Source organism: Blastococcus sp. SYSU DS0533, from assembly GCF_054050775.1.
Map to the genome: position 1 here is coordinate 57,672 of NZ_JBJGZZ010000007.1, position 55,144 is coordinate 112,815.

At 75.0% G+C, this 55,144-nt stretch carries 55 protein-coding genes and 1 pseudogene (2 of these 56 only partly in view); 25 read left to right on the forward strand and 31 right to left on the reverse strand.

Annotated features, from left to right (window positions below):
* Window positions 1–338 carry the 3' portion of an SMP-30/gluconolactonase/LRE family protein gene (locus ACI79W_RS10740; protein ID WP_456562070.1) on the forward strand. It extends 616 nt beyond the left edge of the window, so 338 of the gene's 954 nt are visible here — the last part of the coding sequence; the start codon falls outside the window, past its left edge; the stop codon is at window positions 336–338.
* A gap of 57 nt (window positions 339–395) precedes the next feature.
* Here the strand turns inward: ACI79W_RS10740 and ACI79W_RS10745 are convergent, their stop codons facing one another.
* From ACI79W_RS10745 to ACI79W_RS10755, 3 genes are all read right to left on the reverse strand, one after another.
* The gene (locus tag ACI79W_RS10745) at window positions 396–698 is read right to left on the reverse strand and encodes a hypothetical protein (RefSeq protein ID WP_456562071.1); all 303 of its coding nucleotides are present in this window, start codon (window positions 696–698) and stop codon (window positions 396–398) included.
* Between the two features lie 74 nt (window positions 699–772).
* The gene (locus ACI79W_RS10750) at window positions 773–3,016 is read right to left on the reverse strand and encodes a SpoIIE family protein phosphatase (RefSeq protein ID WP_456562072.1); all 2,244 of its coding nucleotides are present in this window, start codon (window positions 3,014–3,016) and stop codon (window positions 773–775) included.
* A gap of 19 nt (window positions 3,017–3,035) precedes the next feature.
* Complete coding sequence (locus tag ACI79W_RS10755; protein WP_456562073.1) at window positions 3,036–3,836, reverse strand: alpha/beta fold hydrolase; 801 nt, start codon at window positions 3,834–3,836, stop codon at window positions 3,036–3,038.
* 254 nt (window positions 3,837–4,090) lie between these two features.
* On the opposite strand from ACI79W_RS10755, the gene ACI79W_RS10760 reads away from it, so the two are divergent.
* A complete protein-coding gene (locus ACI79W_RS10760) occupies window positions 4,091–4,846 on the forward strand; it encodes a hemerythrin domain-containing protein (protein ID WP_456562074.1) in 756 nt (251 codons plus the stop codon).
* Window positions 4,847–5,090: 244 nt separating this feature from the next.
* Here ACI79W_RS10760 and ACI79W_RS10765 read toward each other — a convergent pair whose 3' ends face one another.
* On the reverse strand, window positions 5,091–5,762 hold the full coding sequence (locus tag ACI79W_RS10765) for an NUDIX domain-containing protein (protein WP_456562075.1): 672 nt from the start codon (window positions 5,760–5,762) through the stop codon (window positions 5,091–5,093).
* Between the two features lie 125 nt (window positions 5,763–5,887).
* On the opposite strand from ACI79W_RS10765, the gene ACI79W_RS10770 reads away from it, so the two are divergent.
* Window positions 5,888–8,209: a HelD family protein gene (locus ACI79W_RS10770; RefSeq protein WP_456562076.1), complete on the forward strand. Its 2,322-nt coding sequence runs from the start codon at window positions 5,888–5,890 to the stop codon at window positions 8,207–8,209.
* Window positions 8,210–8,366: 157 nt separating this feature from the next.
* Here the strand turns inward: ACI79W_RS10770 and ACI79W_RS10775 are convergent, their stop codons facing one another.
* The 3 genes from ACI79W_RS10775 to ACI79W_RS10785 form a co-directional block, all read right to left on the reverse strand.
* Window positions 8,367–9,596 carry a cytochrome P450 gene (locus ACI79W_RS10775; RefSeq protein WP_456562077.1) on the reverse strand — a complete coding sequence of 410 codons (1,230 nt, stop codon included), beginning with the start codon at window positions 9,594–9,596 and terminating at the stop codon, window positions 8,367–8,369.
* Window positions 9,597–9,637: 41 nt separating this feature from the next.
* On the reverse strand, window positions 9,638–11,260 hold the full coding sequence (locus tag ACI79W_RS10780) for an SIR2 family protein (protein ID WP_456562078.1): 1,623 nt from the start codon (window positions 11,258–11,260) through the stop codon (window positions 9,638–9,640).
* A gap of 122 nt (window positions 11,261–11,382) precedes the next feature.
* On the reverse strand, window positions 11,383–12,042 hold the full coding sequence (locus ACI79W_RS10785) for a hypothetical protein (RefSeq protein WP_456562079.1): 660 nt from the start codon (window positions 12,040–12,042) through the stop codon (window positions 11,383–11,385).
* A gap of 115 nt (window positions 12,043–12,157) precedes the next feature.
* On the opposite strand from ACI79W_RS10785, the gene ACI79W_RS10790 reads away from it, so the two are divergent.
* Window positions 12,158–12,997 (forward strand): DUF1206 domain-containing protein, encoded by an 840-nt coding sequence (locus tag ACI79W_RS10790; RefSeq protein ID WP_456562080.1) that lies wholly within the window; start codon window positions 12,158–12,160, stop codon window positions 12,995–12,997.
* Window positions 12,994–13,872: a DUF1206 domain-containing protein gene (locus tag ACI79W_RS10795; protein ID WP_456562081.1), complete on the forward strand. Its 879-nt coding sequence runs from the start codon at window positions 12,994–12,996 to the stop codon at window positions 13,870–13,872. Before ACI79W_RS10790 ends, ACI79W_RS10795 begins: the two co-directional genes overlap by 4 nt.
* Here the strand turns inward: ACI79W_RS10795 and fabG are convergent.
* From fabG to ACI79W_RS10810, 3 genes are all read right to left on the reverse strand, one after another.
* Window positions 13,869–14,639, reverse strand: coding sequence for a 3-oxoacyl-ACP reductase FabG (gene fabG / locus ACI79W_RS10800; protein ID WP_456562082.1), 771 nt, complete (start codon window positions 14,637–14,639; stop codon window positions 13,869–13,871). The two genes, ACI79W_RS10795 and fabG, sit on opposite strands and share 4 nt — an antisense overlap.
* A gap of 48 nt (window positions 14,640–14,687) precedes the next feature.
* Window positions 14,688–15,899, reverse strand: coding sequence for an acetyl-CoA C-acetyltransferase (locus ACI79W_RS10805; RefSeq protein WP_456562083.1), 1,212 nt, complete (start codon window positions 15,897–15,899; stop codon window positions 14,688–14,690).
* 121 nt (window positions 15,900–16,020) lie between these two features.
* On the reverse strand, window positions 16,021–16,425 hold the full coding sequence (locus tag ACI79W_RS10810; RefSeq protein ID WP_456562084.1) for an STAS domain-containing protein: 405 nt from the start codon (window positions 16,423–16,425) through the stop codon (window positions 16,021–16,023).
* Window positions 16,426–16,642: 217 nt separating this feature from the next.
* Here ACI79W_RS10810 and ACI79W_RS10815 point away from each other — a divergent pair, with 217 nt between their 5' ends.
* The 5 genes from ACI79W_RS10815 (at window position 16,643) to ACI79W_RS10835 (ending at window position 21,346) form a co-directional block, all read left to right on the forward strand.
* Window positions 16,643–16,966: a hypothetical protein gene (locus ACI79W_RS10815; RefSeq protein ID WP_456562085.1), complete on the forward strand. Its 324-nt coding sequence runs from the start codon at window positions 16,643–16,645 to the stop codon at window positions 16,964–16,966.
* Window positions 16,967–17,174: 208 nt separating this feature from the next.
* Window positions 17,175–17,546 carry a hypothetical protein gene (locus ACI79W_RS10820; RefSeq protein ID WP_456562086.1) on the forward strand — a complete coding sequence of 124 codons (372 nt, stop codon included), beginning with the start codon at window positions 17,175–17,177 and terminating at the stop codon, window positions 17,544–17,546.
* Between the two features lie 136 nt (window positions 17,547–17,682).
* Complete coding sequence (locus ACI79W_RS10825; RefSeq protein ID WP_456562087.1) at window positions 17,683–18,111, forward strand: ATP-binding protein; 429 nt, start codon at window positions 17,683–17,685, stop codon at window positions 18,109–18,111.
* Window positions 18,112–18,176: 65 nt separating this feature from the next.
* On the forward strand, window positions 18,177–19,730 hold the full coding sequence (locus ACI79W_RS10830) for an aldehyde dehydrogenase family protein (RefSeq protein WP_456562088.1): 1,554 nt from the start codon (window positions 18,177–18,179) through the stop codon (window positions 19,728–19,730).
* Window positions 19,730–21,346: a GMC family oxidoreductase gene (locus ACI79W_RS10835; RefSeq protein ID WP_456562089.1), complete on the forward strand. Its 1,617-nt coding sequence runs from the start codon at window positions 19,730–19,732 to the stop codon at window positions 21,344–21,346. Before ACI79W_RS10830 ends, ACI79W_RS10835 begins: the two co-directional genes overlap by 1 nt.
* 98 nt (window positions 21,347–21,444) lie before the next feature.
* Here ACI79W_RS10835 and ACI79W_RS10840 read toward each other — a convergent pair whose 3' ends face one another.
* Window positions 21,445–22,758: an MFS transporter gene (locus ACI79W_RS10840; protein WP_456562090.1), complete on the reverse strand. Its 1,314-nt coding sequence runs from the start codon at window positions 22,756–22,758 to the stop codon at window positions 21,445–21,447.
* Between the two features lie 434 nt (window positions 22,759–23,192).
* Between ACI79W_RS10840 and ACI79W_RS10845 the strand changes: the two genes are divergently transcribed.
* A complete protein-coding gene (locus ACI79W_RS10845; RefSeq protein WP_456562091.1) occupies window positions 23,193–24,782 on the forward strand; it encodes a DEAD/DEAH box helicase in 1,590 nt (529 codons plus the stop codon).
* A 196-nt stretch (window positions 24,783–24,978) separates the two neighbouring features.
* Here ACI79W_RS10845 and ACI79W_RS10850 read toward each other — a convergent pair whose 3' ends face one another.
* The 6 genes from ACI79W_RS10850 to ACI79W_RS10875 form a co-directional block, all read right to left on the reverse strand.
* Window positions 24,979–25,986, reverse strand: a complete 1,008-nt coding sequence (locus ACI79W_RS10850) for a sugar phosphate isomerase/epimerase family protein (RefSeq protein WP_456562092.1) — start codon at window positions 25,984–25,986, stop codon at window positions 24,979–24,981.
* Window positions 25,986–27,161 carry a Gfo/Idh/MocA family protein gene (locus ACI79W_RS10855; protein WP_456562093.1) on the reverse strand — a complete coding sequence of 392 codons (1,176 nt, stop codon included), beginning with the start codon at window positions 27,159–27,161 and terminating at the stop codon, window positions 25,986–25,988. Before ACI79W_RS10855 ends, ACI79W_RS10850 begins: the two co-directional genes overlap by 1 nt.
* A 67-nt stretch (window positions 27,162–27,228) precedes the next feature.
* The gene (locus ACI79W_RS10860) at window positions 27,229–28,251 is read right to left on the reverse strand and encodes a substrate-binding domain-containing protein (protein WP_456562094.1); all 1,023 of its coding nucleotides are present in this window, start codon (window positions 28,249–28,251) and stop codon (window positions 27,229–27,231) included.
* Window positions 28,252–28,345: 94 nt separating this feature from the next.
* On the reverse strand, window positions 28,346–29,545 hold the full coding sequence (locus tag ACI79W_RS10865) for an ABC transporter permease (protein ID WP_456562095.1): 1,200 nt from the start codon (window positions 29,543–29,545) through the stop codon (window positions 28,346–28,348).
* Window positions 29,542–31,140, reverse strand: coding sequence for a sugar ABC transporter ATP-binding protein (locus tag ACI79W_RS10870; RefSeq protein ID WP_456562096.1), 1,599 nt, complete (start codon window positions 31,138–31,140; stop codon window positions 29,542–29,544). The genes ACI79W_RS10865 and ACI79W_RS10870 overlap by 4 nt, the downstream gene beginning before the upstream one ends.
* Window positions 31,141–31,375: 235 nt before the next feature.
* The gene (locus tag ACI79W_RS10875; RefSeq protein ID WP_456562097.1) at window positions 31,376–32,539 is read right to left on the reverse strand and encodes an ROK family protein; all 1,164 of its coding nucleotides are present in this window, start codon (window positions 32,537–32,539) and stop codon (window positions 31,376–31,378) included.
* Window positions 32,540–32,686: 147 nt separating this feature from the next.
* On the opposite strand from ACI79W_RS10875, the gene ACI79W_RS10880 reads away from it, so the two are divergent.
* Entirely contained in the window at window positions 32,687–33,190 is a 504-nt protein-coding gene (locus tag ACI79W_RS10880; RefSeq protein WP_456562098.1) for a hypothetical protein, read from the forward strand.
* Window positions 33,191–33,217: 27 nt separating this feature from the next.
* On the opposite strand, the gene ACI79W_RS10885 is transcribed toward ACI79W_RS10880, so the two are convergent.
* Window positions 33,218–33,748: a helix-turn-helix domain-containing protein gene (locus ACI79W_RS10885; RefSeq protein WP_456562099.1), complete on the reverse strand. Its 531-nt coding sequence runs from the start codon at window positions 33,746–33,748 to the stop codon at window positions 33,218–33,220.
* Between the two features lie 54 nt (window positions 33,749–33,802).
* Between ACI79W_RS10885 and ACI79W_RS10890 the strand changes: the two genes are divergently transcribed.
* From ACI79W_RS10890 to ACI79W_RS10905, 4 genes are all read left to right on the forward strand, one after another.
* Window positions 33,803–34,150 carry a hypothetical protein gene (locus tag ACI79W_RS10890; protein ID WP_456562100.1) on the forward strand — a complete coding sequence of 116 codons (348 nt, stop codon included), beginning with the start codon at window positions 33,803–33,805 and terminating at the stop codon, window positions 34,148–34,150.
* A 1-nt stretch (window position 34,151) separates the two neighbouring features.
* Window positions 34,152–35,087 carry an alpha/beta hydrolase family protein gene (locus ACI79W_RS10895; protein ID WP_456562101.1) on the forward strand — a complete coding sequence of 312 codons (936 nt, stop codon included), beginning with the start codon at window positions 34,152–34,154 and terminating at the stop codon, window positions 35,085–35,087.
* Window positions 35,088–35,183: 96 nt separating this feature from the next.
* Window positions 35,184–35,672: a cupredoxin domain-containing protein gene (locus ACI79W_RS10900; protein WP_456562102.1), complete on the forward strand. Its 489-nt coding sequence runs from the start codon at window positions 35,184–35,186 to the stop codon at window positions 35,670–35,672.
* Window positions 35,672–36,085, forward strand: coding sequence for a hypothetical protein (locus tag ACI79W_RS10905; RefSeq protein WP_456562103.1), 414 nt, complete (start codon window positions 35,672–35,674; stop codon window positions 36,083–36,085). The genes ACI79W_RS10900 and ACI79W_RS10905 overlap by 1 nt, the downstream gene beginning before the upstream one ends.
* 48 nt (window positions 36,086–36,133) lie before the next feature.
* Here ACI79W_RS10905 and xylA read toward each other — a convergent pair whose 3' ends face one another.
* The 3 genes from xylA to ACI79W_RS10920 are packed head-to-tail and all read right to left on the reverse strand — an operon-like array spanning window position 36,134 to window position 38,759.
* On the reverse strand, window positions 36,134–37,294 hold the full coding sequence (gene xylA / locus ACI79W_RS10910) for a xylose isomerase (protein WP_456562104.1): 1,161 nt from the start codon (window positions 37,292–37,294) through the stop codon (window positions 36,134–36,136).
* Entirely contained in the window at window positions 37,291–37,479 is a 189-nt protein-coding gene (locus ACI79W_RS10915; RefSeq protein WP_456562105.1) for a hypothetical protein, read from the reverse strand. Before ACI79W_RS10915 ends, xylA begins: the two co-directional genes overlap by 4 nt.
* Window positions 37,476–38,759: an ROK family transcriptional regulator gene (locus tag ACI79W_RS10920; RefSeq protein WP_456562106.1), complete on the reverse strand. Its 1,284-nt coding sequence runs from the start codon at window positions 38,757–38,759 to the stop codon at window positions 37,476–37,478. Before ACI79W_RS10920 ends, ACI79W_RS10915 begins: the two co-directional genes overlap by 4 nt.
* A 213-nt stretch (window positions 38,760–38,972) precedes the next feature.
* Here ACI79W_RS10920 and ACI79W_RS10925 point away from each other — a divergent pair, with 213 nt between their 5' ends.
* A complete protein-coding gene (locus ACI79W_RS10925; RefSeq protein ID WP_456562107.1) occupies window positions 38,973–40,391 on the forward strand; it encodes a xylulokinase in 1,419 nt (472 codons plus the stop codon).
* A gap of 151 nt (window positions 40,392–40,542) precedes the next feature.
* Here ACI79W_RS10925 and ACI79W_RS10930 read toward each other — a convergent pair whose 3' ends face one another.
* On the reverse strand, window positions 40,543–41,268 hold the full coding sequence (locus ACI79W_RS10930; RefSeq protein ID WP_456562108.1) for an alpha/beta fold hydrolase: 726 nt from the start codon (window positions 41,266–41,268) through the stop codon (window positions 40,543–40,545).
* 27 nt (window positions 41,269–41,295) lie between these two features.
* Between ACI79W_RS10930 and ACI79W_RS10935 the strand changes: the two genes are divergently transcribed.
* Both ACI79W_RS10935 and ACI79W_RS10940 read left to right on the forward strand, forming a co-directional pair.
* On the forward strand, window positions 41,296–42,723 hold the full coding sequence (locus tag ACI79W_RS10935; protein ID WP_456562109.1) for an NAD(P)/FAD-dependent oxidoreductase: 1,428 nt from the start codon (window positions 41,296–41,298) through the stop codon (window positions 42,721–42,723).
* A 70-nt stretch (window positions 42,724–42,793) separates the two neighbouring features.
* Window positions 42,794–44,113, forward strand: coding sequence for a DUF2254 domain-containing protein (locus tag ACI79W_RS10940; protein ID WP_456562110.1), 1,320 nt, complete (start codon window positions 42,794–42,796; stop codon window positions 44,111–44,113).
* A gap of 10 nt (window positions 44,114–44,123) precedes the next feature.
* Here ACI79W_RS10940 and ACI79W_RS10945 read toward each other — a convergent pair whose 3' ends face one another.
* The 3 genes from ACI79W_RS10945 to ACI79W_RS10955 are packed head-to-tail and all read right to left on the reverse strand — an operon-like array spanning window position 44,124 to window position 47,228.
* Window positions 44,124–44,801: an alpha/beta hydrolase gene (locus tag ACI79W_RS10945; protein WP_456562111.1), complete on the reverse strand. Its 678-nt coding sequence runs from the start codon at window positions 44,799–44,801 to the stop codon at window positions 44,124–44,126.
* Window positions 44,798–46,108, reverse strand: a complete 1,311-nt coding sequence (locus ACI79W_RS10950) for an erythromycin esterase family protein (RefSeq protein WP_456562112.1) — start codon at window positions 46,106–46,108, stop codon at window positions 44,798–44,800. Before ACI79W_RS10950 ends, ACI79W_RS10945 begins: the two co-directional genes overlap by 4 nt.
* On the reverse strand, window positions 46,101–47,228 hold the full coding sequence (locus tag ACI79W_RS10955; RefSeq protein WP_456562113.1) for a carboxylate-amine ligase: 1,128 nt from the start codon (window positions 47,226–47,228) through the stop codon (window positions 46,101–46,103). Before ACI79W_RS10955 ends, ACI79W_RS10950 begins: the two co-directional genes overlap by 8 nt.
* Window positions 47,229–47,416: 188 nt before the next feature.
* Here ACI79W_RS10955 and ACI79W_RS10960 point away from each other — a divergent pair, with 188 nt between their 5' ends.
* Window positions 47,417–48,343 carry a GGDEF domain-containing protein gene (locus ACI79W_RS10960; protein ID WP_456562114.1) on the forward strand — a complete coding sequence of 309 codons (927 nt, stop codon included), beginning with the start codon at window positions 47,417–47,419 and terminating at the stop codon, window positions 48,341–48,343.
* A gap of 12 nt (window positions 48,344–48,355) precedes the next feature.
* Here ACI79W_RS10960 and ACI79W_RS10965 read toward each other — a convergent pair whose 3' ends face one another.
* Entirely contained in the window at window positions 48,356–49,162 is an 807-nt protein-coding gene (locus tag ACI79W_RS10965) for an SDR family oxidoreductase (protein ID WP_456562115.1), read from the reverse strand.
* A gap of 75 nt (window positions 49,163–49,237) precedes the next feature.
* On the opposite strand from ACI79W_RS10965, the gene ACI79W_RS10970 reads away from it, so the two are divergent.
* Entirely contained in the window at window positions 49,238–49,873 is a 636-nt protein-coding gene (locus ACI79W_RS10970) for a CAP domain-containing protein (RefSeq protein WP_456562116.1), read from the forward strand.
* 95 nt (window positions 49,874–49,968) lie between these two features.
* On the opposite strand, the pseudogene ACI79W_RS10975 reads toward ACI79W_RS10970, so the two are convergent.
* Window positions 49,969–50,340 (reverse strand): annotated as a pseudogene (locus ACI79W_RS10975) (hypothetical protein); the annotation flags it as partial.
* A gap of 51 nt (window positions 50,341–50,391) precedes the next feature.
* On the opposite strand from ACI79W_RS10975, the gene ACI79W_RS10980 reads away from it, so the two are divergent.
* A complete protein-coding gene (locus ACI79W_RS10980; protein ID WP_456562117.1) occupies window positions 50,392–50,910 on the forward strand; it encodes a DinB family protein in 519 nt (172 codons plus the stop codon).
* Window positions 50,911–50,926: 16 nt separating this feature from the next.
* Here the strand turns inward: ACI79W_RS10980 and ACI79W_RS10985 are convergent, their stop codons facing one another.
* Complete coding sequence (locus tag ACI79W_RS10985; protein WP_456562118.1) at window positions 50,927–51,877, reverse strand: hypothetical protein; 951 nt, start codon at window positions 51,875–51,877, stop codon at window positions 50,927–50,929.
* Window positions 51,878–52,000: 123 nt separating this feature from the next.
* Entirely contained in the window at window positions 52,001–52,471 is a 471-nt protein-coding gene (locus ACI79W_RS10990) for an ArsI/CadI family heavy metal resistance metalloenzyme (protein ID WP_456562119.1), read from the reverse strand.
* A 129-nt stretch (window positions 52,472–52,600) separates the two neighbouring features.
* Here ACI79W_RS10990 and ACI79W_RS10995 point away from each other — a divergent pair, with 129 nt between their 5' ends.
* From ACI79W_RS10995 to ACI79W_RS11005, 3 genes are read left to right on the forward strand one after another with little or no spacing between them, the layout of a single operon-like run.
* Window positions 52,601–52,939: a metalloregulator ArsR/SmtB family transcription factor gene (locus ACI79W_RS10995; protein WP_456562120.1), complete on the forward strand. Its 339-nt coding sequence runs from the start codon at window positions 52,601–52,603 to the stop codon at window positions 52,937–52,939.
* Complete coding sequence (gene arsB, locus ACI79W_RS11000) at window positions 52,936–54,063, forward strand: ACR3 family arsenite efflux transporter (protein ID WP_456562121.1); 1,128 nt, start codon at window positions 52,936–52,938, stop codon at window positions 54,061–54,063. The genes ACI79W_RS10995 and arsB overlap by 4 nt, the downstream gene beginning before the upstream one ends.
* Window positions 54,060–54,467, forward strand: a complete 408-nt coding sequence (locus ACI79W_RS11005; protein ID WP_456562122.1) for an arsenate reductase ArsC — start codon at window positions 54,060–54,062, stop codon at window positions 54,465–54,467. Before arsB ends, ACI79W_RS11005 begins: the two co-directional genes overlap by 4 nt.
* On the opposite strand, the gene ACI79W_RS11010 is transcribed toward ACI79W_RS11005, so the two are convergent.
* Together ACI79W_RS11010 and ACI79W_RS11015 are read right to left on the reverse strand one after the other, a co-directional pair.
* Window positions 54,451–55,002: a DUF4334 domain-containing protein gene (locus ACI79W_RS11010; RefSeq protein ID WP_456562123.1), complete on the reverse strand. Its 552-nt coding sequence runs from the start codon at window positions 55,000–55,002 to the stop codon at window positions 54,451–54,453. The two genes, ACI79W_RS11005 and ACI79W_RS11010, sit on opposite strands and share 17 nt — an antisense overlap.
* Window positions 54,999–55,144, reverse strand: partial view of a DUF4177 domain-containing protein gene (locus tag ACI79W_RS11015; protein WP_456562186.1) — the 3' portion only. 31 nt of this gene lie beyond the right edge of the window; the window shows 146 of its 177 coding nt (coding positions 32–177); its start codon lies beyond the right edge, outside the window; its stop codon occupies window positions 54,999–55,001. Before ACI79W_RS11015 ends, ACI79W_RS11010 begins: the two co-directional genes overlap by 4 nt.

Consider the following 55,144-nt stretch of genomic DNA (forward strand, 5'->3'; position numbering starts at 1 on the left):
GTCCGGGCCGGTTGTCGCGTGAACCGTGGCCGAGCGCGCACGGCGGCCGGCTGCTCTGCCAGCTCCCCCACGGCCGGCGGCTGGACAGCCTCGCGGTGACCGCCGCCGGCAACGTGGTACTGGGCACCCTGGTCGCCGGCGAGCTGACCACGGTCAGCCCGGACGGGGACGTGCTCGACGTCCTCCGCTTCCCCGACGTGATGCCGACCAACGTCTGCTTCGGCGGACCGCAGATGGGGACTGCCTACGTGACGCTGTCGATGACCGGGCGGCTGGTGCGGATGTCGTGGGCCGAACCAGGCCTCGTCCTGCCCTTCCAACCATCGCCGCCGAGCTGACCGGTCGCGCATTGCTCGGTGGAGTGGACCGCGGCCCGGGCCCGGCCGGCTGACGCCTCACTCCTCGGCGTCCTCCTCCTGATCGCCGCGGGTCAGCTGGCGCAGCTCCGTGACGACGTCGGAGGCGACCGCACCCAGCGAGACGAGCGCCCCGGAGACCAGCCGCCGCACCCCCTGCACGTCCAGGCCCAGCGCGGCGCCGACGCCCGCAGCGGCGTCCAGCCCGCCGAGCTCACCGGTGGCCGGCCTCCGCTCCACGAGCTCGGGCGACCAGCGCATCGCGTCCCCCGACAGCGTCCAGTCCCCGGTCGCGCCGTCGATGGCGTCGGTGACCGGGTTCCCACGAGCCGACGAGTCCATCACCGCCTCCTCCCGGGGTCGCGCTCCCATGGTGACCCCAAACCCCGGCGTCGGGAAGGTGGTCGGCGCCGCCGTCAGGTGCGGGTGAGCGCCAGCAGGGCGATGTCGTCGGCCCGGTGCTCCCCGGTCAGCTCGGACAGCAGCCGGTCGCACAACTCCTCGGGGTCCCCCTTCCACGCCCGCGCCGCCACCTCGACCAGCCGGGCCAGCCCCGCGTCGATGTCGGCCCCCGGGCTCTCCACCAGCCCGTCGGTGAACAGCAGGAGCGCCGCGCCCTCCGGGAGCACGCCGCTCCACTCCGCCGCGGGCGCCGGCGGGGCACCGAGCATGCGGGTCGGCCGCACCGGCAGGGGCTCCGCCCTGCCGTCGGCGCACAGGAGCGGCGGCAGGTGCCCGGCCGAGGCGATCCGCAGCTCGCCCGACGCGGGGTCCAGCGTCGCGAAGAGCACGGTCGCCATCCGCTGCAGCTCGAACAGCGCCCAGTTGCGCTGCAGCCGCTCGATCAGCACGGCCGGCGAGGGCCGGTCGGCCGACATCGCCCGCGTCACGCTGCGCAGCTGGCCCATGGTGGCCGCGGCCGTGATGTCGTGGCCGACGACGTCCCCGACCGTGAGCCCGACCTGGTCGCCCGGCAGCCGGACGACGTCGTAGAAGTCGCCGCCGACGTCGACCCCCCGGGTCGCCGCCAGGTAGCGCACCGCCGTCGCGAGCCCCGGGACGGCGGGGGGCGAGGGCGGCAGCAGGCTGGCCTGCAACGTGTGGGAGGTCCGCTCCTCGAACTCCAGCCGCAGCGCCTTGTCCACCACCTGCGACAGCTGCAGGGCCAGCTGCTCGGCCACCTCGACGTCGGCGGGCGTGAAGGGCGCCCGGTGCCGGTCGGCCGCGAACGTGACCACCCCGAGCCGCCGGCCGTCCACGATCATCGGTACGCCCACCACGCCGACCAGCTCCAGGTGGCCGACGGCCTCCCGGAACGCGTCGTCGGGCGCGACGGACTCGAGGACCGCCCGCGCCTCGTCCAGGTCGCGGATCCACTGCGTCCGGCCCTCGCGCAGCGCGCGCACCGAGGGGTGCAGCGGGGACCGCACCGGTGGGTGGCTGCCGCGGAGCCGGTCGAGCACCGCCTGGAGGTCGGGGTCCCGATGGCGGGCGACGGGCTGGTGCGGGCCGTGCTCGGTGACCATGTCGATCACGCAGACGTCGGCGAGCCGGGACACGACCAGGCCCGCCAGCCGGTGCACCGTCTCGGTGACGTCGCGGGCTTCGTTCATCAGCCGCGTCGCCTCGAGCAGGAACGCCGCCCGCTCACCCTGCTGGCGGGTCTCCTCGTGCAACCTCACGCGCTCCAGCGCCTGGCCCGCCTGCCGGCCGAGCGTCCACAGCAGGTCGACCTCGGCCGGCGAGAGCGGCCGGTGCTCCCCCGGCTCTTCCAGGCTGATCAGGTCACCGCGCGCCGGTGCACCCCGGGAGAGCACCAGCACCCCCAGCCGCTTGGAGTCGGCCGACACCGGGACGACGACGAGATCGGTCAGCCCGTCCGCCGCCATCGTCGCCGCGAGCTCCGGTTGGTCGGCCCGCAGCCGGTCGTCGAGCACGATCGACCGCAGCCCCTGGGCGAGCTCCAGGGCCAGCCGGCTGCCGGCGGCCTCGCGGAGCCGCCGCAGCAGCTCCCGCGACACGCCCTCCGAGCGCACCGGCCGCAGCGCCGGGAGCTCATGCGCGTCCGGCTCGCCCTCGACCAGCACCAGCGCGGCACCGCTGGCCCGCAGCGCCGCCCGCCCCCGCTGCACGATCACCGTCGCCACGTCCTCGGGCGTCGCCGCGGCGGCCAGGTCGAAGACCACCTTCTGCACCACGCGGGATCGGGCCTCGGACTCCTCCGCCAGCCGCTGTGCCGCGAGCAGCTCCCGCTCGTAGCGGCGGCGCGCCGTCGCCTCGAACAGCGTCGCGCGCACCAGGAGCGGGGCACCCTCCTCGTCGCGCACCTCGACGGCGTTGAGCAGGCACGGCAGCAGCGAGCCGTCGATCCGGGTGATGTCGATGGCGATCTCGCGCACCATCCCCTGCAGGCGCAGCAGGGGCAGCAGGTGGGTGTTGTAGAAGACCCGTCCCCCGATGCTGAGCAGGTCCTGCAGCCGCTGGTCCAGCAGGTCCTCCGGCGCCCGGCCGGTCCACGCGCAGAACGTGCGGTTGGCCTTCACGATCCGCCCGTCGGGCAGCGTGGAGAGGTACCCCATCGGCGCGTTCTCGTAGAGGTCGGCGGGATCTTCGTCGAGCAGGCGCTCCAGCCGGTCGCCCGTGTCCTCGGGGCCGGTCACCGCGCGCCGTCCGCGGCGGTCACGGCGTCAGGAAAGCGCGGATGGCGGCCGTCGTCTCCTCCGGCGCGGACAGCTGGGGGACGTGACCGGTGGCGCGCATGCGCACGAGCACGCTGCCGGGGATCTGCCGGTGGACGTACTCGCCGACGGCGTCCGGCGCGATCGCGTCGGCGCTGCACTGCAGGACGAGCGTGGGCACCCGGACGCCGGGCAGGTCGGCGCGGTTGTCGGACAGGAAGGTGACCCGCGCGAACTGCCGGGCGATGTGCGGGGCGGTGCGGCAGAAGCTGTTGGTGAGCTCCTCGGCCAGCTCCGGCCGGTCGGGGTTGCCCATGATCACCGGGGCCATCTGCGTGGACCAGCCCAGGTGGTTGCTGTCCAGCGCGTCGAGCAGCTCGACGATGTCGGTGCGGGTGAACCCGCCGACGTACCCCTCGTCGTCCACGTACCGGGGGCTGGGGCCGACCATGACCATGGCGCCGAACAGCTCGGGCGCCCGGTGGTGGGCCAGCACGCCGATCATCGCGCTCACCGAGTGGCCGACGAAGACGACGTCGGTGAGCGCGAGCTCGCGGCAGATCTCGACGACGTCGCACGCGTACCCGTTCAGCGAGTCGTACTTCTCGGGGTCGTAGGCCGAGAGGTCCGACTGCCCCGACCCGACGTGGTCGAACAGCACCACCCGGTGATCGACGGCGAAGTCCGGGGCGACCAGCCGCCAGAGCGTCTGGTCGCAGCCGAAGCCGTGGGCGAAGACCATCGGCCGCCCCTGGGGCGGGCCGGTGACGTTCACCCGGTTGCGCGGAACGACGCTGCCCACGGACCCGACCGTAGTGGAACGGACGCCGCGTGTGGTCGATCCGCGCCTTCCCAGCGGAACAGCTCCGGCCGCCACAGGTCACGCTCGGTGACCCCGGCGCGACCCAGCGTCCCGCGCCGCCGCACGCCTCCCCGCAGCCCGGCGGGCCGGGAAAACGGCTGACCCCGCCGGGCCACCGGGCCCTACCCTCCCGGCATCCCGCGCTCCGGCCGATCCCGGAGCACCGGCCCGACCCGCTGAACGAGGTGCGCACCATGACCGCTACCGCGGTCCTTCCCCCGACCGTCCCGCTCCCCCGGCGCCCGGCCGACCCGGAGCTCCCTGCCGCGTCCTCCCCCACCCCGCGCCGCGCGGCCACGTGCCAGCGGGTGCTCCACCAGCTCGTGCGCCGGGAGCTGCGCACGCTGGCCGACGTCGCCTCCTGGGCCCCCGACGGCGAGTGCGCCCGCACCGGGACCCTGACCCGCCACGCCGCGCTGGTCGCCCGCCTGCTGCTGCACCACCACGCCGTCGAGCGGGAGTCGCTGTGGCCCGCCCTCCTGCGCAGCGCGCCGCCGAGCGCCCGCCCGGCGGTGTCCACCGCCGTCGCCGGCTGGACGAGCTCGTGCGCCCGCATCGACGCGGAGCTGCGCGACCTGGACACCGCGGCCCGTCAGTGGGCCTGCTCCGGCAGCGGCCGGGCACGCGAGACCTTCGCCCGCGCCTGCCGGCGGCTGGCCGACGACGTCGACGCCCAGACCGCCGACGAGGAGGCGACCCTCCTCCCACTGCTCGACGCGCACCTGGCGGATGCAGAGTGGGTGGCCGTCACCCGTTCCGCGCGCTGCGGGCTCTCCGGGCGCGAGCAGCTGCTGGTGCTCGGGCTCGCGCTCGAGGACTGCGCCGCCGCCGACCGCACCCGCTTGCTCGGTGGCCTGCCGCGCGGCACGCGGCTGGCCTGGCGGCTCTGGGGCGGGGGCCGCTACCGCGCCTCCGTCGTCCGGCTGCGCGGCGCCCCACCCGCCGCCTGAGCCGTCCCGACCCGGTGCCGGATCAGTAGCGGGACGTCCCGCAGTCGCGGCAGCGCTTGCGCGCGCTCATCTCGCGCCCGTGGCAGTTGTCGCAGACCCAGGTGGTCCGCTCCTTCGTCGCGGTGCTCATGGCTGGTCCTCCCCTCGTCGTCGTGCCGACGACGCTAGGGAACCGGTATGTCCAGAAGGTGTCCGCAGAGTTGCGATGGAACGCGAACTAATCCGGCACCCGTGAGCGACCCGGCTACCGGCGGCCGCGGGCGAACGGGCCCTGCAACGCCGCCCACTGCAGCAGCATGATCGTCTTCGCGTCGGCGATCCGGCCGTCGGCCACCATCCGCAGCGCCTCGTCGAACGGGAGCTCCACGACCTCGATGTCCTCCCCCTCCTCGGCCAGCCCGCCGCCGTCGGCCGTGCGGTCGGCCGCCGTGTAGGGGGCGGCGTAGAAGTGCAACCGCTCGGTCACCGAGCCGGGGCTCATCCAGACGTCGAAGACGTGCTCGAGCTCCCCCACCGTCACGCCCAGCTCCTCCTCCGCCTCCCGGCGGATGGCGGTCTCGGCGTCGTCCTCGTCGAGCAGCCCGGCGGCGGCCTCCAGGAACATGCCGTCGGGGTGACCGTTCACGTACACCGGGAAGCGGAACTGCCGGGAGAGCAGGACGGTCCCGCGGGCGACGTCATGGAGCAGGATGGTCGCCCCGTTGCCGCGGTCGTAGGTCTCCCGCGACTCGGTCACCCAGGTGCCGTCCGCGCGGCGGTACTCGAAGGTGGTCCGGCGCAGCACGTGCCAGGCGCTCGCCACGAGCTCCACGTCGGTGATCCGCACCCGCGGATTACCGCTGAGGTCGCGGCCCACGCGGTCCAGACCGGTGCGGCCGCGGGCGTCGGGGACATCGATGCCGGGAATCTGCGTCACCCGCAGGACGCTAGTGCGCGAGGCACACCTCCCGGGCACGGTCCGCGTGCGCAGAATGAGCAGCTGCCCGGGGCGGCACGCGACGTGCCGTGGGCACTCCACCCCCACCAGAGAGCGAAGAGGTTGTGACGACAGTTCGTGCGACCGGGTCCCCCGACGACGGGACCGCGGCCGAGCAGCCCTACGTCAGCGGGCTGTACCACCGGCTCGACGAGGTCCGCGCCCGCACCGTCGCCCGGCTCGACGAGGCGCTGGCCACCGTGCCGCACAACCCGCAGGCGGTCGGCGAGCGCGAGGCCGCGGTCGAGCTCCACACCCAGCGGATCGTCGCGCTCGACGCCGCAGACAGCGGGCTGTGCTTCGGCCGGCTCGACCGGCACGACACCGACGTCCCCCGCTACATCGGCCGCATCGGCCTCTTCGCCGAGGGCGGGGCCGAGGAGCCGCTGCTCGTCGACTGGCGCGCCCCCGCGGCTCAGCCCTTCTACACCGCCACGCCGCTGCACGACCTCGGCGTGCGGCGCCGCCGGCACATCCGCACCCGAGGGCGCACCGTCGTCGGCGTCACCGACGAGACCCTCGACCTCTCCGACCCCGACCTCGCGCAGCGGTCCGGGCTGGCCGGCGAGTCGGTGCTGCTGGCCGCGCTCAACGCCAACCGCACCGGCCGGATGAACGACATCGTCCGCACCATCCAGGCCGAGCAGGACCGCATCATCCGGGCCGACCACCGCGGTGTCCTGGTCGTCCAGGGCGGTCCCGGCACCGGCAAGACCGCCGTCGCCCTGCACCGCGCGGCCTACCTGCTCTACACCCACCGCGAGCGGCTGGCGCGCAGCGGGCTGCTGATCGTCGGCCCCTCCCCCACCTTCCTCGGCTACATCGCCGACGTGCTGCCCTCCCTCGGTGAGACCGGCGTGGTGCTCACCGACATGGGCGGCCTGCGGCCCGGGCTGCAGGCGCACGCGGCCGAGGCGCCGGAGGTCGCCGAGGTCAAGGGGCGGCTGGCGATGGTCGACGTCGTCACCGCCGCCGTCCGCAACCGGCAGGCCGTCCTCGACGCGCCGGCGAACCTGACCGTCGACGGGACGCCGCTGCGCTTCACCAAAGCCGACGCTGCCCGCGCGCGCAGTCGCGCCCGGGCGGTCTCCCGGCTGCACAACGAGGCCAGGCCCGCGTTCGCCCGCGCGGTCGTCGACCTGATCGCCGGCAAGTACGCCGACAAGCTCGGCGCGAACGTGCTCGACGGTGGCAACCTGCTCGACCGGGGCGATCTGGCCGCGCTGCGCCAGGAGGTCGCCGCCGAACCCGCCGTGCACGCGCTGGTCGAGCGGTTGTGGCCCCGGCTGAGCGCCGAGCGCCTGCTGCGTGACCTCTTCGCCGACCCCCGGCGGCTGGCGGCCGCGACCCGCGGCTGGGCCGAGGCCGACCGCGAGCTGCTGCTGCGACCGGCGTCCGCGCCGTGGACCCCGGCCGACGTGCCCCTCCTCGAGGAGGCCGACGAGCTGCTCGGCGTCGACGACAGCGCCGAGCGGGCCGCCGCCCGCAGGGAACGGCAGCGCCGGCTGCGCCACGCCCAGGAGACCCTCGACCTGCTGCACGGCTCCCGCTCCACCGACTGGGAGACCGAGGAGGAGTCCGAGGAGCTCTCCGCCGGCGACCTCCTCGACGCCGAGGGCCTGGCCGAACGGCAGGAGGTCGGTGACTCGCGGTCGACGGCCCAGCGCGCCGCAGCCGACCGCACCTGGACCTACGGGCACGTCATCGTCGACGAGGCGCAGGAGCTCTCGGCCATGGCCTGGCGGGTGCTGCTGCGCCGCTGCCCCACCCGGTCGATGACCCTGGTCGGCGACGTCGCCCAGACCGGCTCGGCGGCCGGCGCCAGCAGCTGGGGTGAGGTGCTCGAGCCGGCGCTGGGCGCCCGGGACCTGCGCGGCTGGCGCCTGGAGGAGCTCACCGTCAACTACCGCACCCCCGCGGAGATCATGGACGTCGCCGCCGACGTGCTGGCCGCGGGCGGGGCCGTGACCTCCGCGGCCCGTTCGGTGCGCTCCACCGGTGAGCAGCCGTGGGCCCGTGCGGTCACCGAGGACGGCCTGGTCGCGGCCGTCGCCGAGGCCGCGGCCGAGCTCGACCGCGAGGAAGGCACCCTCGGGGTCGTCGTGCCGCGCAGCCGGCTGGCCGCCGTCACCGACGCCGTCCGCGCCCGGGTGCCCGCCGCCTCGGCCGACGGCGACCTGACCGCCGGGCCCGTGGTCCTCACCCCGGAGGGCAGCAAGGGGCTGGAGTTCGACTCGGTGCTGGTCGCGGACCCGGTCGGGATCATCACCGAGGGCGTGCGCGGCCACAACGACCTCTACGTCGCGCTCACCAGGGCGACGCGGCGACTGGGTGTGGTGCACGCCGGCGAGCTCCCCCCGGAGCTCAAGCGGCTCGACCCGCGCTGACCCCGGTGCCGGACCACCGGCCGACCGGGATGTCGCTACAGCCGCAGTAGCGTTCTGCCCACCCCGGCGGGGCAGAACGCTACTGCGGCTGCAACGATCGCCCGCGGGTCCGGGCGCCGGCGGGCGGGTGCCGCGGGGACGGCCCGGGCGGGGACACCTAGGCCGCGCCGCGGACGCGCAGGACCACGCCGCTCCTCGGCTTCGCCGGGATGCGGTGCAGCGCGATCGAGAGGTCCTGCTCGGGCGCCTCCCACTGCAGCCGGGCCAGCCGCACCGCGAGCGCGGAGATCAGCGCGACGGTGATCTGCTCCCCCGGGCAGCGGTGGTTCGTGCGGGGGTCGCCGCCGCCCTGCGGCACCAGCTCCCACTCGCCGATCTCGCGGCCGAGGAAGCGCTCGGGGCGGAAGGCGTAGGGGGTGTCCCAGAGCGCCGGGTCGTGGTTCTGGCCGTACAGGTCCAGCAGCACCATGGCGTTCTCCGGGATCTCCTCCCCGGCGAACTCGTTGCGCTGCGGCGAGCGGCCGCCGATGAACGGCGCGAAGGGGTAGAACCGCCGCACCTCGTGCGCCCACGCCTCGGCGTACGCCGGGTCACCGCTCGCCAGCCGCTGCCGGTTGCCCGGCCAGCGGATCAGCGCATGCCCCGAGAAGGCCATGAACCAGGCGACCGCCGTCGTCGGCCGGATGATGTTGAGCAGCTCGACGGCGGCCACGTTCGCCGGCAGCTGGGTGCCGTCGGCGTCCCGGTGCTGCGAGACCACCTCGACCGCCGAGCCCTCCTCCACCCGGGTCCGACCGCTCCGCACGTCCTGGACCAGCTGCGTCAGCCACCTCTCCCGGCGGCCACGCGCCAGCCTCGCCCGGAAGTGGCGGGGTCCGCCGGTGGCGAAGCCGTCGACCATGGCCACCATGTCGCGGGCGAGGCCGGGTACCTCGCCGTCTCGCACCGGGACGCCGGCCCACCGGGCCACGGAGCCGGCCAGCACGCGGCTCGCCTCGTCGAACAGCACGATCTGCGACCGGCGGGACCACGCAGGCAGGACGGCGTCCCAGGCCGCGGTCGTCCGCTCCACCAGCGAGGCGATGCCGTCCTCGCGCATGAGCAGCGCGACGAACATCGCCTTGCGCACCCGGTGCACCTCGCCGTCCAGCGTGTGCACCGCACTCTTGCCGAAGAGGGTGCCCTGCACCGGCTCCGGGATGGCGTGCGAGCGGCGCACGTGGTCCTCGTCGTAGAGGAAGCGTGCGGCCTCGGGCCCCTCGATGCCGACGGCCGGCATCCCGCCCAGCCGCACGCCGACCGCGTGCCTGCCCGCCCGACGGCGCTCGTCGGGCAACCAGGCATAGCCCTTGGACAGCAGTTTCAGGCTGTTCTCCAGACGTGGCATGGAGCCTGCCGTGCCCATCCGCACCGGAGGGCAACCCCCCGTCAGCCCGGCCGCTGCTCCTGGGTGCGGTCGTCGCGGGGCCGGGTGGCGACGTCGGCGGGCGGGTCCTCCCCCTGCCCGGCGCAGCTGCCGTGGCCCAGCCGGCGCAGCAGCCCGGCGACCTCCTCCCCGACCGTGGAGGAGGCGTCCCGGGGCAGCGCGGCGGGCACCGCGGCCAGCGCCTCGGCGAGCACCCGCTCCTCCTCGTCGAGCAACCCGCGGTAGGCGGGGTCCAGCAGGTACCCGGTGGGTGGGGTGGAGAGGCAGCCGATGAGGTCCAGCAGCACCTCCAGCCGCCGGGCGGCCTCGGCCGGTGCGGCGTCCGCGGGGCACATCGCCACCGTCTCGACGTCCTGCTCCCAGAGCCGGGCGCGGGCCGGGTCGTCCTGGAGCGCCAGCACCGTCCCCGTGCGCCGGGCCGTCCCCGACCCCTGGGTCTGCAGCGCGGTGCGCACCTGGTGGGCGATCCGGATCAGGTCGTCGTCCAGCATCGAGGTGCCCACGAACAGCACGTGCCGGGTGAGCAGCAGCGAGTGCAGCACCCCGGCCAGCGCCGCGCCGGTGTTGCCGAACTGCAGGTACTCCTCGCGGGTCAGCACCACGCTCTCCGGGCGCGCGGCGTCCCCGTGCAGCTTGAGCAGCCACGGCGCCCCCGGCCGCGCCTCGTCGAAGGGCAGCACGGTCACCCGCCGGCCGATGTCACCGGCGGCGAGCTCCACGAGCGGGTCGTAGTTCGTCGTCACGAACTCCTGCACCGGGAGGTCGGCGATCAGCGCGTGCGCCAGGGCGTAGGGGCCGGGGCCGAACCGCTCCTCGACGAAGGCCGCCAGCTCGTCGGCGCCCAGCTCGCGGGCCAGCAGCGCCGCCGCGTCCTGCGCCGGCAGCCGGGCGAGCCCCGCGCGCAGCGCGTCGTCCAGGCCGGACAGGGTCGCGAGCTCGTCCACCAGCTGCTCCCAGGTCGGCAGCCCGGCTGCGGCGCTGACCCCCGCGCCGATGAAGACGGCCAGCTGCCCCCGGCGGGCGCGTTCGCCCAGGTCCACGGCCAGCTCCCGCAGGTGCCGGGGCAGGTCCCAGCCGCCCCCCTCGCCGCGCCGGACCCGCTGGGCGGCGGCGAGGTCGCTGGGCCGCCGCAGCACCAGGGCGACGTCGAAGCCGTGCTCCTCGGCGGCCTCGCGCAGCACCGGCAGCAGCTGCTGCAGCAGCGCCCCGCGCTCCCCCGCGGCCCCGCCCCAGCCGGTGCCCAGCGCCGGGAGCCCCACCAGCCGCCGCGCCCGCCCGTGCACCGGCTCGCGCACCTCCCGCCCCGCGACGGCGGCCAGCCCCTCGCGGGCCCCGTCGAGCAGCCAGGACAGCCCGCGGCTCCCCGTCCCGTCCGCACCGTCGTCGACGGTGTCGACCAGCCACGCGCGCCGCGCGCCCTCCCCGGGCACCTCGAGCACCCGCTCGTCCCCGGTCCACGACATCGCGACGCAGTCACCGTCGCTGCGCCGGTCGGTGATCAGCTCGTCGGGAAGCACGGAGCTCCACCCGTGGGCCACCCGCAGCGAGCGGTCGGTGGGCACCAGGACGTCGTCGCAGGACAGCCGCGTCAGGTCCGCCCCGACGACGAAGACGTGTCCGCTCACGACATCGACTGTTCGCTACCGCGGGGCGCCCCGGCCCTCGCTCGTCCCTCGCCGCGGTGCTCACGCCCGTGTCCGCTCACGGCGGGCTCATACCCCGGGCCCGCGGACCATGCGCGCCGGGGTCAGGCCCCGCAGCCCCCGGCGCCGCAGGCGCAGCCGCCGCAGCCGCCCCCGACCCGTGCCGGGGCGGGTGCCGCGGCCACCGTGCGCAGGTTCGCCGCACCGATCAACAGCGGGACGCCCAGCACCGCCACGGCCAGGGCGGCCACCACGGTGGAGACGTCGGCGGCCCGGTCCCAGCCCTGGAGGACGCCGGTGGCCACCAGGAGGCCGGTGACCAGGACCGACCAGACCAGCAGCGCCTGGCCCCCGCGCTTGGCCCCCCCGCCCCGGCCCAGCAGCCCCAGCGACGTGCCCAGCAGCAGGAGGGGGACCCCCACGAGGAGGACACCCGCCGAGAGGGCAGCCGAGGCGACGGCGACGACGAGGGCGGCGGCGCCGGTCACCACCGCGACCGTGCCGAGCGACCGCGCCCGCCCGGCCAGCTCGCCGGGGACGACGCCGGCACGGGCCCCCCGGAGCAGGACCGTCCCGCGCGCGGCGAGGAACAGCCCCACGGCGCCGAGCAGCAGGCGTGCGCCGGCGTCCGAGACGACGGAGACCACCGCGACCGCGATCATGGCCACACCCAGGGCCAGCCACCGCGGCCAGGTGCGCCGGGCGACCTCGGGGGTCGCCGCGCTGACCGTGCCGGCCGAGAGGATTCCGGTTCCGTTCGCCACGGGCCCAGTGTCCCTCACGCCGCGCGCCGGGCGGGGAGGCACCGGGACGTGCGCCGTGCCACGCTGATCACCGCATGGCGCTCCGCCCGTCGGAGCCGGAGCAGGAGGCACCGCGATGAGCGTGCAGGACAGGGCCGGGTCGGCCGCGGGCCGGGCGGGGAACAGCGACGGCCTCGAGCACCTGGCCCGGGTGGGGCTGGTCGCCTACGGGCTGGTGCACGTGCTCATCGCCTGGTTGGCGCTGCAGCTCGCCTGGGGGCGCGCCGGCGAGCAGGCCGACCAGTCCGGTGCGCTGGCCACCCTGGCCGAGCAGCCCCTGGGCGGGCCGCTGCTCTGGGTGCTGGCCGTCGGGCTGATCGCGCTGGCGCTCTGGCAGGCCGCCGAGATCCTCCGCTGGCGGCACGGCTGGTCGGCGTCGGGCAAGGCGCGCACGACGGCGGTGGAGCGGAGCGTCAAGGCAGCGGCCAAGGCGGTGGTCTACACCGCGCTCGCCGTGCTGGCGATCCGTTTCGCCACGGGGGGCGGGCAGTCCGGCGGCGGCTCCCAGCAGCAGGCCGCCGCAGGCGTCTTCGGCTGGCCGGCCGGCCGCTGGCTGGTCGGCGCCGCGGGGCTGGTGGTCGTGGGGGTCGCCGTCTACCTGGTGCACAAGGGCGTCACGAAGCGGTTCCTCAAGGAGATCGACCTCAGCGGCTGCTCCGCCTCGGCACGGCGGCTGGTCACCCGGCTCGGCCAGGTCGGCTTCCCCGCCAAGGGCGTGGCGCTCGGGCTGGTCGGCGGGCTCCTGGTGTGGGCGGCGGTCACCTTCGACCCCGCCAAGGCAGCCGGCCTGGACGGCGCCCTGCAGACGGTGCTGACCGCACCCGCCGGGCCGGTGCTGCTGACCCTCATCGCGGTCGGGATCGCGGCCTTCGGCGCCTACTGCTTCGTCCGCGCCCGCTACCCCGAGCGGACGTGAGCCCGCCGGCGCCCTCGGCCCGGGCGCTGACGCACGGCCTCCACGACGTCGTCGTCCGGATCCGCCGGGTCACCGATCACCCGGTGCTGGTCCACCTCGCCCGCGCGGGACTCATCGCCTACGGCGCGATGCACCTGCTCATCGCGGTGCTGGCGCTGCGCATGGCGATGGGGCTGCGCGGGGCCGATCCCGACCAGACCGGCGCGCTGCTCACCGTCGCCGGTGGCCCCGGCGGGCGGCTGCTGCTCGTCGCGATCGGCCTGGGCATGCTGTCGCTGGCGGTCTGGCAGGCCGCGGAGGTCCTGCTCTGGTGGCACGGGCTGCTGGACGGCAAGCACCGGCTGCGCACTGCCGTCGTCTGCGCCAAGTGCCTGGCCAAGGGCGCGGTGTACGGCCTCCTCGGGCTCACCGCGCTGCTGTTCGCCCTCGGGTTCGAGTACGAGGCGGACGAGCGGCTGCGCGAGCTCACCGGCGAGACGCTCGCGATCCCCGGCGGGGCGCTGCTGGTGGGCGCGGTGGCGGCCGGGGTGGTCGCCGTCGGCGTCTACACCTTCGCGCGCGGCTGCACCGCCGGCTTCATGCGCGACATCGACCTGCCCGCGGCCCCGGACCGCTGGGAACCGGCGATCGAGGTGCTGGGTCGGATCGGCTACCTGGCGAAGGGGGTCGCCTTCGCGCTCGTCGGCGTCCTGCTGTGGCGTGCAGCCGCCGCGCACGACGTCTCCACCGCGACCGGCCTGGACGGCGCGATGACGGCGATCGCGGGGGTGGGCGCGGGGCCCTGGCTGCTCGGCGGGATCGCGGCCGGGTTCGCGGCGTTCGGGGTCTACGCCCTCGCCCGCGCGCGCTACCCCGACCGCGACCCGTCGAGCTAGTTGCGCGGACCGCCGGCGACGTAGACGACCTGCCCGGAGACGAAGCCGGCGCCCTCGCTGACGAAGAAGGACACGGTGTGCGCGATGTCCTCGGGCACACCGGCGCGCGCGACGGGGATGGCCGCCGCCCGCTTCTGCACGTAGGACTCCCAGTCCTCGCCGATCCGCTCGGCGGTGGCCTTGGTCATCTCCGTCTGGATGAACCCCGGCGCGATCGCGTTCGCGGTGACGCCGAACTTGCCGAGCTCGATCGCGAGGGTCTTGGTGAACCCCTGCAGGCCGGCCTTCGCCGTGGCGTAGTTGGCCTGGCCGCGGTTGCCCAGCGCCGACGTGCTGGACAGGTTGACGATCCGCCCCCACTTCGCGTCGATCATGTGCTTCTGCGCGGCGCGGGTCATGAGGAACGAGCCGCGCAGGTGCACGTGCATGACCACGTCCCAGTCGGCGTCGCTCATCTTGAACAGCATGTTGTCCCGGGTGACCCCGGCGTTGTTCACCAGCACCACCGGCGGGCCGAGCTCCGCGGCGATCCGGTCGACGGCCGCCTGCACCTGCTCGGCGTCACCGACGTCGGCCCCCACGGCCAGTCCCCGGCCGCCGGCGGCCTCGATCGCCTCGACCGTGCCGCGGGCGTCGTCCTCCTTCAGGTCGATCACCGCGACGGCGAAGCCGTCCTGGGCGAGCCGGAGCGCGGTCGCGGCACCGATGCCGCGAGCGGCTCCGGTGACGATCGCGACTCGGGCGGAACCGGTGGGGGACGTGGTCATGCGGCAGCGCTCCTCGGTGCGGGGTGGGACGGTCGGGGGGAGTCTCGCTCAGACGCGCTCGAACAGCGCGGCCAGCCCCTGCCCGCCGCCGATGCACATGGTCTCCAGGCCGTAGCGGGCGCCGCGGCGGTCCATCTCGCGCAGCAGCGTCGCCAGGATCCGGCCACCGGTAGCGCCGACCGGGTGGCCCAGCGAGATGCCCGAGCCGTTGACGTTCGTGCGCTCCCAGTCGGAGTCGGTGAAGCCCCACTCCTTCGCGACGGCGAGCACCTGGCTGGCGAAGGCCTCGTTGAGCTCGATGAGGTCGACGTCGGAGAGCTTGAGGTCGGCCTGGGCGAGCGCCTTGGCCGTGGCCGGCACCGGGCCGATGCCCATGGTCTTCGGCGGCACCCCGCCCACGCCGAAGGACACCAGCCGCGCCAGCGGCCGCAGGCCGAGCTCGGCGGCCTTCTCGGGGTGCGTCACGATCGCGACCGCGGCGCCGTCGTTCTGCCCCGAGGCGTTGCCCGCGGTGACGGTGGCGTCCGGGTCGTTCCTGCCCAGGATCGGGCGCAGCTTGGCGAGGGTCTCGACGTCCGAGTCGGGACGGATGTGCTCGTCGCGGTCGACGACGGTGTCGCCCTTCCGGCCCTTCACCGTGACCGGCACGATCTCGTCGGCGAACCGGCCCTCGGCGGTGGCGGCCGCGGCCCGCTGGTGGCTGCGGACGGCGTACTCGTCCTGCTCCTGGCGGCCGATGCCGTAGTCGCGCCGGAGGTTCTCCGCGGTCTCCAGCATCCCGCCGGGCACCGGGTGGTTCTGCCCGCCCGCGGTGACCCGGCCACGGGCCAGCCCGTCCTCCAGCAGCACGCCCGGCCCGGGCTTGACGCCCCAGCGCATGGCGGTCGAGTAGAAGGGCGCGTTGCTCATCGACTCGGCACCGCCGGCCAGGACGACGTCGGAGGCGCCGGACTGCACCTGCAGCGCCGCGTAGATGACCGCCTGCAACCCCGAGCCGCAACGGCGGTCGACCTGGATGCCCGAGGCCGTGACCGGCAGGCCCGCGTCGAGGGCCGCGACCCGGCCGAGGGCCGGTGCGTCCATCGTCGGGTAGCAGTGACCGAGCAGGACGTCGTCCACCGATTCCGGCGGCAGCCCGGTGCGCTCGACGAGCGCACGGATGACCGTAGCCGCCAGCTCCTGGACGGGGACGTCGCGCAGCGAGCCCCCGAATCCGCCGACCGGCGTCCGCAGGGGCTCGCAGATGACCGCATCGCGCACGGTGGTCCTCCTCGTTCGTCCGCTCCGGTGCCCGGTCATGACCCGGGCGTCGCCACCCGAGTCTGCCCCGCGGGCAGCCGTGGCGCGCCCCCGGCCCCCGGACGGTGGGTGCGGGCGGGGATCAGGAGGCGGCGCCGTCGATGCGTTCGCCGCCGAGCAGGTCCCACAGCCCGGTGATCTGCAGCGGACGGATCACCGCCCGGGTGGCGGCCAGGAGCCGCAGCTGCCCACCGGCGGCGAGCGCCTTGCGGTGCGCGGCGGCCAGGGCGCAGAGCCCGGCGGAGTCGAGGAAGGTGACGGCGGTCAGGTCGACGAGGACCTCGCGCGGCGCGGCCGCGAGCAGCTCGTCGAGGACGGCGGTGACCCGCGGGGCGGAGGTGCAGTCGACCTCACCGGCGACGGTCAGGCGCGGCAGGGCCGCGGTACCGGCCACCTCGAGGGCGAGCGGCGCGGACGGCAGGAACTCCGGACCGGTCGGGGCCAGGACGGCTGCGGTGGGCGAACGGTCGGGCGAGGAAGCGGTCACGGGTTTGCCTCTCGGGCGGGAACCGGACCAGTGAGCCTGCGGACGCGAACGACACGACGACCAGCACTGGGTTCGCGGCTGCTGCTTGAACCGCACCTCCGACCGTAGGCATCGGCGCAGCGGGGCGCAAGGGTCCCCCGCGGCACGGTGCCGGTCCGGCACCGCCGGCCTCGGGACGCTCCGCCACCACCTCGTCCCGGCGACGGATACTGGTCGGGTGACCGAGCCCCGCCCCTCGTCCCGCCGCCCGTCCCCGCTGCTGGTCGTGGCCGGCCTCGTGGCGCTGGCCGTCGCGGTGGGCGCGTTCGCGCTGCTCGACCCGATCCTCGCGGCCGCCGTCGCCATCGGGGCGCTCACCCTGCTCGCCCTGGGCGCCGCCGCGCAGGGCTGGGAGTCGCACGCGACCTTCGAGGAGCGGGAACTGGCCCGCGCCCGCCGCCGCAAGGAGAAGTGGGAGCGCAACGCCGACGCCCGGGCGCGCGACCGCGCCCGCTGGGAGGCCCACCAGGCGCGCAAGGCGACGCGGGACGCCTCCCGCTAAACCGTTCGACGCCGGGGCCGTCACGGCCTAGCGTCGCTGGCCATGCGGTACTCCGTGCGACTGCGCACCTCCTGAGCTGACGCGCCGCGGGCCGGTTCCCCCGCCCGCCGTCCGCGCCCGGTCCTCCCGGGCACCCGCTCCCCCGCGCCTCGTCCCGGCCCGCCGTGCCCACGGGGCGCCCCGCACCGCACCTCCCCGGAGGCACACCGTGTCACGCAGCACCCCTGTCCCCACCGGCCCGGCCGCCGACGCCCGCGCCACCCTCGCCGACGGCGAGACCGCGGCGTTCGATCGGCTCGCCCACGCCGTCCTCGCCTCGCCCTCGGCCCCGCTGGGCGCGCTTCTGCGTGCACAGCTGCCCGGGACCGCCGGCGTCCGCTGGCTGCGCCAGGAGGGCCTCGCGCCCACCAGCCGGCCGGCGGAGCTGACCGCCGAGCGGTGGTTGTCGCTCTTCCGCTGCTGGCAGTCCGTGGCCCCCGCCCCGGGAGCGCCCGGCGCGGGCGGCCGGCGCACCGGCGGCCGGCCGTCCGCCCACGGCCACGCGCCCGGCGCGACCGCGATCCCGCGCTGGGGCAGCTGAGGCCCGGACGCCGGCCGGCCCCGTCCCGCCGCAGCCACCACTTCGGGGTGATGCGAGGGTTCGCGCCGCACCGGAACGGGCAGGGGTGGCGCCACGACCGGTGAGCAGAGCCGGCGGCGGGGAGAGGCGGTGACCGGTGGCGCTCTGGCAGGCCGCGCGACCGCCGAGACCGTTCTCCGAGGTGTGGTGCCAGGAGCTGTCCTCCCTGGCCGAGCTGGCCGCCCTGCGCGCCCGCCTCCGGCAGTCCACGACCGGCAGCCGCACCGTCGCCCACCCCGAGCGCGACCACTGGTCCGAGCGGCTGGTGCTGATCGCCGACGAGCTGACCTCCAACGCGCTGCGCCACGGCGGGGCACCGGTCGCGGCGGTCCTGGGTCGCGACGGCCACCGGTGGCTGATCGCGGTCCGCGACTCCGCGGTCGACGTCCCGCCTGCGCCGGCTCAGGGCCGCGATCCCGGCCTGGGCGGTTTCGGGCTCTACCTCGTGGCCGACCTCTCCGCCGCGCACGGGTGGTTCACCGAACCGGGTGCCAAGACCGCCTGGGCCGTGGTGGACGGCAGCTGACCGGCCCGCCCCGACCGGGCGAACCCGTGCCCAGGTGCCTGTGACCCGCGGGTAACGTGCGCCACATGTCGCTCGCCGAGCAGTTGGACACGGTCACCGACTCCGCCGCGGGAACGGTCGACCGGCACGCCACCACCGAGACCTTCGAGTCGACCGCCCCGGCCAGCGGTGCGGTCGTCGGCGTCTTCCCCGTGCACGACGAGGCCGCCGTCGGGGAGGCCGTCGCCCGCGCCCGCGTCGCCGCCCAGCAGTGGGCGGCGCTGGGCTTCGACGGGCGCAAGCAGCGGCTGTCCGCCTACCGCGGGTACCTGGCCCGGCGCATGCACGAGCTCGCCGACCTGGTCCACCGCGAGAACGGCAAGCCGCACGCCGACGCCATCCTCGAGATCACCCTGGCCGTCGACCACCTGGCATGGGCCGCCGGCCACGCGCGGAAGGCCCTCGGCCCTCGCCGGGTCAGCCCCGGGCTGCTGGCCGCGAACCACGCGGCCTACCTGGAGTACCAGCCGCTGGGCGTCATCGGCGTGATCGGCCCGTGGAACTACCCGGTGTTCACGCCCATGGGGTCGATCGCCTACGCGCTGGCCGCCGGCAACGCCGTCGTCTTCAAGCCCTCCGAGTACACGCCCGCCGTCGGCGCGTGGCTGGCCGCCGCGTGGCGGGCCGCCGTCCCCGACAGCGCGGACGCGTTCCAGGTCGTCACCGGCTACGGGGCCACCGGAGCGGCGCTCTGCCGCGTGCCGGTCGACAAGCTGGCGTTCACCGGCTCGGCCGCGACCGGCAGGAAGGTCATGGCCGCCTGCGCCGAGACGCTCACCCCGGTGCTCATGGAGCTCGGCGGCAAGGACGCGATGATCGTCGACGACGACGCCGACGTGGCCGCCGCGGCCGACGCCGCCGTCTGGGGCGCGATGAGCAACGGCGGTCAGACCTGCATCGGGATCGAGCGGGTCTACGCCACCGAGGCGGTCTACGACCGCTTCGTCGAGGCGGTCACCGCGCAAGTGCGCAGCCTGCGGCCCGGTGCCGACGGCGAGGCGACCTACGGCCCGATGACCATGCCGTCGCAGATCGACGTGGTCCGGCGGCACGTCGCCGACGCCGAGGCCGCGGGTGCCCGGGTGATCACCGGCGGCACCGCCGCCGACGCCTTCCCCGCCGAGGGGTACGTCGCGCCGACCGTGCTGCTCGACGTCCCCGAGACCTCGGCCGCGGTGCAGGAGGAGACCTTCGGCCCCACGCTCACCGTCACGAAGGTGCGCGACGCCGAGGAGGCGCTGCGGCGGGCCAACGCCACGAGCTACGGCCTGGCCGGCGCGGTCTTCTCGGCGTCCAAGGAGAAGGCGATGGACCTCGCCCGCCGGATGCGCAGCGGCATGACGTCGATCAACTCCGTGCTCACCTTCGCCTCGGTGCCCGCGCTGCCCTTCGGCGGCGTGGGCGACTCCGGCTTCGGCCGCATCCACGGCGAGGACGGGCTCAAGGAGTTCACCCGTGCCAAAGCCATCACCCGCCAGCGCGTGCCGCTGCCGGTGAACCTGATGAGCTTCGGCCGTCCGGCCAACGCCGCCGACGCGCTCGCCCGCGTCATGGGCATGGTCCACGGGCGGCACCGCTGATGGCCCGGTACGAGGAGTACGACGTCGTCGTCGTCGGGGCCGGTTCGGCCGGCAGCGCGCTCGCCGGGCGCCTGAGCGAGGACCCGACCCTGCGCGTGCTGGTGCTGGAGGCCGGCGGCCGGGACTCGGTGCTCGAGGTGAAGATCCCCGCAGGGCTCTACAAGGTGTGGCGCACCCGGCACGACTGGAACTACACGACCGAGGAGCAGCCCGGCCTCGGCGGCCGGAAGCTGTTCTGGCCGCGGGGCAAGCTGCTCGGCGGGTCCTCGTCGATCAACGCGATGATCTACGTCCGCGGGGCGCGCGCCGACTACGACGAGTGGGCGGAGCTCACCGGCGACCCGGCCTGGTCCTACGACTCGGTGCTGCCGCTGTTCAAGCGGATGGAGGACAACGCCCGCGGCGCCGACGCGTGGCACGGGGTCGGCGGTCCGCTGCGCGTGGAGGACCTGCGCTCGCCGCACCCGTGGACGACGGCTGTGCTCGAGTCGGCGGTGGCCGCCGGTCACCCGCGCAACCCCGACTTCAACGGCGCCGCGCAGGAGGGCGTCGGCCCGTACCAGGTGACGCAGAAGCGCGGTCGCCGATGGTCGGCCGCCGACGCCTACCTGCACCCGGCCGCGGGCCGGCCCAACCTGACCGTCCGGACCGGCGCGCTCACCACCCGGGTGCTGGTCGAGGGCGGGCGCGCCACCGGCGTCGAGTACCGCTGCGGCGGGGAGCTCCGCACCGTCCGCGCCACGCAGGAGGTGCTGCTCTCCGGCGGCGCGGTGAACTCCCCGCAGCTGCTCATGCTCTCGGGCATCGGCCCGGCCGACCACCTCCGCGAGGTCGGCATCGACGTCGTGCAGGACCTCCCGGGTGTGGGTGCGGGCCTGCAGGACCACCCCCTCGTGCCGGTGATCTGGGACGTGCGCTCCGGGACGTCGCTGCGGCTGGCCGAGACGCCGCTCAACCTGGCGCGGTGGAAGGTGGCGGGCCGCGGGCCGCTGACCTCCAACCTCGCCGAGGCGGGGCTGTTCACCCGCTCGACCCCGGAGCTCGCCGAGCCGGACCTGCAGATGCACTTCCTGCCGGTGAAGTTCTGGAAGCAGGCGGAGGTCGACCCCGACGCCGAGGCGTTCACCTCCGCCGTCGTGCTGGTGCACGTGCACTCGCGCGGCTCGGTGCGGCTGCGCTCGGCCGACCCGACGTGGGCGCCCGCCATCGACGCCGGGTACCTGACCGACGAGCGGGACCTGGACGCGCTGGTCGCCGGCGTGGGACAGGCCCGGGAGATCGCCGGGGTCGGCCCGCTGGCCACCGTGCTGGGCGAGGAGTGGTCCCCGGGGCGCAGCGTGCAGGGTCGGGAGGCGCTGCGGCAGACGGTGCGCGACACCCTCGAGTCGCTGTACCACCCGGTGTCCTCGTGCCGGATGGGCACCGACCCCGACGCCGTGGTCGACCCGCAGCTGCGGGTGCGCGGCATCGAGGGCCTGCGGGTGGTCGACGCCTCGGTGATGCCGACGCTGGTGCGCGGCAACACCAACGCCCCGACGATCATGATCGCCGAGCGGGCCGCCGACCTGGTCCTCGGCCGCGCCCCCGCGGCGGCGGAGCTCACCACCACCGGTTGACGCCCTCCTGCGATGGGATGAGGGCACCTGGTCGTGGCGCGTCCGCCCCTCACGGTCTGCGGTGAGGGAGGACGCCGGGGTGAGGGAGGAGCCCTCCGTCAGCCGTGGGCCTGCGCGGCCGCGGCCTCCCCGCGATCGGTCGGCAGCGCAGTGGCCGTGGGCGGGTTGCGGCGGATGGAGATGGAGGCGGCAGCCGCGACCAGGCACAGCCCGCCGGCGAGGAACCAGGCCAGGTCGTAGGAGCCGGTGACGTCGCGGATCACCCCGCCGCCGAACGCCGCGACCGCCGCGCCGACCTGGTGGGAGGCGAAGACCCAGCCGAAGACGACGGGCGCGCGGGCGCCGAAGTGCTCGCGGCACAGCGCCAGCGTGGGCGGCACCGTGGCCACCCAGTCCAGGCCGTAGAAGACGATGAACGCGATCATGCTGACGTGCAGGTCCGGCCCGAACAGGGTGGGCAGCGCGAACAGCGACAGGCCGCGCAGTCCGTAGTAGGCCAGCAGCAGCACCCGCGGGTCGACGCGGTCGGTGAGCCAGCCGGAGAAGATGGTGCCGGCGATGTCGAAGACGCCGACGACGGCGAGCAGCCCGGCCGCCGTGGTGACCGGCATGCCGTGGTCGTGCGCGGCCGGGATGAAGTGCGGCTGCACGAGCCCGTTGGTCGACATCCCGCAGATGAAGAACCCGGCTGCGAGCAGCCAGAACGGCCGTGACCTCGCGGCGAGCACCAGCCCGTCCACCGCCGCGCGGGCGGCACCGGCACGGACGGGCTCGACGTCGTCGGCCGCCGACCCCCCGTAGGGGACGGCGCCGACGTCCCGTGGCCGGTCGCGGAGCAGCCAGGCCACCAGCGGGAGGACGGCGAGGGCGGCGGCCGTCGTCCCGAGGGAGGCCGCCCGCCAGCCCCACGAGGCGTCGATCCAGGCCACCAGCGGCAGGAACACCAGCTGGCCGGCGGCGCCGCCCGCGGTGAGGATGCCGGAGACCAGGCCGCGGCGGGCGACGAACCAGCGACCGGTCACCGTGGCCACCAGCGACAGCGCCATGGACCCCGAGCCCAGGCCCACCAGGACGCCCCACAGCAGCACCAGCTGCCAGCTCGCGGTCATGAAGACGGTCAGCCCGCTGCCGAGCGCGACGACGACCAGCGCCGCCATGACGACCCGGCGGATGCCGAAGCGCTCCATCAGCGCGGCGGCGAAGGGGGCGGTCAGCCCGTACAGCGCCATGTTCACCGCGACCGCGGCGGAGATCGTGGAGACCGACCAGCCGAACTCCGCGCGCAACGGGTCGATGAGCACGCCCGGCACCGCGCGGAACGCCGCCGCCCCGACCAGCGCCAGGAAGGTCACGGCGGCCACCCACCAGGCCGGGTGGATCGGGGAGGTGCGCGGCGGCGCGAGGGCGGTCACGGCGGAGAGCATGACGGGCGGGCAGCCTGCCGAGCGAGTGGCCGGACGGCCAACCTGTGCAAGCATCCGGCCATGCCGCCCGGTCGGTCGCTTCGGGACGACGGCGTCGATGCGCCAGCACCTGCACGCCGCGCTCGGGATCGCGCCGCTCACCTACCGGCGCACCTACCGGGGTCCGAGCCCTCACCCGATGTGACCTGTCACTCCCGTGCCGTGGGACCACACCGGGGCTGCATCTGGTTGAGTGGGGTGTACCGGCGCCGCCCTCGCTCATCCGGAGCGGCAGGAATCGACGTCGGGCCCAGGCTGCGCCACCCAGGCGCGCCAGGCTGACCGACGTCTCGCCGACGATGCGAGCCCGCCCTGCCGGCGTGCAGGTGCGCCGCTCGTCCGTGCCGAGGTGCTCGTGCGGCCACCCGAGTGCCGAGGAACCGATGACTTCGCAGAACACCACCCCGTCCACCCCCGCCGCCGACGGCCGCCCGCGCCGGCGCCGTGGCGGCCGCGGCCGGGGCACCGGAGCCCGCCCCGCCGGCGAGCAGCAGACCACCGCGCAGACCCCCGCCGCCGTCCCGGCGCCGCCCGTCGTCCCCGTCGGGGCCGACGCCACCGTCCTGCCCACGGACACCTCCTTCGACGCCCTCGGCGTCCCCGCGCCGATGGTCGAGGTGCTCAACGGCAGCGGGATTACCGCGCCCTTCCCGATCCAGGTCGCGACGCTCCCCGACAGCCTCGGCGGCCGCGACGTCCTGGGCCGCGGGCGCACCGGCTCGGGCAAGACCCTGGCCTTCTCCCTCCCGCTGGTCGCCCGGCTCGCGGCCTCCGGCACCCGGCGGCAGGCCCGGCGCCCCCGCGCGCTGGTGCTGGTGCCGACCCGTGAGCTGGCCAACCAGGTGTTCGCCGTCGTCGACCCGCTGGCCCGAGCGCTCGGCATGAACGCCACCACCATCTTCGGTGGCGTCGGCCAGAACCCGCAGGTGCAGGCGCTGTCGCGCGGCGTCGACATCGTCATCGCCTGCCCGGGCCGGCTCGAGGACCTCATCGGTCAGGGGCACTGCGACCTCGGCGGCGTGGAGATCACCATCCTCGACGAGGCCGACCACATGGCCGACCTGGGCTTCCTGCCCGGCGTCAAGCGCCTGATGGACCGCACGCCGAAGACCGGCCAGCGGCTGCTCTTCTCGGCCACGCTGGACAACGGCGTCGACGTACTGGTCAAGCGCTACCTCAGCAACCCGGTCACGCACTCCGTGGACCCGGCGGTGGCCCCGGTGGCGACCATGACCCACCACGTCTTCCACGTACCCACCACCGACAAGGGGGAGGTCGTGCGGCAGCTCGCCTCGGGGCTCGGCCGCAGCGTGCTGTTCACCCGCACCAAGCACCAGGCGAAGAAGCTGGCCAAGCAGCTCACCGCCTCGGGCATCCCGGCGGTGGACCTGCACGGCAACCTCAGCCAGAACGCCCGCGAGCGCAACCTGCAGGCCTTCAGCGACGGCTCGTCCCGCGTGCTCTGCGCGACCGACATCGCCGCGCGCGGCATCCACGTCGACGACGTCGCGCTGGTCGTGCACGTCGACCCGCCGACCGAGCACAAGGCCTACCTGCACCGCTCGGGCCGCACGGCCCGCGCGGGCGCCGGCGGCACCGTCGTCACGGTCACCACCCCGGACCAGGTCGGCGAGGTGCGCACCCTGACCCGCCAGGCCGGGATCACCCCGGTCGTCAGCCAGGTGCGGCCGGGCTCCCCGGAGATCGCGGAGCTCACCGGCCCGGAGGCGCCCTACGTGGAGCCGGCGCCCGCGCCGGAGCCGCAGCCGCAGGGCTCCGGCGGTGGCCGTCGTCGCCGCGGCGGGTCCGGCTCCGGCTCGGCATCGGCCAAGCCGGCCGGTTCCTCCGGGCGCAGCGGTGGGTCGGGCTCCGGCCGCGCGAGCGGCCCCGCCCGCACCCGCGCCGAGCTCGCCGCCCGGGCCGGCACGTCCTCGGCCGCCTCGTTCAGCGCCCGCTCCCGCCGGGGTCGCTGACCCTCCTCCCTCACCGTGGAGCGTCCTCCCCGACCGTCCGCGGTGAGGGAGGACGCTCCACGATCAGGTGACCCGATCGTGGAGCGGGAACGCCGGGGAGATGTCGACTCGTCGCCATGTCAGCCGGACGACATGACGACGAGTCGACACCGTGCCACCGGGTGCTCGGCCGGACGTCTCCGGCCGCCCCGGTGCGTCAGCTGCCGCTGGAGAAGGCGGCGTCGAAGGCGGCGGACGGCGGGTCGAACGCGAGCCGGCGGACGAACTCGAGCGCCTCGGGCGCGCCGACCAGGCGGTCCATCCCGGCGTCCTCCCACTCGACCGAGATCGGCCCGTCGTAGCCGATCGTGTTGAGCATCCGGAAGCAGGCCTCCCACGGGACGTCGCCGTGCCCGGTCGAGACGAAGTCCCAGCCCCGCCGCGGGTCGGCCCAGGGCAGGTGCGAGCCCATCCGGCCGTTGCGGCCGTTGCCCACCTGCTTCTTCGCGTCCTTGCAGTCGACGTGGTAGATCCGGTCCTTGAAGTCCCAGAGGAACCCGACCGGGTCCAGGTCCTGCCACACGAAGTGCGACGGGTCCCAGTTCAGCCCGAAGGCCTCCCGGTGCCCGATCGCCTCCATCGTGCGGACCGTCGTCCAGTAGTCGTAGGCGATCTCCGACGGGTGGACCTCGTGGGCGAACCGCACCCCCACCTCGTCGAAGACGTCGAGGATCGGGTTCCAGCGGTCGGCGAAGTCCTGGTAGCCCTCCTCGATCATCGACTCGGGCACCGGCGGGAACATCGCCACGGTCTTCCAGATCTTGCTGCCGGTGAAGCCGACGACGGTCTCCACGCCCAGCTTCGCCGCCGCGCGGGCGGTCAGCTTCATCTCCTCGGCGGCCCGCTGCCGCACGCCCTCGGGCTCGCCGTCGCCCCAGACGCGGGCGTTCACCATGCCGCGGTGCCGCTCGTCGATCGGGTCGTCGCAGACGGCCTGGCCGTTGAGGTGGTTGGAGATCGCGAAGACCTGCAGGTCGTGCCGCTTCAGCAGGTCGAGCTTCTCCTGCACGTAGGAGTCGTCGTTCGCGGCCCGCTCGACGTCGAGGTGGTCGCCCCAGCAGGCGATCTCCAGGCCGTCGTAGCCCCACCCGGAGGCCAGGCGGCACATCTCCTCGAAGGGCAGGTCGGCCCACTGGCCGGTGAAGAGGGTGACGGGGCGTGGCATCAGTTCTCTCCTCGGATCGGGGTCCAGCGCGAGCTGTCCGCAGCACTGCGCTCGACGGCGTCGAGCACCCGCTGGACCTGCAGCCCGTCGGCGAACGACGGGGTCGGGTGCTCGCCGGCGGCGATGGCGGTGACCAGGTCGACGACCTGGTGGGTGAAGCCGTGCTCGTAGCCCAGGCCGTGACCGGCCGGCCACCAGGCACCGACGTAGGGGTGCTCGGGTTCGGTGACGATGATGCGGCGGAAGCCGGCGGTCTCCGCGGGCTCGGTGCCGTCGAAGAACTGCAGGACGTTCATGTCCTCGAAGTCGAAAGCCAGGCTGCCCCGCGACCCGTTGATCTCGATCCGGATGCCGTTCTTGCGCCCGAGGGCGAAGCGCGTGGCCTCGAAGACGGCCAGCGCTCCCCCGGTGAACCGCCCGAGGAAGACCGCGGCGTCGTCGACGGTGACCTGGCCCATCTCGGAGCCGCCGACCCCGCCGAGCTTCCCGGTCTCGGTCGGCAGGGGCCGCTCGGTCACGAAGGTCTCCAGCGTGGCGCTGACCCCGGTGAGCAGCTGCCCGGTGATGTGCTGGGTCAGGTCGACGACGTGCGCCCCGATGTCGCCCAGCGCCCCGGAGCCTGCCTTGTTCTTCTCCAGCCGCCACGACATCGGCGCGGCCGGGTCGGCGATCCAGTCCTGCAGGTACTGCGCCCGGACGTGCCGGATCTCGCCCAGCCGGCCGTCGGCGACGAGCTTGCGGGCCAGCCCGATGGCGGGCACGCGCCGGTAGGTGAAGCCGACCATCGAGCGGACGCCGCGGGTCGCGGCCTTCGCTGCGGCCTCGGCCATCGCCTCGGCCTCGGCGACGGTGTTGGCCAGCGGCTTCTCGCAGAGCACGTGCTTACCGGCCTCGAGCGCGGCGATCGCGATCTCGGCGTGCGTGTCGCCGGGGGTGCAGACGTCGACCAGGTCGACGTCGTCGCGCTCGATCACCCGGCGCCAGTCGGTGTCGGTGCTCGACCAGCCGAGCTTGCCGGCCGCCGCGGTCACCTTGGCGGGGTCGCGACCGGCCAGCACGGTCAGCTCCGGCCGCAGCGGGAGGTCGAAGAAGTGGGGGGCGGTGCGCCAGGCGTGCGAGTGGGCCGCGCCCATGAAGGCGTAGCCGACCAGCCCGATGCCGAGGGTGGGGGTCATGTGCTTCTCCCAGCGGAGGTGGCGCGGCAGGGGAACGCGAGCGCTCCCCTGCCGCGCCGTCGAAGGATCAGGACTCGAACGCGCGGTCGATGTAGTCCTCGACGTTCCCCGAGGTGACGACGGGGGCGTTGAGCACGATCTCCCGCGGGACCTCGGGCGAGACCAGGTCCGACAGCGACTTGCCCTGCGCGATCAGGCGGGCGAGCGCGATGCCGTCGGCGGCCTGGGTGTGCGGGTAGATGACGGTCGCCTGCAGCACCGAGTCACCGGACTGGATCTCGCGCATCGCGTTCGCCGAGCCGGCACCACCGACCATGATGAACTCGTCCCGGCCGGCGTTCTGGATCGCGGCCAGGACACCGACGCCCTGGTCGTCGTCGTGGTTCCACAGGGCGTCGATCTGCGGTGCGGCCTGCAGCAGGTTGGCCGCTGCCTCCTCGCCACCCTCGACGGTGAAGTCCGCCGCGACGCGGTTGTCGACGTCCAGGCCGCAGTCGGCGAGCGCGTCGGCGAAGCCCTGGCTGCGGTCCTGGGTGAGCGGCAGGGAGTCGATGCCGGCGATCTCGGCGACGACGGCGTCGGGGTTGTCGCCCACCTGCTCGCAGACGTAGGTTCCGGCGGAGACGCCCATCCCGTAGTTGTCGCCCAGGATGGTGGCGCGGGCGGCGAACGGGCTGTTGAACTCGCGGTCGACGTTGATGACCGGGATGCCGGCCTCCATCGCCTGCAGCGCGACCGGGGTCATCGCTGCGCCGTCGAAGGGCAGCAGCACGATGGCGTCGACGCCCTCGTTGATGAAGGTCTCCACCTGGCTGATCTGCGTGCTGACGTCGTTGGTGCCCTCGGCGACGATGAGGTCGACGTCCTCGTAGTTCTCCGCCTCGGCCCGGGCCGCCTCGGTGATGCCGGCCATCCAGCCGTGGTCGGCGGCCGGGGCCGAGAAGCCGATCCGGACGGTCTCGCCGGTCTCGTCGTTCGAGCTGGCGACCGCGTCGCCGCCGCCGCCCTCCGACGCGGAGGTCTCGGGCTCGTTGCTGGTGCAGCCCGCGACGAGCACGGAGGCGCCGGCCAGGGCGACCGCGGTGGACATCAGGCGACGGTAGGGGCGCTGCCTCGCTGCAGACATGTTCTCTCCTCGGGGTGCCTTCTCCGGCGGGTCGCCGGCAGGTTCGGTGTGGGGTGGGTCAGTGGGTGGAGCCGGTACCGGGCCGGTCGCCGCCGGGGGCGCCGGGCACGCTCGTGCCGCCGGCCACGGCGCCGGCCGGGGTGCCCCCGGCGACCGGCCCGCCGGAGGACGACTCGCCCCGTCCGGAGCGGAGGCGGGACAGCCAGCCGGAACCGCCCCCGCGGCCCTCGGCGAGCCGCGTCTGCAGCAGGACGGCGACCACGATGATCACGCCCTGCGCGACGGCCTGGACCGAGCTGGACAGGTTGTTGAGCGTGAAGATGTTGCCCAGCGTGATGAGGATCAGCACGCCCAGGACGGTGCCGACGACCGTGCCGCGGCCACCGGTGAGCAGGGTGCCGCCGATGACGACGGCGGCGATCACCTGGAGCTCCAGCAGCGTGCCGTGGGTGGAGGTGCCGGTCGTCGTCCGCGCCATGAGCATCACCGCGCCGATGCCGCAGGTGACGCCGGAGAGCACGTAGAGCTTGAGGGTGTGCCACTGCACGCGGATGCCGGCCAGCCGGGCGGCCTCGGCGTTGCCACCGACGGCGAAGGTGTGCCGGCCGAAGGTGGTGCGGTTGAGCAGGATCCAGCCGGCGACCGAGACCAGCGCCCAGATGATCACCAGCATCGGGATGCCGAGGACGTCGCCGCTGAAGAAGTCGAGGAAGCCCTGGTTCTGCACGATCTGGGTCCGGCGGTTGGCGATGATCTCGGCCAGCCCGCGGGCCGAGACCAGCATGGCGAGGGTGGCGATGAAGGCCACCAGCCGGCCGTAGGCGATGACGATCCCGTTGACGAGCCCCGCGCCGGCGCCGACCGCGATCGCCGTGAAAACCATGACGATCCAGTGGGTGTCCTCGGCCATCTGCTGGGTGGCCAGCGTGGTCGCCCACACCGACGAGAGCGCGACCAGCGCGCCCACCGACAGGTCGATGCCACCGCCGATGATCACGAACGTCATGCCGATGCTCACGACGCCGACGACCGCGGCCAGCCGCAGGATGGTCAGCACGTTGTCGATGTCCACGAAGCGTTCCGGCGCGGTGACCGCGCCGACGATGCAGAGCAGGGCCAGCGCGACGACGAGGCCGACCAGCGGCCCCGCCGACCCGGCCATGAAGCCGGCGCGCTTGCCGCCGTTCCCTTCGGGCGCGCGGCCCTTCGACGTCGCGGGTGCGCCCGCTCCCCCGGTCGTCGCGGTGCTGCCGGTCATGCCACGTCCCCTTCGTGCTGCTGTGCGGTGGGCTGCTGCCGGTCGCCGCGCGGGCGCGGGCCGACCGTCCCCTCCATGACGAGGTCGAGCACGGCGTGCTCGTCGAGCGCATCGGCCGGCCGTTCGGCGACGACCGATCCGTCGGAGATCACCAGCACCCGGTCGGCGAGGCCGAGCACCTCGGGGATCTCGCTGGAGACCACGACGACGGCGACCCCGCGGTCGGCCAGTTCGCGGATCAGCGCGTAGATCTCGGAGCGGGCGCCGACGTCCACCCCGCGGGTCGGCTCGTCGAGCAGCAGGACCCGGCAGTCGCGCAGCAGCCAGCGGGCGAGCACGACCTTCTGCTGGTTGCCGCCCGACAGCGTCCGCACCTCGCGGTCCACGTCGCCCGGGCGGACGTCGAGGGCCTGCGCCTGCTCGCGCGCGGCGTCCTTCTCGTTGCTGCCGGAGAGGAACCCGCCGCGGGCGAACCGGGCCAGGCTGGCGATGCTCATGTTGCGGTAGACGGCGTCGCCGAGGAGCAGGGCCTGGCTCTTGCGCTCCTCGGGGGCCAGCCCCACGCCGGCGGCCACCGCGGCGGAGACGCGGCCCGGGCGCAGCCGCTGCCCGGCCACCGAGACGGTGCCGCCGGTGGCCCGGCGCGCGCCGTAGACGGTCTCCAGGATCTCCGACCGCCCCGACCCCACGAGCCCGGCGAGCCCGACCACCTCGCCCGGCCGGACGTCGAAGGACACCCCGGAGAAGATGCCGCGCAGGCTCAGGTCGCGCACCGAGAGCAGCGGCTCCGCCGCGGCGACGGGCCGGCGGTCGGGGAAGACGTACTCGATGTCGCGGCCGGTCATCAGCTCGATGACCTGGCGGGTCGAGGTGTCGCGCACCGGCAGCCCGGTGGCGACGGTGCGCCCGTCCTTCAGCACCGTGATCCGGTCGCCGACCTCGCGGATCTCCTCCAGCCGGTGGGAGATGTAGACGACGGCGACGCCGTCGCGGGTGAGGTCCCGGATCACCTCGAACAGGTGCTGGACCTCTTCGTTGTCGAGGACGGCCGAGGGCTCGTCCATGACGATCAGCTTCGCGTCCTGGGAGAGCGCCCGGGCGATGCTGACCATCTGCTGGGCGGCGGCGGGCAGCGACCCGACCTCGGCGGTGGGCCGGATCTCCGGGTGGCCGAGCCGGGTCAGCAGCTTCCCGGCTGCCTCGTTCGCCGGCCCCGGGCGGGCGAGCCCGAACCGGGACCGCTCGCGGCCGAGGAAGATGTTGTCGGCCACGGTCAGACCCGCGACCAGGTCGAGCTCCTGGTAGATCGTGGCGATCCCGTGCTTCATCGCCGCTTGGGGGTTGGTCAGGGAGACCGGCTCGCCCCGCCACTCGATCCGCCCGCCGTCGGGCTGGTGCGCCCCCGCCAGCACCTTGATCAGGGTCGACTTGCCCGCGCCGTTCTGCCCGAGCAGGCAGTGCACCTCACCGGCGCGGACGTCGAGGTCGACGCCGTCGAGCGCCCGCACACCCGGGAAGGTCTTGACGATCCCGTGCATCGCCAGCAGGGGCGCGTCCTCCCCGTCCCTGCCCTGTGCACCCGGTGCACCGGTCACGTCGCCACCTCCGGAGACTTTTGCTCAGCACTGACCATTAGTCTGCTGAGGCAGGAACATATGTGCCGAGTCACAGGAGGTCAACAGGTTGCGCCGGGGTTGACCGAACCGAGACCGGCGATGACTTCATCGGCCTCCGGACCGCAGCGCGGCCAGGAGCCGTCCCCCGGTTGCGTGGAGCCGTTGCGTCGCGCCTGCGCGGATCCCTCCGGGGCCCACTCGGCGCGACCGGGCCCTACCTGGCGAGGGCCTGGACCGACTCCTCGTCGAGGAACTCCTCGATGGCCATGAGCGCGGCACCCACCCGGCCGGAGAGGTCGGGCGCCTCGCTCACGGTGACCTCGAGCGCCCGGGCGGCCAGCGGCATGGAACGCCGGTACACCGCCTCCCGGATGCCGGCGAGCAGCGGGACGCCGGCCTGCGCGACGCCGCCGGTCATGACGATGCGGTGCGGGTTGAAGAAGTTGACCAGCGCGGCGAGGACCGTCCCGATCGTGCGCCCCGCGCCCCGCACCAGCTCGAGCGCGACGCCGTTGCCCTCGGCGGCCAGCCGCACCACCTCACGCACCGTCCCGACGGGGAGGCCGGCCGCCCTCGCGTCCCGCAGCAGGGCCCCGCCACCGGCGATCGCCTCGAGGCAGTTCTCCTGCCCGCACCGGCAGAGGACGGTGCGCCCGTCCGGCTGGGCGACGTGGATGTGCCCGATGTCGCCGGCGCTCCCCTGCGCACCCCGGTAGACGCGACCGTCGACGATCACGCCGCAGCCGATGCCGGTGCCGACCTTGACCACGAGCAGGTCCTGCGAGGAGCCGGCCACGCCGATCTCACCCAGCGCCATGACGTTGACGTCGTTGTCGACGTAGACGGGGCACTCGTACCGACCGAAGGCGCTGGGGATCGGGTAGTCGTGCCAGCCCGGCATGATCGGCGGGTAGGACGGCCGGCCGGTCGAGAACTCGACCGGCCCCGGCACGCCGACGCCGACCGCACACACGTCACCGGGGGTCAGCCCCACCTCGGCGAGCACCTTCTGGGCCAGCCGGTCCACCTCGTCGAGCACCGGGCCCGGCCCGTCGGCGATGTCGATCGGACGCCCCACGGTGCCGAGGATCTGCGCCGAGAGATCGGTGACGGCGACGTCGACGCTGGTGACCCCCAGGTCGACGGCGAGGACGCAGCCCGCGCGGCTGTTGAACTGCAGCAGCGTCGGCGGCCGGCCCCCGGTGCTCCAGCCACGGCCACCCTCTTCGAGGAGGTTCGCCGCGATCAGCTGGTCGACGCGCGCGCTGATCGTGTTCCGCGACGCCCCGGTGAGCGCCACGAGGTCCGCGCGGCTGCGCGCACGGCCGGTGCGCACGTGGCGCAGCAGCACGCCGGCCGAGGCAGAGGTGGACGCCACGCCGCCATAGTGGCACGCGAGGCGCCCCACCCCGGCGGATGTCGACCCACGGGACGACAGCGCCGGGGGCACCGAGGGTTGACGACCCGCGCACGGGGCACGCTCGTCGAGCACTGGACCAGCCCCCGACCCGAGAGGTGCGCACCCATGGGCCTGCCCATCACCCTGTCCGAGATCGCCCCCCGGATCTCCGCCGGCGCCTTCATCCTCAACAGCGGCCTCGGCAAGCGCGGCGCCGACGAGGAGGCCGCCGCCGGGATGCACGGCTTCGCCAGCGGGACCTACCCCTTCCTCGGCAGCGTCCCGCCGCAGCAGTTCGCCAAGGCCCTGTCGACGGCGGAGATCGCCATCGGCGCCGCCCTGCTCACCCCGTTCGTGCCGACCGCCGTCGCGGGTGCCGCACTCACCGCCTTCTCCGGTGGCCTGCTCGGCCTCTACCTGAAGACCCCGGGCATGCGGAAGGAGGGCAGCCTGGCGCCCACCGAGCAGGGTCTGTCCATCGCCAAGGACAGCTGGCTGCTGGGAATCGGTATCGGCCTGCTGGTGCGCGGCACCGTCGACCGCGAGCCGCGGCGGGTGCGCAAGGCGGCGAAGGTCCTCGACAAGGCCAACAAGCGGGCGGCGAAGGCGCGCAAGCGCCTGGACCGGTGACCGCCCCGGCCACGCCGCCTGGCGCGCTCAGCCGTCGTCGCCGGGCAGGTTGACCAGGCCGACCAGCCGGCGCCGGCGCCCGTCGCCGGGCCGGTTGGCCAGCCGGCGCTGCAGCACGGTGCGCAGGTCGGTCAGGAGGCCGTCGAACTCCTCGTCGGTCAGCCACAGGCCGATCTGGCGGTAGCCGACGCCGTCGCGCGCCAGGTCGGGGTCACCGCGGTCGAGGTACCGGTCGAAGTCGGCCAGCAGCGTGGCGACGAACGCCGTGAACGCCCGCCGGTGCTCCTCGGGTGACAGGGCGGCCAGGTCGTCGGCCGGCACGTTCGCCGCCTCGAGCACCAGGCGGTAGCTGCGCTCGGCAGCGCCGCGCACCTTCCGCTCCCCCACCACCTCGAGCACCCCGGCGTCGGCCAGCACCCCGACGTGCCGGTAGAGCGACGCGACCGGCACGTCGGGGAGCGCCGACCGCAGCTCACCGGTGGTGAGCGTGCGATCCCCCAGGAACGCCTGCACGACGCGGAGCCGGACGGGGTGCAGCAGCAGGTCGACCGAGTTCACGCGCTCACCGTTCTCATTCTTGACAACAGTCTCATATCGGAGAATAGTGACGGCATGGCCACGCTGCAACTGACGCCCGAGACCCTCTCGGTCCACCTGACCCCCGGCGAGAAGCTCGCCGGCCTCCTGCGCGACGTCGAGGTGCCACGCAGCGCGATCTCGCAGGTCGAGGTCGTGACCGACGCCGTGCCGGCGGCCCGCGGGTTGCGCGCCCCCGGGCTGGCGCTGCCCGGCGTCCGGAAGATCGGCACCTGGCGGCGCCCCGGGGAGCGCACGCTGGTCTGCGTGCGGCGGGGCCAGCCGGCCGTGCGCATCCACCTCGAGGGCCAGCGGTACGACGCGCTGCTCGTCGGCGTGGACGACGTCGCCGCCGTGGCCGCCTCGCTGCGACGGGCCGGCTGACGTGCGCGACGTCCCGGTCCAGGTCGCCGGCGCCGCTCCCCTCGCCGGCACGCTGACCCTCCCCGACGCGCCGCTGCCGGTCCCCGCCGTGCTGCTCGCGTCCGGATCCGGCCCGATCGACCGCGACTCCAACCACCGCCGCGCGCGCTTCGACGTCGCCCGCCAGCTGGCCTCCGCGCTGGCCGACGCGGGGATCGCCTCGCTGCGCTACGACAAGCGCGGCGTCGGCGGCAGTCCCGGCGACTGGCGCACCGCGGGTCTGCAGGACAACGTCGACGACCTCGGCGCCGCCCTGGACGCGCTCCGCACGCGGCCGGAGGTCGACGCCGGCCGCGTGCTGCTGGCCGGGCACAGCGAGGGGGCGATCCTCGCGGCCGCGCTCGCCGCCCGCGGAGCCCCCGTGTCAGGGCTCGTGCTGCTCGCGATGAGCGCCAGCCCGGGCGAGGAGCTCCTGCGGTGGCAGGCCCGGCAGATCGCCCCGACGCTCCCCGCCCCGGTCCGGTTCGTGCTCCGGCTCCTCCGCACCGACCTGGAGACGAAGGTCGCAGCCAACCACCAGCGGATCAAGGCCACGACCACGGATGTGGCGCGGATCGGCGGGGCGCGGATCAACGCCCGGTGGCACCGCGAGTTCATGGCCCACGACCCGCGGGAGGACCTCCGCCGCATCGACGTCCCGGTGCTGGCGGTCACCGGCGCGAAGGACCTGCAGGCGCGGCCGGCGGACCTGGCGGTCATCGCGACGACGGTGCGCGGGCCGGTGGAGACCCACCTGGTGCCCGACCTCACCCACACGCTGCGCCGTCAGCCGGGGCCGGCGTCGATGAGCGCCTACCGGCGCGAGCTGAAGGATCCGGTGGACCCGGAGGTGCTGGGCACGGTCGTCACGTGGTGCGAGCGGGCGATCACTCCCGCCGACGGCGCGACGGAGGACTGACCGGCGCGCGGGAACCCCTTCCGCCGCGGGGTGACCGGCCGCAGGATCTCGATCCGCGATGGCCGCCGCCCGGTGGCCGGACCGGAGGAGGTCCCCGTGCACTCGTGGAACACCCGCCCCGCGGCCCGCCGCCTCGCCGTCGCGATGACCGGCCTGGCCCTGGTCGTCACCGGCTGCGGCTCCGACGACCCCGAGACCGGGGTCGCCGCCGACACCTCGGCCGAGAGCACCACCGAATCCTCGCCGCCCAGCGCGGCGGAGACCTCGGCGTCGTCCCCGGCGTCGTCGCCGGCCGGGGAGCAGGAGGCGGAGGCCGTCGAGGCGCAGCTCGTCGACTTCGCCATCGAGCTCGACGAGGACAGCTTCTCGGCGGGCACCTACGAGTTCGCGGTGTCGAACGAGGGCGACGCGAGCCACGACTTCGTCGTCGAACGCGACGGCGAGGACGTCACGGCGACGGCGGTCCTGCAGCCGGGGCAGTCGGAGACCCTCACGGTGGAGCTCGAGCCGGGCAGTTACGTCTTCTACTGCTCCGTGGGCAACCACCGCGGGATGGGCATGGAGGTCAGCGTGGAGGTCGCGTGATGACCACGGCGACCACCCCTCGGCGGGGCGCCGGCGCGCTGACGTGGGTGCTGCGGCTGGCGGGCGCGGTGCTGCTGGCCGTGATGGGCTGGCTGCACCTGGACCTGTGGTTCGACGGCTACCGGACCATCGACGTGATCGGGCCCGCCTTCATGCTCAACGCCATCGCGGGGTTCGGGCTGGCGGTGCTGCTCCTGGTCGCGCCCCGGCGGCTGCTGTGGCTCGCCGCCGCGCTCGGGGCCCTGACCGCGCTGGGCACCCTCGCCGCCCTGCTGCTGTCCACCACGGTGGGGCTGTTCGGCTTCGTCGAGAGCACCGCGGCGCCGCTGTGGTGGGAGACGTTCTGGGTCGAGCTGGCGGCGGTCGTCGTCCTCGCGGTGCTCGCCGTCGACGCCCGGCGGCGACCGGCCTGACCCGGTCGGGTGGGCGGGGAGTGCCCCGCCCACCCGACCGGGATGTGCTCAGCGGACGCCGAGCAGGTGCTCCATCGCGAGCTGGTCCAGCCGCTCGAAGTGCAGGCCACGGGCGCCGAGGGCCTCGGGGTCGTGGGCCTCGCTCCGCAGGGCGTCCAGCGACTCGCCCTCGGCCAGGGTCGGGACGGCGAGCTCGCCCACCCGCGCGGCCTCCAGTGCCTCGGCGACCTCGGGATCGGCACGGAACGCCTGCACCTTGTCGCGCAGGATCAGGTAGTTGCGCATGCAGGCCCGGGCGGTCTCCCAGACGCCGTCCATGTCCTCGGTCCGCGGCGGCTTGTAGTCGAAGTGGACGTAGCCGTCGTAGACCTTGCCGGTGCCGGCGCCGAGGAGGGCGTCGACGGTCCAGAAGGCGCCGCGCAGGTTGCCCGCGCCGAAGCGCAGGTCCTGGTCGAAGCGCGGGCCGTGCTGGCCGTTGAGGTCGATGTGGAAGAGCTTGTCGTGCCACAGCGCCTGCGAGATGCCCTGGGCGAAGTTCAGCCCGGCCATCTCCTCGTGCCCGATCTCGGGGTTCAGCCCGACGCGGGAGGGCTCCTCCAGCTCGTTGATGAAGGCGAGGGCGTGACCGATGGTCGGCAGCAGGATGTCGCCACGCGGCTCGTTGGGCTTGGGCTCCAGGGCGAAGCGGATGTCGTAGCCCTTCTCGCGCACGTAGGCGCAGAGGACGTCCAGCCCCTCCTTGTACCGGTCGAGCGCGGCGGCGACGTCCTTGGTGGCGCCCGACTCCGCACCCTCGCGGCCGCCCCAGAGCACGTAGGTCTTCGCCCCGAGCTCGGCGGCCAGGTCGATGTTGCGCAGCACCTTGGCCAGGGCGTAGCGGCGGACGGCGCGGTCGTTGGCGGTGAAGCCGCCGTCCTTGAACACCGGGGCGCCGAACAGGTTGGTGGTGGCCATCTCCACGCCGACGCCGGTCTCGGCGAGCGCCTTCTTGAACCGCTCGAGGGTCGCCTCGCGGGTGGCGTCGTCGGGCACCAGGTCGTCGTCGTGGAAGGTCACGGCGGCCGCACCGAGCTCGGCCAGCCGGTGCACGGCCTCGACCGGGTCCAGCGGGGGCCGGACGGCGCCGCCGAAGACGTCGACGCCCTGCCAGCCGACGGTCCACAGACCGAAGCTGAACCTGTCGTCCTTGCGGGGGGTGTAGTCGCTCATGCGGGGATCTCCGTCCGGGTCGTTCGGTGGGCTGCGCTGCCCTCGGGAGCCTCCGGCACGCGCCGGCTCGCGCGGTCGTCGGCGGACGAGGAGGTGGGCCGCTCGCCGGTGGCGAGGGTGGTCCCCAGGTCGGTGACCTGGATGTCGGGGGTGCGCGAGTGCGCCGGGCCGGGCGGCAGGGTCACCGTGCGCCTGCACCGGCGGGCTCGAGCGACGGCACCGGCACCAGGGTCGGGTCGTCGAAGACCGACTCCAGGGCGACGTGCGCGCCGCCGCGGACGGCGGCCGTGAACCCGAGGGTGGAGAGGACGACGCGCGCACCGGCCACCCGGGGCCCCAGCACGCGCGCCTCCAGCTCGGCCATCAGGGGGGCCATGAAGAACTTGCCGAGCACCGCGAAGTAGCCGCCGAGGATGACCACCCGGGGGTTGAACAGGTTGATCAGCACGGCCGCGCCGGTGCCGAGGGAGGTGCCCACCTGGTGGAGGGCGGCGAGCGTGCGGGCGTCGCCGGCCTCGGCCCGGGCAGCCACCTCCGAGAGGCGCGCCTCCAGGTCGCGGGCCGGGTCGCCGACCGGGTCCCCCGGGTCGGCGGCGGCGCGCAGCAGCGCCGCCATGCCGACGACGGTCTCCCAGCAGCCGCGCCGACCGCAGCCGCACACGACGTCCGGGTCGCCCAGCGAGGTGTGGCCGACCTCGCCGGAGAGCCCGCCCGCGCCGCGCAGCAGCCGACCGGCGACGATCACGCCGCCACCGACGCCGACCTCACCGGTCAGGTAGACCAGGTCGGGGGTGCGCGCCTCCGAGCCCATCGCCCACTCGGCGATGGCCGAGAGGTTGGCGTCGTTCTCGACGCGGATGGGGAAGTCGGTGCCCAGGCGGGAGCGCAACCCGTCCAGCACCGGGACGTCGTGCCAGCCGATGTTGGGGGCCAGCGTGACGACGCCGTCGACGCTGCGGACCAGGCCGGCGACCGCCACGGTCAGCCCGGCCGGGCGGGCACCGGTGGCGGCGGCCGCGGCCACGGCCTCGGACACCAGCACGGCGACCGCGTCCAGGGTCCGCTCGGCGCCGAGCGCCGGCAGGTCGAGGGCGAGCCGCTTCTCGAAGAGCACTCCACCCCGCAGGTCGAGCACGAGCACCGCCGCGTAGTCGACGTTGAGCTCCACCCCGATGCCGCAGACGCAGCCCCCGTCCAGGTGCACGGTCAGCCCCGGTCGGCCCACCGACCCGGCGCGGTCCGCCTCCCCGGTGGTGACCAGGCGGCGGTCGGAGAGCTCGGCGACGAGGCTGGAGACGGTCGCCTTGTTCAGGCCGGTCTCCTGGGCGATGCGGGCGCGGGAGCGCGGGCCGTGGTCGCGGAGGTGCCGCAGGACGAGCCCGAGGTTGGTGCGCCGAACCGTGGCCTGGTCGGCCGGGGCCCGCCGTTCGGACGACCCGTCGTACAGCGACGGCGTCTCCCCCATGCCCACCTCCTCGCCGCTCGTCCGGAAATTCGTCGGTTGCGCAAACAAATTAGGGGTCCCCCGTCGGGCGGTCAAGACGGACCGCCGCACCCCTGCCGTGCCCCTCGGCCGGGCACGGGTCGGGCGGGCGGCCTAAGGTGCCGTTCCCATGACGCCCCTGTCCTCAGCGCTCGCCGCCGCACGCTCCGCCAGCCACGGCCCGGAGCGGGTCCGATGACGCTCGTGGCGGGCGTGGACACCTCGACGCAGGCGTGCAAGGTCGTCATCCGCGATGCCGTCACCGGTGAGCTGGTCCGCTCGGGCCGGGCGCCGCACCCGGAGGGCACCGAGGTCGACCCCCGGGCGTGGGAGGAGGCCTTCCGGGCCGCGGCCGCGGAGGCAGGTGGGCTCGACGACGTGGACGCCCTGGCCGTCGGCGGGCAGCAGCACGGGATGGTGTGCCTCGACGAGCGGGGCGAGGTGGTCCGCGACGCGTTGCTGTGGAACGACGTCCGCTCGGCCCCCGCCGCCGCCGAGCTGATCCGGGAGCTCGGCGACGGCGACGAGGACGCCGGGCGCCGCGCCTGGGCCGACGCCGTCGGCCTGGTGCCGGTCGCCTCGTTCACCGCGACGAAGCTGCGCTGGCTGGCCGACGCGGAGCCCGCGAACGCCGACCGCACCGCGGCCGTCTGCCTCCCGCACGACTGGCTGACCTGGCGGCTGCAGGCCGACCGCGACCTCGGCACGCTGGTGACCGACCGCGGTGACGCCAGCGGCACCGCCTACTGGTCGGCCCGCACCGGCGAGTACCGCTTCGACCTGCTCGAGCGCGCCCTGCGGGGCCGGCGTCCCGCGGTGCCCCGGGTCGCGGGCCCCGCCGAGCGCGTCGGCACCCTCGCCGGTGGCCGCGCCGCCCTCGGGCCCGGCACCGGTGACAACGCCGCGGCCGCGCTGGGCCTGGCAGCGCAGCCGGGCGACGTCGTCGTCTCCATCGGGACCTCCGGGGTCGTCTCCGCGGTGACCCCCACCGCCGTCGCCGACGTCACCGGCACCGTGGCCGGGTTCGCCGACGCCACCGGGAACCACCTCCCGCTCGTGGCCACGCTCAACGCCGCCCGCGTGCTCGACGCCGCCGCCGCGCTGCTCGGGGTGGACCACGCGACCCTCTCGGAGCTGGCGCTGTCGGCCCCCTCCGGCGCCGACGGCCTGGTGCTGGTGCCCTACCTGGAGGGTGAGCGGACGCCGAACCTCCCCCACGCCACGGGCTCGGTGCACGGCCTGACCCTGCGCACGTCCACGCCGGCGCACTGGGCCCGCGCCGCCGTCGAGGGGCTGCTGTGCGGGCTGGCCGACGGCATCGAGGCCGTCGTCGCCCAGGGGGTGGACGTCCAGCGGGTGATGCTCATCGGCGGGGCCGCCCGCTCGACGGCCGTGCAGCAGCTGGCTCCCGGCATCTTCGGCCGGCCGGTCCTCGTCCCACCGCCCGGCGAGTACGTCGCCGACGGCGCCGCGCGGCAGGCCGCGTGGGCGCTCTCCGGGACCGACGCCCCTCCGGCGTGGGCGCAGCCGGGGCTCCGCGAGTTCGACGCCCCGGCAGCGGTGCACGTCCGCGAGCGCTACGCCGAGGTCCGCGGCCGCACCGACGGCCAGTAGAAGGACCTCCCTGCCCCGCAGCGCTCGCTCCGCTCGGGGCGGGTCCCTGCAGGGAGGCCGTTCCAGCACGTCACCGGGTCGAGCAAGCGATGCGGCAGGGAGGCGTGCGGTGTGCGGCGTGGTGGGGCGCCGCACGGCGTGGTCGACGCCGTCAGAGGGTGCGGAGGACCGCCGCGAGCTGGGCGGGGTGGGTCTGCACGGTCATGTGCGCCGCACCCGGCAGCTCGACCAGGTGGCCCCGCGGCGCCGCCCCGGCCACCCGCGCCGCCCAGTCAGCCGGGCAGAGGGCGTCCCGGTCACCGCGCACCACGACGACCGGCGCCGTGACCGCGGCCAGCCGCTCGTCGATGGCGTCCGGTGCAGCCACCCGCCACAGCGCGCTCATCGCCCGCGGGCCGGTGCGCAGCCACTGCCGCAGGACCAGCGGCACCTGCCACCAGGGCTCGGCGAGGGCGGTGCGCACCCAGCGCGCGGCGAGCACCCGGAACCGGCGCATCCGGGGATCGGTGGTGGGACCGCACAGCACGACGCCCACCACCCGGGGGTCGGTGGCGGCTGCGGCCACCACCTGGCAGCTCTGCGAGTGGCCCACCAGGAGCACCGGCCCCTGGGGCAGCGAGGCGACGAGGCTCCGCGCCAGCTCGTCGACGGCCGGCACCGGCGACCGCCGCCCCATGCCGGGCAGGACGACGACGTCCGCGGCAACTTCTCGGCGCAACCTGCGCGAGGAACGTTCATCCAGCCCGAGACCGGGAACGAGAACGACGGACACCGATCGCGGCACCCCGGAGGGTCTACCGGTCCCGCGGACGAGCCGCGAGCCGACGGGGGTCGACGCGCTGTGACGTGCATCTCCCGGGGTGCGCCCGACCGGCACGGGGCCGAGTGGAAGGATGGAAACATCATGACGACATCACCAGCGCAGGCGCCCGCCCCCACCGACACCCCCGGCGGCCGGCCGCGCGTCGTCATCGTCGGCTCCGGCTTCGGTGGTCTCTTCGCCGCGCAGGCGCTGAAGAAGGCCCCGGTCGAGGTCACGCTGATCGGCAAGACCGCCCAGCACCTGTTCCAGCCCCTCCTCTACCAGGTGGCCACCGGCATCCTCTCCGAGGGCGAGATCGCGCCGGCCACCCGCGAGATCCTGCGCCGGCAGAAGAACGCGCGCGTCGTCCTCGGTGAGGTCACCGAGATCGACGTGGCCGCCCGCACGGTGACCTCGGAGATCCTCGGCCGGAAGCTGGTCCACCCCTACGACGAGCTGATCGTCGCCGCGGGCGCCGGGCAGTCGTACTTCGGCAACGACCACTTCGCCGAGTTCGCGCCGGGCATGAAGAGCATCGACGACGCCCTCGAGCTCCGCGGCCGGATCTTCGGCGCCTTCGAGCTGGCCGAGATCGCCAAGGACCCGGCAGAGGTCGACCGGCTGCTCACGTTCGTCGTGGTCGGCGCCGGCCCCACCGGGGTGGAGATGGCCGGTCAGATCGCCGAGCTGGCGCGTCGCACGCTGCGGCGCGACTTCCGCAACATCAACCCCACCGGCGCGCGGGTGATCCTGCTCGACGCCGCGCCGGCGGTGCTGCCCTCCTTCGGCAAGAAGCTGGGCGAGCGCGCCCGCAAGCAGCTCAACGAGATCGGCGTCGAGGTTCAGCTCGGGGCGATGGTCACCGGCGTCGACGCCGACGGCCTGGAGGTCAAGGACACCGACGGCCAGGTCCGCCGCATCCAGGCGGCGACGAAGATCTGGGCCGCGGGGGTGCAGGCCAGCGAGCTCGGGCGCATCCTCGGCGAGCAGACCGGCGCCGAGGTGGACCGGGCGGGCCGCATCTCGGTGCAGCCCGACCTCACGCTGCCCGGGCACCCGGAGATCCACGTCGTCGGCGACATGATGGCGCTGGGCAAGCTGCCCGGCGTGGCCCAGGTCGCCATCCAGGGTGGCCGCTACGCCGCCGAGGCGATCGCGCGCCGGGCCACCGGCAAGAAGCCGCAGGAGCCGTTCAAGTACTTCGACAAGGGGTCGATGGCGACCATCTCCCGGTTCTCGGCCGTCGCCGACATCGGGAAGTTCGAGTTCAGCGGGTTCATCGCCTGGGTGCTGTGGCTGGTCGTGCACCTCATGTACATCGTCGGCTTCAAGAGCCGCATCACCACGGTCCTGCACTGGATGGTCAGCTTCCTCGGCCGGGGCCGCTCCGAACGGGTGGCCACCCAGCAGCAGGTCTACGGCCGGCTGGCGCTGGAGCAGCTGGGTCCGAGGTGGGAGGTCTCCAAGACCGGCGGGCCCAAGGACGTCGACCCCGCCGGCGAGGACGTCACGCAGCGCGACTCCGCGTAGCCACCGGACCGACCGGCGCGGGAATCCCCGCGCCGGTGCGTATCGGCCGCGGAACGGGTAGGCGGGCCCCGTGACGCAACGGGGACAGACCAGCGCAGCTCGATCGCAGTCACCTCTCTGGCTCTGGCCGGCGGCCAGCGCGGCGGTCGCCGCCGCCGCGGGCTGGGCGCTGGGCATGGTGGAGCCCCGCGGCGGGTTCCTCGCGGCGCTGTGGCCGGCCGACACCAGCGCCGCCGGCACGCTGCTCCAACTGGTCGCGACCGCCGCGGTCACCATCGCCACGCTGACCTTCAGCATCACGATCGTGGCCCTGCAGCTGGCCTCGCAGCAGTTCTCCCCCCGGCTGCTGCGCGACTTCACCCGCGACCCGGTCACCAAGCGGGTCCTGTCGGTCCTGACCGCGACCTTCGTCCTCGCGATCACCGGGCTGCGCGGGATCAACCAGGACCAGCCGGTGCCCACACTCGTCTGCCTGGCCGCCGCGCTGCTGGGCATCGGCTGCGTCGGCGCGCTGCTGGCCTTCATCAGCCACATGGTCCGCATGCTGCGCGTCGACACGATGATGACCCGCGTCCACAACGACACCCGGCGGGCGATCGAGACGTTCTACGGCCCGTACGCCGACCACGGGCAGCGGTCGCCCGACGACATCGACCTGGAGACGACCGAGGGCCGGCTGGTTCCCGCGGCCGGCAGCGGCTTCGTCGAGGTCGTCGACACCGCCACGCTGGTGGATGCCGCCCGGACGCACGACGCCGTCGTCCGCGTCGAGGTCCGGCCGGGGGACCAGGTCACGATGGGCACGCCCCTGGGCACGGTCTGGGGCGCGTCCGAGGAGATCGACGACGCCGTCCGGGCCGCCGTGGTGCTCAACAACGAGCGGACCATCGACCAGGACGCCGGCTTCGGGTTCCGCCAGCTGGAGGACATCGCCGTGAAGGCGATGTCCCCGAGCGTGAACGACCCGGTCACCGCAGCGACGGCCATCGGCCACATGGGCGATCTGCTGGTCCGGCTCACCGGCCGGCACCTCGGGCCCACGCTGCACGACGACGAGGACGGCACCGGCCGGGCGATCGTCCCCGACCGTGACCTGCGGTACTACCTGGACCTCGCCTGCGGCCAGGTCGCCCGCTTCGGCGGCAGCGAACCCACGCTGGTCACCGCCCTGCTGCGGATGCTCCGCGACGTGGCCGTCGCCTGCCGGGACGACGAGCAGCGGGCGGAGGTCGCCCGGGCCGCCGACCTGGTCGCCGGGGAGCTCTCGCCGGACTGGGGCCCGACGGACACCGCGACCGTCGAGCTCCACCGCGACCAGGTCACCGCCGCGCTCGAGGGGCGGACAGTCGACGCCTTCGCCGACCGGGCCGGCGAGACCCGCTCGATGTGAGCGCCGGGGGTCATGCCCGGCGCAGCCACCACTCCAGGGCCGCGGCCACGCCCTCGGGCCGGACCACGTGCCCGCCGTCGAACTCCACGTAGGTGAGGTCCTCGCCCGCGTCGCGGAAGGCGGCCGCCAGGCGCCGGCCGCACCGCGCGACCGGCAGCACCCGGTCCTCCGTGCCGTGGGTGATCCACAGCCGTGGGCGGCCCACGCACGCCGGCGGGTGCGCGAAGCCCGGGGAGAAGGCGAGCACCGCCTCGAACAGGTCACCGTTGGCCGCGCCGATCGACAGCGCGTAGGACGCCCCGTCGGAGAAGCCACCGACGGCGCACGCCGACACCGCGGCGTGCCCGGCGACCTGTTCCAGCGCCGCGTCGAGCACGCCGACGTCACGGCCCAGGCGCCCGGTGACCAGGTCCCAGGTGGCGGCCCCCGACCGCGGTGCCAGCACCAGCACCTGGTGCTCGGCGGCCGGCTCCTGCACCGCGGCCAGGCTCTGCGCGGGGGTCCCGCCGGCCCCGTGGAAGAAGACCAGCAGCGGGCGCGGGACCGGATCCCCCGGCGGGACGGCGAGCAGCGCCTCCGCTCCCCCACCCACGTCGAGCGCGTGCACCCCCGCCGGCCACGCCTCCCCCGGCACCGCCCCCACCGGCCGGCTGCCGAGGCGGCCCGACGCGTGCCCGGGCCCGGTCACGCGTCGAAGGCGGCGACGGGCACGTGCTCGTCGGCCCGCTCCAGGTGCAGCGGCTGCAACGGCGTGGTGCGGTCCAGGTACAGGAAGGCGTCGTAGCGCTCGCCCAGCACGGTGGGCACGTAGTTCCCCCACCGCTCCCGCTCGGGCCGGTAGACGACGCCGATCGCCCGGTGGTCCAGCCGCCGGCGCAGCCAGTCGGGCCGCTCCCCGCGCGGGTGGACGAACAGCGCATCCTCTCCCACGGTCTCGTGCAACAGCGCTTCCAGGCTCCCCGCCCGCGCGGGCGGCACGGCCATCCGCTCCATCTGCGCGCCCCACTCCCGCCCGGCGACCACCCCGCCGCGGTACCCGCCGAACCCGACGAGGACGACGTCGTCGACGCCGTGCCGCTCCCGCAGCAGCTGCCCGACGTTGGTCATCCCGGCGTCCGCCATGTCGGTGGCGCGGGCGTCGCCGATGTGCGTGTTGTGCTCCCAGACGACGGCCCTGGATGGGCGGGTCCCCGTGTCGTGGTGGTCCAGCAGCCGGTCGAGGGTGTCGGCCATGTGGACGTCGCGGACGTTCCACGACTCCGCGGACCCGCGCACCATGGCCCGGTAGTAGCGCTCGGCACCCACCACCACGGCCGCGTTCTGCTCGGCGGCGAACCGTGCGTCCGCGCCGGCGGCGGCCTCTGCCTCCCCGCGTCGCTCGCAGAGGGTGCGCAGCAGGTCGACGGCCGCCTGCTCGCACGAGGTGGGCGCGAACCGGCTGGCGAAGGCGTACTCGGCGCCGTCCTCGCCGAACGGCTCGAAGCAGGCGAGCGCCCGCTTGGCCTGCTCGACGTGGTCGGGCTCGTGCTCGGCGAGCCAGTCGACCAGCTCGTGCATCGAGTCCCACAGGCTGTAGACGTCGATGCCGTAGAACCCGACCCGGCGCTCCTCGGGGAGTCCCGCGTTGCGGTCGCGGAGCCAGCGGCAGAAATCGACGACGTCGTCGTTGGCCCACATCCACGTGGGCCAGCGGGTGAAGGCGTCGAGGGCGTCGCGGGGGTCCTCGTCGGCGTCCGGCCGCAGCCGCACGCTGCGGTCCACCCGGTAGCAGTCGGGCCAGTCGCCCTCCACGGCCACCAGGTCGAACCCGAGCTCCTCGACCAGCCGCCGGGTCAGCGCCGCCCGCCAGGCGTAGTACTCGTGCGTGCCGTGGCTGGCCTCGCCGATGGCGACGACCCGGGCGTCCCCGATCCGGTCCACGAGGGGGTCCAGGTCCGCAGGCGTGCGCAGCGGCCGGGCCAGGCCGCGGATCTGCTCGAGCACCGGTTCAGCCATGTCCCCGTCCTTCCCGCACGACCGAGGCGGCGACCTCGCGCAGGTCGCCGGTGCGCCGCCACACCGCGCGCTGGCGCACCGCGGAGGTACCCCGGGCCAGCAGCCGTTGCACGAGGTCCCGGACCTCGTCGAGCTCCCCGCGGTCGGCGAGGTCGTCGGCGAGCTCGGCCAGCAACGCCTCCACGGCCGTCCGTGCGTCGACGAGGACCCCGGCGACCGGGTCGAACAACGACCCGGAGACGCCGTCGCGGGCCGCCCGCCAGCGCGCCGCCCGCAGCAGCTCGGTACGCGGCTGCTCGAAGGGCTCGTCGCGTTGCGCGCGCGCGGCGAGGACGCGGACCAGGGAGGCCGCGAGCGCGGCGTGCAGCACGGCGTCGTCGAGGTCGGTGCACACGTCGGCCAACCGGAACTCCACGGTCGGCAGGTGCGACGACGGCCGCAGGTCCCAGTACAGGTGGGAGGCGTCCTCGATGACCCCGGCCGCGACCAGGCCGCCGACGACCGCGCGGTACCGGTCCGCGGAGCCCAGCGGCTCGGGGATGCCGGTGTGCGGCCAGCGCCCCCACCACAGCGTCCGGTAGCTCTCGTAGCCGGTGTCGGCGCCGTCGTGGAACGGCGAGCTGCCGGTGAGCGCGAGCAGCACCGGCAGGTGGGCGCGGGCCCGGTCGATCACCGCGACCGCCGTCTCCAGGTCGGGAACCCCGACGTGGACGTGGCAGCCGCAGATGTCCTGCCGCCGGGCCAGGCCGGCCCACCGCCGCACCATCGCCTCGTACCGCGGCTCCGGGGTGATCACCTGCTCGCGCCAGCCGGCCGACGGGTGCGTCGAGGCCATCAGGAGCGCCACCCCCGCGCCGGCCGCCGCGGCGCGCGCCTCCGCCCGCGTGCCCTCGAGCGCCGCCCGCACCTCGACGAGCGTCCGGCAGACACCGGTGGCCGTCTCCAGCTGCGTCGTGGTGATCTCGGCGTGCACCCGCTCGCCGAGCTGCTGCCGCGCGGCGGCGACGACGAGCTCCGGGCTCGGGGCGAGCGCGAAGGTCTCGGGGTCGACGAGGTGGAACTCCTCCTCCACCCCGACGGTGGCGCCCGCGGCACCCGGACGACCGGCGGTGGACTGCACGCGCCCTCCTGTCCCGGGCAGGACCCCTGCGCGCACCGTACGGCCCCGGCGGCGGTGCCGCACCCCGCCCGGGCGGGGTCGCGGGAACCACCCGGACGGGTCGTCTCCCCGCCCTGAGCGGCGCGGTGCCACCCCCGACCCGCAGGATGGTGGGCATCGACCTCGGGGGGAGGACGAGGAGGAACTGGGTGCACACCGGACCACGGACGGCCGCGACCCTGCTGGCAGTGGTCTACGGGATCAGCGGTCTGCTCTGCTGGTCCGGCGCCGCGGCGCCGATGGACGACGCCACACCGGTCAGGTTGCTGTGGGCGCTCGGTGGGATCGGCCTGGCGGCCGGCGCCGTGCTGCGGTCCACCGCGGGGCGGGTGCCGCCGTGGCTGCTGCACGTCGGCGTCGGCCTCCTGTCCGTGCTCATCGGCGTGGTCGCCTGGCGCTCGGCGACCGCCGTCGGCGTGGTGGGGCTCGGCCCGGCGCTGATCGCGGTGAGCCTGTACGCCGCGCACTTCCTGCCGCTGCCGGCCGCCCGTGCGCACAGCGTCTTCGCCGTCGTCTCCGGCACCACCGGCGCCTGGGCCGCCGCGCCGTCGGGCTTCCTCTCGCCGTGGATGGCCGTCGTCGTCTCCGTCGTCGTGCTGACCGAGGTGCAGGGGCGGCTGGCCCGGCAGCTGCGCCGGGCCGCGGCCACCGACCCGCTCACCGGCGTGGCCAACCGCCGGGCGTGGGAGGAGCAGGCTGCCGGGCACCTGGCGCGCGCGGCGCGCACCGGTGAACCCCTGACCTTCGCCATCCTGGACCTGGACGACTTCAAGGAGGTCAACGACCGCGACGGGCACCGCGCGGGCGACGACCTGCTCCGGGAGCTCACCGCGGGCTGGCGGCACCGGCTCCGGCGGGCCGATCTGCTGGGCCGCTACGGCGGCGACGAGTTCGTGCTGTGCCTGCCGGCGACGGACGAGGACGCGGCGTGGCGGCTCCTGGCCGCGCTGGCGGCGACCCATCCCTTCACCTGGACCGCCGGGGTCGCGGCGGCCGCGCCCGGGGACGAGCTCGCGACCGTGCTGGCCCGCGCCGACGCGCAGCTCTACCGGCGCAAGCGGAACCGGCTGGCCTGACCGAGGCCGGGCTCAGCCGCGGCGCCAGTCGTCGGCTTCGAGGTGGGATCCGGCCATCGGGCCCATCTGCAGCATCCCGCCGTCCACCGCCCACGAGGCGCCGGTGACGTACCCGGCGCCCGGCGAGGCGAGGAAGGCGACGACGGCGGCGACTTCGCGCGCGTCGCCCGGTCGGCGCAGCGGGACGCCGGGTCGCTCGTGCCCGGGCGCGGTCGGGTCCTCGTCCTCCTGACCGGTCATCGGCGTGGCGATCTCGCCGGGCGCGACGGAGTTGACGGTGATCCCGTGCTCGGCCAGCTCGAGGGCCGCGACCTTGGTGAGCAGGCCCAGGCCGCCCTTCGCCGCGCAGTAGCCGGCCGCCCCGACGCGGGGCGCGTGCTCGTGGACGCTGGTGATGTTCACGATCCGCCCGCCCCTCCCGGCGGCGACCATGCGCCGCGCGGCCCGCTGCAGGCACAGGAAGGCGCCGTCGAGGTCGGTGGCCAGCACCTCGCGCCAGGTGGCGAACTCCAGGTCCAGCAGCGGCGTGGAGTGGCCGGTGCCCGCGTCGTTGACCAGCACGTCGACGCCGCCGAGCGCATCGGCCAGCTCGTCGACGACGTCGGCCGCGGCGGGCAGCCGGGTCAGGTCGAGGTGGCGGACCTCCGCCCGGCGGCCGCGCGCCCGCACCTGCTCCGCGGTCGCCTCGCCGGCGTCCCGGTCGCGGTACCAGGTGACCCCGACGTCGCAGCCCTGCTCGGCCAGGGCCAGCGCGACCGCCCGCCCGATGCCCGACTCCGACCCGGTGACGAGGGCGACGCGCCCGCTGCCTTCCGCCATGCCGGGGACGCTAACGATCCCGCGACGGCCGCGCAGCGCGACGGGTCCCCCGGTGCTCCGGGGTAGAGCACGGGGATGCCTGCCACCCGATCCCTGCTCACCCGGGTCGTGCTCGTGCTCACCGCCGTCGTGCTGCCCACGACCGGGTGCGTCGTCGTGGAGACGTCGTCCCCCGGTACCGGCGCCGGGTCCGCCACCGCACCGGCGCCGGACGAACCGCCGTCGGCCGAGGACGGCGACGCCGCCGCACGGATGGCCCGCGCCGTCTTCGACCGGGTGAACGACGAGCGTGCGGCGCGCGACCTGGCGCCGCTGGAGTGGGACGAGTCGCTGGCGGGCGTGGCCCGGGACTGGAGCGAGCAGATGGCGGCCGACGGCCGGCTCCGGCACCAGGACGTCCGCGCGCTGCTCGGCCGGGACGAGCTGAGCGGCTTCACCGGCCTCGGGGAGAACATCTTCACCGCGTCGGGGCCGGTACCGGCCGGGGCGGCGCACGTCGGGTGGATGCGCTCGGACGACCACCGGGTCAACGTGCTCAACCCGGGCTGGAACCGCATCGGCATCGGCTTCCACTGCGCCCCCGACGGGTCGGTGTGGGCGACCCAGGAGTTCGGCCGCACGACCGGCGCCGACCGCCCCCGGGTCAGCCAGGAGACGCCCCCGCAGGAGCCCATCGCCCGCCCGGCGGAGGACGGCCCGTCCTGCTCCTGAGGTCGGCCGGTCAGCGCCCCCCCGGCCGCCCCGGCGAACCGCCGCGCCCACTCCCCCAGGAGGGTGCGCAGCTCGGGGGGCGACTCCACGCTGAACCCGGCGCCGACCGCGCCCAGCGCGAACGCGGCCCAGCCCAGCTGGTCGGTCTCCATCCGCACCCGGCACGCCTGGTCGCCGTCGTCCTCCACGGTGGCCCACGTCCCGATGCGCGCACGGACCAGCGCGGCCGGCGCGGCCACGCACGCCGCGACGACGTAGGACCCGGCGCGCACGTCGGTGCCGGCGCGGACGAACGCCTCGGGGCTCTCCGCCGGCAGCCGGCGCGGCGCGAAGCGCGCCCCGGGCGGCCGCGGGCCGGTCACCCGGTCGAGGCGGAAGCTGCGCCAGTCCCCGTCCCGTGTCGTACGCGACGAGGTACCAGCGGCGGCCCAGGGCCACCAGCCCGATTCGCGGCCGGGAACTGGCACCGATCGCCCCTAGCGTCATCCGCGACGTCCCACCTCGATGAAGGGCACCCCATGACCGACAGCACCCTCACCCGCGAGCGCGCCGACCTGCTCGAGACGCTCGCCGTGCACCGCGGGTTCCTGCGCTGGACGGTGCAGGGCCTCACCGACGAGCAGGCCCGGCGGCGGACCACCGCGAGCGAGCTGACCCTGGGCGGACTGGTCAAGCACGTCGCCGCCACCGAGGCGGGCTGGGCCCGCTTCGTCGTCGAGGGCACCGAGGCGATGGCCCCGCCGAGCGACGCGACCGGGGCCGACCAGTGGACCGACGGTTTCCGGCTGCTCCCCGGGGAGACGCTCGCGGACGTGCTCGCCGGCTACGACGAGATCGCGCGGCGCACCGACGACCTGGTGCGCACCCTGCCCGACCTCGACGTCTCCCACCCCCTGCCGGAGGCGCCGTGGTTCCCGCCGGGCGCGACCCGCTCGGCTCGGCGGGTGTTCCTGCACATCATCGCCGAGACCGCCCAGCATGCGGGCCACGCCGACATCCTGCGGGAGTCGCTCGACGGGCAGAAGACCATGGGCTGACAGCGGACGGGGCTCGTCAGCCCCCGTCGAGCTCCCGGACCCTGGCCAGGGCACGGTCGTGGGCCTCGGCCGCCTCGGTGGCGTCCCGCTCCGCGGCGGCACGGCGGCGCTCCTCGCGCCGGAGCGCCGCCGCCGCCTCCCCCGCCTGTCGCTCGGCCTCCGCCAGCTCGTCGGCCAGCTCCTCCACGCGGGCCCGGAGCGCCTGCTCGCGGGCAGCCAGCTCCTCGGTGGCGCGGCGGTGCTCCGCCAGGACCTCCTCGGCATCGCGGGCGGCCGCCTCGGCGTGGTCCGCCGCCTCCCGCGCGGCGGCCAGTTCCCGCCGCCGCTTCTCCTCGGCGGCCCGCCGGCGCTCCTCCTGCTCCCGCGCCCGCCGGTCGGCCGCCGGCTCCCCCACCTGCTTCCGGGATGCGGCGGCCTTCGCCGGCCGGGCATCGGCTCGCTCGGTGCGCTGCGCGCGGGGTGGGTGCACCAGCCGCAGGTCGGGGCGGGCGACCGTCGTCCCCATGCCGCTGTAGGACATCGGCGAGGTGAGCCGGCCGGTGAGCAGGGCCTGCCCCGCCCCGGGGTCGGACATCGCGGCGCGCAGCGTCTCCTCGACCTGCGCGGCCACGGACGTGCTGACCGGGTGACCCTGGGCGTGCGCCAGCGCCCGCGCCTGCCGGGTCAGGGCCGTCAGCAGCTGGCGGCGCTGGACGTCCAGCGCCCGCAGCTGGTCGCCGGCGAGGTTCTCCTGGGCCTCCCGCAGCAGCCCGCCGAGCTCGACCAGACCCTCGATCTCGGCGCGCTGCTCGCGCACGAGCAGGTTGCACGCCCAGGCGGCGGCCGACGCCTTGGGCAGCGCGCCGATCTCCTTGGCCAGCGACTTGTCACCGCCGGCCTTGGCCTCGTCCTGGCGCTGCTTGCGCAGGGCGACGAACTCCTCGGGCGGCACCGCGTACAGCTCGTCGGCCACCTCGTCGAGATCCACGGCGGCATCCTGCCCTCCCGTGTTGATCAGGTCACCTGATCGACAGGGGTCCTCTCCCACGCTCGGTGCTGAGCCAGGACCCCGAGCGGTGGGCCAGGAGCGGCGGGGACCCGCCCTGGCGGATCAGCAGCAGGAGGCGGCGGCCGGCTGGGCGTCCGTCCGGCAGCAGCTGCCGTCACCGGCAACCTCCGTGAGCTCGGGCTCGGTGCGCCCCTCCAGGTCCGGGCGCGCATCGGCCGTGACGGTGTAGATCTCCCACGGCTCGCCGCCCGGCCCGGTCACCCACACCTTGTCCTGGACGGCGTAGCAGCAGGTGGTGCCGTCCTCGACCCGCGTGGCCAGCCCCGCGTCGGCGAGCCGCCCGGTCGCGGCGGCGACCTCCTCGGAGGAGGCGACCTCGACGCCGAGGTGGTCCATGCGGGTGGGCTCCCCCGCCGCTCCCTCGAGCAGCACCAGCTTCAGCGGCGGCTCGGCGACGGCGAAGTTGGCGTAGCCCGGCCGCCGCTTGGCCGGGACGGTGTCGAACAGCCGCGAGTAGAAGTCGACGGCGGCGTCGAGGTCGGCGACGCGGAGAGCGAGCTGGACACGGGACACGAGAACCTCCTGCGGACGGGACATAGACGAGCGTCGATGCCTGAACGCAGAATGAACACCTTCCATCGATTCTTGTCAATACGATTCTCATCGTTACGATGACCGTCGACGTCCGACGAAGGAGCACCGATGAGCGAGCCGGCCCTGGCCTGCTGCACCCCGCTGTCCGGTACGGCGATGTCCGCCGAGCAGGCCGAGCAGGTCGCCCCCCTCCTGAAGGCGCTGGCCGACCCGGTCCGCCTCCGGCTGGTCAGCCTGATCGCCTCCAGCGCGACCGGTGAGGCCTGCGTGTGCGATCTCAACGACGCGTTCGACCTCACCCAGGCCACGATCAGCCACCACCTGAAGGTGCTGCACTCGGCTGGGCTGCTCGACCGCGAGAAGCGCGGGGTGTGGGTCTACTACGCCGTGCGCCCCACCGCGCTGCGCGCCGTCGCCGGGCTCTTCGACACCGCGGTACCGGCATGAGCGACGCCGTCCGGGAGACCGCCCGTCCCGACGCACCGGCCGACGCGCCCGTCCTGCAGAAGCTCTCCACCCTCGACCGGTTCCTGCCGGTCTGGATCATCGCGGCGATGGCGCTCGGGCTGGCACTGGGCCGCTGGGTACCCGGCCTGGACGACGCCCTGTCGGCGGTCGAGGTGGGCGACGTCAGCCTGCCGATCGCCATCGGCCTGCTGCTGATGATGTACCCGGTGCTGGCCAAGGTGCGGTACTCCGAGCTGGACCGGGTGACCGGCGACCGGAAGCTGCTGGGTGCCAGCCTGGTGCTGAACTGGCTGCTGGGCCCCGCGCTGATGTTCGCGGTGGCCTGGCTGCTCCTGCCCGACCTCCCCGAGTACCGCACCGGTCTGATCATCGTGGGCCTGGCCCGCTGCATCGCCATGGTGCTGATCTGGAACGACCTCTCCTGCGGCGACCGGGAGGCCGCCGCCGTCCTGGTCGCCATCAACTCGGTCTTCCAGATCCTCGCCTTCGCCGCGCTGGGCTGGTTCTACCTGCAGGTGCTGCCGGGCTGGCTGGGCCTGTCGACGACGTCGGCGGAGTTCAGCGTCTGGGCGATCGTGCTGTCGGTGCTCGTGTTCCTCGGCATCCCGCTGCTGGCCGGCTTCCTCACCCGCACGGTCGGCGAGCGGCGCAAGGGGCGCACGTGGTACGAGGGCACGTTCCTGCCCCGCATCGGCCCCGTCGCCCTCTACGGCCTGCTCTTCACGATCGTGATGCTGTTCGCGCTGCAGGGGGACGCGATCACCTCCCGGCCCTGGGACGTCGCCCGCATCGCGCTGCCGCTGCTCGCCTACTTCGTCCTCATGTTCGGCGGGTCGTTCCTGCTGGGCATGCGGCTGCGCCTCGGCTACGCGAAGACGGCGACGCTCGCCTTCACCGCGGCCGGCAACAACTTCGAGCTGGCCATCGCCGTCGCCATCGGCACCTTCGGCGTCACCAGCGGGCAGGCGCTCGCCGGCGTCGTCGGCCCGCTCATCGAGGTGCCGGTCCTGGTCGCGCTGGTCTACGTCTCGCTCTGGGCCGCCCGCCGCTGGTTCCCCGGTGACCCGACCGTCCCCGCGACCCCCGCAAGGAGCACCCGATGACCGCGAGCGTCCTCTTCGTCTGCGTGCACAACGCCGGCCGCTCGCAGATGGCCGCCGGCTGGCTGCGCCACCTGGGCGGGAACGCCGTCGAGGTCCGCTCGGCCGGCTCGCTGCCCGGCGACCAGGTCAACCCGGCCGCGGTCCAGGCCATGGCCGAGGTCGGCATCGACATCTCCGACCAGCGCCCCAAGGTGCTGACCACCGACGCCGTCGAGGCCTCCGACGTGGTGATCACCATGGGTTGCGGCGACGCGTGCCCGATCTTCCCCGGGAAGCGCTACCTGGACTGGCCGCTGGACGACCCGGCCGGCCAGGGGGTCGAGGCGGTGCGGCCGATCCGCGACGAGATCGAGCGGCTGATCCGGGGGTTGCTCGCCGAGCTCGCGGTCAGCCCTCGCGCCTGAGCACGAAGAAGAACGGGGCGGGCAGGCCGCGCAGGTCCATCAGGCCGAGCACCGTCCGGCTGTCCACCCGGCGGAAGACGTCGATGATCGGCAGCCGGTCGTAGACCATCGCGGCGGTGACCACGCCGCGGTGCTCGACGGCCCGCAGCCGGGCCTTCGGGCGGGACGTCGTCAGCAGCGGCCGGAGGGCGGTGAACGCGAGGCGGGCGGGTGTGCTGTGCGCCAGCGCGGGCAGCCCGCGCAGCACGCCCACCGGGATGAGCGCCGGGTCCACCGACCGCGGCCCCGAGCGCGTGGCGAACAGCAGCGGGTGCACGGTCTCGGCGTCGCGGAACTCCTTGCCCCACCAGCCGTAGCGCTCCAGCAGGCCGTCCAGCGGCGACCTGGTCGGCAGCTCGCTGCCGCGCCACCGGCCGAGCATCTCCTCGACCGCCTGGGGCCGGAGGAAGTCGAAGAAGGCCAGCGCCTCCTCCGGCGGGGCGAAGTGCCGGTGGTCGGCTAGCCACTTGTCGCCGCTGACGAACTGCAGCGTCATGCCACCGGGCGCTCGAAGGTCACCAGCACGCCGTCGACGCCGCCGGGACCGATGCGGCCCTTGACCTCCACGGAGGTGATCGCCTTGAGCTGCCAGCCGGAACGCGCGTGCTCGTTGAGCACCTTCTCCAGCTTCCCACCCG

Bases quoted from the DNA above. Each gene is read 5' to 3' on its own strand.
- ACI79W_RS10980 (WP_456562117.1), top strand. From the start codon at position 50,392: ATGACCGACAGCACCCTCACCCGCGAGCGCGCCGACCTGCTCGAGACG.
- ACI79W_RS10745 (WP_456562071.1), bottom strand. From the start codon at position 698: ATGGACTCGTCGGCTCGTGGGAACCCGGTCACCGACGCCATCGACGGC.
- ACI79W_RS10935 (WP_456562109.1), top strand. From the start codon at position 41,296: ATGACGACATCACCAGCGCAGGCGCCCGCCCCCACCGACACCCCCGGC.
- ACI79W_RS10925 (WP_456562107.1), top strand. From the start codon at position 38,973: ATGACGCTCGTGGCGGGCGTGGACACCTCGACGCAGGCGTGCAAGGTC.
- ACI79W_RS10995 (WP_456562120.1), top strand. From the start codon at position 52,601: ATGAGCGAGCCGGCCCTGGCCTGCTGCACCCCGCTGTCCGGTACGGCG.
- arsB (WP_456562121.1), top strand. From the start codon at position 52,936: ATGAGCGACGCCGTCCGGGAGACCGCCCGTCCCGACGCACCGGCCGAC.
- ACI79W_RS10950 (WP_456562112.1), bottom strand. From the start codon at position 46,108: ATGGCTGAACCGGTGCTCGAGCAGATCCGCGGCCTGGCCCGGCCGCTG.
- ACI79W_RS10880 (WP_456562098.1), top strand. From the start codon at position 32,687: ATGGGCCTGCCCATCACCCTGTCCGAGATCGCCCCCCGGATCTCCGCC.
- ACI79W_RS10845 (WP_456562091.1), top strand. From the start codon at position 23,193: ATGACTTCGCAGAACACCACCCCGTCCACCCCCGCCGCCGACGGCCGC.
- ACI79W_RS10760 (WP_456562074.1), top strand. From the start codon at position 4,091: ATGACCGCTACCGCGGTCCTTCCCCCGACCGTCCCGCTCCCCCGGCGC.
- ACI79W_RS11005 (WP_456562122.1), top strand. From the start codon at position 54,060: ATGACCGCGAGCGTCCTCTTCGTCTGCGTGCACAACGCCGGCCGCTCG.
- ACI79W_RS10850 (WP_456562092.1), bottom strand. From the start codon at position 25,986: ATGCCACGCCCCGTCACCCTCTTCACCGGCCAGTGGGCCGACCTGCCC.
- ACI79W_RS10920 (WP_456562106.1), bottom strand. From the start codon at position 38,759: ATGGGGGAGACGCCGTCGCTGTACGACGGGTCGTCCGAACGGCGGGCC.
- ACI79W_RS10965 (WP_456562115.1), bottom strand. From the start codon at position 49,162: ATGGCGGAAGGCAGCGGGCGCGTCGCCCTCGTCACCGGGTCGGAGTCG.
- ACI79W_RS10970 (WP_456562116.1), top strand. From the start codon at position 49,238: ATGCCTGCCACCCGATCCCTGCTCACCCGGGTCGTGCTCGTGCTCACC.
- fabG (WP_456562082.1), bottom strand. From the start codon at position 14,639: ATGACCACGTCCCCCACCGGTTCCGCCCGAGTCGCGATCGTCACCGGA.
- xylA (WP_456562104.1), bottom strand. From the start codon at position 37,294: ATGAGCGACTACACCCCCCGCAAGGACGACAGGTTCAGCTTCGGTCTG.
- ACI79W_RS10775 (WP_456562077.1), bottom strand. From the start codon at position 9,596: ATGCCACGTCTGGAGAACAGCCTGAAACTGCTGTCCAAGGGCTATGCC.
- ACI79W_RS10790 (WP_456562080.1), top strand. From the start codon at position 12,158: ATGAGCGTGCAGGACAGGGCCGGGTCGGCCGCGGGCCGGGCGGGGAAC.
- ACI79W_RS10855 (WP_456562093.1), bottom strand. From the start codon at position 27,161: ATGACCCCCACCCTCGGCATCGGGCTGGTCGGCTACGCCTTCATGGGC.
- ACI79W_RS10860 (WP_456562094.1), bottom strand. From the start codon at position 28,251: ATGTCCACCGCGGTCGCCCTGGCCGGCGCCTCCGTGCTCGTCGCGGGC.
- ACI79W_RS10835 (WP_456562089.1), top strand. From the start codon at position 19,730: ATGGCCCGGTACGAGGAGTACGACGTCGTCGTCGTCGGGGCCGGTTCG.
- ACI79W_RS10830 (WP_456562088.1), top strand. From the start codon at position 18,177: ATGTCGCTCGCCGAGCAGTTGGACACGGTCACCGACTCCGCCGCGGGA.
- ACI79W_RS10905 (WP_456562103.1), top strand. From the start codon at position 35,672: ATGACCACGGCGACCACCCCTCGGCGGGGCGCCGGCGCGCTGACGTGG.
- ACI79W_RS10890 (WP_456562100.1), top strand. From the start codon at position 33,803: ATGGCCACGCTGCAACTGACGCCCGAGACCCTCTCGGTCCACCTGACC.
- ACI79W_RS10865 (WP_456562095.1), bottom strand. From the start codon at position 29,545: ATGACCGGCAGCACCGCGACGACCGGGGGAGCGGGCGCACCCGCGACG.
- ACI79W_RS11010 (WP_456562123.1), bottom strand. From the start codon at position 55,002: ATGACGCTGCAGTTCGTCAGCGGCGACAAGTGGCTAGCCGACCACCGG.